Raw genomic sequence first — 54,914 nt, forward strand, 5'->3', positions numbered from 1 at the left:
ATTAAAATCCTAATGATTAGTATTAATACCTCCAACCTAGCTAATTATCCTCATCCCCCGTAAAATAAGAACATACATTCTTATTTATAGGAGCAATCATAGAACATGAAATTCCCATCCGATCAAGAAAAGACCTTTATCTTCGATTACATTACCCTTCCCCTACTGCTTACCGTTCTGGAACGAGACCGAAAAGTATTTGAAGCATCTTCATTGAAGATTAAAGATCCATACCTTTATCTATTTGACTCTGCTGTAAGTAAAGTTAAACGCTCGATACAAAACACTTAGATTGCATGGGATTAAGGTTTTTTCGAAAAAAAGAACAGACAATGGTATAGAACTAAAATATGTATACCATTCACATCATCATCATTCAATTAACCCCAGTTGGGATGTTCTTCGAACTAAGGTAACCGAGATGATGTTGGATTATTTAAGATAAGCATCACAAAAAAAGGACATCAGCCATCAGACTGACATCCCATTTGAAGCAGTAGTACAAATGATTTGTGACCCCCTTTACCCATAGCTTCATAAGAGCTTTTCCTGCATAGTTTTATGGAGGATATTATTAGTGAAAAGAAATAACCACCTCCAAAATGAAGGTGGTCAATATGGAGAGGAATGGAGAGAAACCAGAGTAAGGAATGCCACTCTGATAACTAAACTATACCATGTCCATATGTTATTTTCTACCAATATTCATTAAATAATCTAACTATTGCTTTTCTTCTAAATAGTAATCTCACTTAATAAGTAAATCGTAATTACGGGAGTGCTTTGTCTCCTGGTGATCCCCCAGCAGGATAATACATTTATATTTCTTTCTGGGCGGATCCCAAAAGAAAAAGACGCTTATACAGCGCCTATCCTCATCTTAAACTTCGCATATTCGGTTTTAAGTTTAGGATTCACGAAGACCCTCTTAATTATTTGTAAGACTAGAAAGCAATTTACTTACCAATCCATCATTCATCAAATCAGCTACTAATAAAATCAATAAGATGATTGCAATAATGATAATTTTTGATTTACTCATGAAGTTTCCCTGCCTATTCTTGTTTAATCTATTATATCACTTTCTGGAAAGACATCAGACAAAGTTAGTTTTGGTTAGAAAATAAAAAGTCGATCCCGTATTATCCACGAAATGATCTTCAAATTGATGATGACTAATCATTGTGGAGAGAAACCTGATAGGGATGTCCCTTTGATAATTCAAAGATACCCTGTCCATTTAAGTATTAGATGCTTAATATTCATAAAATCTACCATACTTCTACTGTTATTATTCTTAAATTTCATTGATCCAATGACGGAATGTCTCAATAGCTGCGTCAACAGTTGGGAATTGTTGTTCTTTTTCTAGCTCGAATAGAGGGAAATCTAAGATCCGATTTTTCTTTACAATCACAACATGTCCCAGAGTTCGTATTTCCACAAAATATGGAAGTAATTCGTCATCCTCATATTCATATGTTCGTACGTGCCCAAGAACAGAAATTTCATTTGGCTTTAATTTCAATGCGTTTGCAACTGACATTATAGTTTCATTCTCAAAATAGAACATACAAACCTCCTAAGTCGATAAGAGAAAGTTTTCTCCTAACCAATTATAATACACTCTATAGCCTTAATAATCATATAGGAAGATTATACGACTGACATGGTAATAAGCTGGTATATTCCCTCAATTCGTGAGGAGAATATACCTTTTTTCTGTATAATCAAAGTATCAATTCAATGTGGGTGGGTAGTACGATGATCCAAAAACAACAATCTATGGTCTTCAGTCCATTTATGGCTATCTATGACTTAGTGATCCCAAAGGACAATATGTTGAGACAAATTAACGAGCTGATCGACTTCTCGTTTGTGTATGAAGAGCTAAAAAATAATTATTGCCTGACTAACGGTCGAAACGCGGTCGACCCTATTCGCTTGTTTAAATATTTATTGTTGAAGACTATTTATGACCTCTCGGATATCGACGTGGTTGAACGATCGAAATATGACATGTCTTTTAAGTATTTTCTTGACATGGCGCCGGAAGAGACCGTTATTGACCCCAGTTTACTGACTAAATTTCGGAAATTGCCTTTAAAAGACATCAACCTTTTGGACATGTTAGTCAATAAGACCGTAGAAATTGCCATTGAAAAGGAGATCATCAAAAGTAAATCCATTATTGTCGATGCTACACATACGAAAGCCCGGTACAATCAGAAATCTCCTAAGGAAATCCTGATGGAACGCTCCAAAAAGTTGAGAAAAGCTGTATATACCATAGATGAATCCATGAAAAACAATTTCCTTCCAAAAATACGACGGAAGTGTTAGAGGATGAGATAACCTACTGTCAAAAACTAATGGATGTAATTGAAAACGAAGGAAGGATTTCTGAGATTCCTAAAGTAAAGGAACAGTTGAACCTTCTTAAAGAAACAGTGGCCGATGATATCGAACAATTACGAATCTCAGAAGATCCAGATGCAAAACTGGGCCATAAGAGTACAGATTCCTCGTTTTTTGGATACAAAACGCACATGGCCATGAGTGAAGAACGAATCATTACAGCCGCGATCATTACGACGGGTGAAAAGCATGACGGCAAGCAATTACAGACGTTAATTGAAAAAAGTGTGGCAGCTGGAATGGAGATTGAAACCGTCATTGGTGATGCAGCATATTCGGAAAAGGACAATATCGAATATAGTCAGGAGAATCATATTCAGTTAGTCGCAAAATTACATCCTTCTGTTACACAAGGATTTAGAAATAAGGAAGATGAATTTGCATTTAATAAGGACGCTGCATATGGCGATCCGGAAAGCTCGACAAGGAAAAAAGGATATAGGTACAAATCAGACGGATACCTACTACTTTGATATCGAAAAATGCAAGCGATGCCCTTTTAAAGAAGGGTGTTATAAAGAAGGTGCAAAAAGCAAAAGCTACTCTGTGAAAATTAAATCTAATATTCATGTCGAGCAGGAAAAATTTCAGGAAAGTGAGTTTTTTAAAGAAAAATCGAAAGAGCGATATAAAATTGAGGCGAAAAATAGTGAGTTAAAGCATAGACACGGGTACGATGTAGCTACATCCTCGGGTCAAATTGGCATGGAGTTACAAGGTGCGATAGCTATCTTCACCGTCAATTTAAAAAAATACTGAAACTGATGAAGTAAAAGGAACCTCTTTGATGGCTTCTGTTGATAAAAAAAGACGACTCTCATTCAATTTTTTGAATGTAGAGTCGTTTTTTGTGGGGTCATTTTATATTTTGTGAGAAAAACGTCAGTTTTTCAGCGGCCTCGAATAAGTCGCAACCATTTTTTCTTGTTAAACTATAGAATCCCGTTCAATAACTCGCTTTTAGTTGCAGGTCGAATGTTTGAAGAAATTTTTCAACGGGAAATTACTCGTCCATCCACATTAAAAGAGGTTGAACACGTTGAACATTGTTTAATGATTAGCTTTTGTTCTTCATCATAGTAGTAATGCAAACACCCTTCACAAATATTCGTGTGGTTTATTAAATATCAATAATGTTTTTGTGAGCCAAATGTAGCGAAGCATAAATATTTTCACATCGATTGGTTCATGTTTCATCGTTTTAAAAATAGAATATGCTTCTTTTACCATGTCGTTTGTAATTAAGATATCATTAGCGTCTAGGTTACCCAATCGATGTTGAAATGAGCTAGTAAAGTCTGGTTGTATATTTTTCATAAATTCCTGCAAATAGTCCCATGATTTTTTGATACCTTCCACAACTTGCGTAGCTTGAACGTCTGGCATTGAAAATATATGGTTATCCAATTCATTGATGGCACTCTTTATGTGTCCATAAATATTCATAAATCACCTCTAACAACTGTTATATTTAAACCTATACTGTCCTTACGCGGAACAAAAAAGGCTGCTGGACGCAGATCCGTTTACCGAACAATCGATTCCCGTTAGCATACCTTATCGACTATTAAAAAAATGAACATGTATACATCTGGTATTAACTTAAATCCAAGTTTCTTATATAATGTGAGCTGGAGCGAACACGAAAACGTGAAGCATTACGCCGGCATAAAACGTTATGTTATTGCTAATTAACAATAAAATTAAGTGAAAGAGACCACTCCGAAAACGGGTGACCTCTTTCCATACTATCATTGGCTTCTAGATAGTTTCTTGCGGTTAACTAATCTGCGTTTTCTTTTTACTCGTTTTGTAGGCAATGCCATACTGACATTTTTTCGCTTCGTTTTTCTTTGGGTGCTACTTGTACTTGAAATCAGGTTGATTGTATGGTTCACGGTGCCCGATGGAAGGTTAAGTGTTCTAAACCCTAGTAATCTGCAATTTTTGCATGGAGGTAATCCATGTATATAAGAGGTACACCGATTGGTTGCAGTATTAGGAACTTGATAGATGTAACCACCTGACCATGTAAGATTTCTTGACACGCTCTCAGCGTACCAGTAAATCGTTCTCCCCCCTACGGCGCTTAAAAAAATCTCCCTCGTTTGACCAGGATTCAAATGATACCAAGCAGCCAAATATTTAATGTCTGCTACTATGCTAAAGCCACATCTACTCGGATTATTAAACATGATAGCAATACGTACGGTAGAACATGTAAAAAATTATATTTATTCACTGCTGACTTAAATAAAAACAAATGCATTTCCGTATCCCTACAAGTATTATAAACTTCAAAACGGCTAAAAATTAAAAATTCATTCCGGCTTTAACACCTTAAAAGGTAGGTCTATTTTAATTTTTTCACTATAGTAGGGACTTATATTGACCAGCATAGACAAAAAATGCAGTCTATTCACTGGTATTAAACCTACTTATAATGTATTTATGACATACTAATCACATATATCTAATACCAATTCGGAAAAGGAGCTGGAACAAATGACTATTTTAATTTGCCAAGAGTGCGATATAACTGTAGATTTTATGCAAGATGAAAAGGTAAGCACTTTGTACGTGAAATGTTCCTGCTGCCAAAATGATTAATAAATATAAAAAGAATTGACCTTTTATATCCTAGGGTCAATTCTTTTAAGTTGTTAGAATGGGGTCTTCGAGCCACCAATGGAGTAAAGAATTAATTCAGCTTTATGAGTTAGGGTTATCAGCAACTCTAGCAAGGCTATTACATGATCTAGCGGTATCGAGGTCGGTTTTCCAATTTATCGGAACTCTAGATGGGCTACCATATATTTCCATATATTCTAATTACCCCCTTCGATGTTTTTTACCCCTCCCATAGTCCCTTGATTTTCAAGGCTTCCCAAGCTTGATCTTGTCGATAAAATTATAGTTTTATCGGAAAGACAAATTCTAACCCTACTGCATCCTAGTTATATATCCCACTACGTTCGTTCAGATAAAACGGTCTATTTCCTGCAAAAACGGTTGGTATGATCTTCTTTATATCCGACTACGTTCAGATAAACCGTAGCACCTCCAAAGATGATGTTTTGTCTTGTCTTTATATTCCACTTCGTACTGATAAAACAGGTAACTAAGACACGAACTTAATACGGTCTGGAGCCTTTACATCCCAATAGGTTCAGATGAAACGTTGTAATATTCCGTAATGTATCTGCTTTTCTCCATTTATATCCCATATTCATCTAAAACACTTAGTTCTTTTAGATCCCCCGCCCGATAAGCAAAATTTATTTCCCACTTAGTTCAAATAAAACTAAACGCAGCATCAACACTGATGAGCTTAGTTGGATTTACCTTTGTTTGACTCCTATAAAAAAATAGGAGTTTTTATTTTTTACCAAATATCGATTTAGTTTTAAAAAAACGAACAAGATTGGGCAACTTGAAACATAAAATATACTACTAATAAAAAGGGAGGTGATGAAAAATGACATTTTCGCTTACAGGTTGGATGCTCTACACGATGTGGGCAGTTTTTGGTCTCATGTTACTCGATTTTCTTATCGGCCTTTTCCGTTCGTTGAAGACTTTATCTCCAACATTGATATTAGATTATTTAAAAGATATTCTATACTACGTACTGCCATTAATGGTTATTGCGAACATGATGCCACTTGATCCTACGGGATGGGTACTCCTAATTGGTTACTACGTTAGTGGTCTTGCTGTAATTTGGAATTATTTGATTGCGATCAAAAATAAATTCTAAATCTGTAACTTGCCTCCCTCTCGGGAGGTTTCTATTTTTTAACCAAAGATTGAATTTATAAATGTCAGACAACTTCAAATTGACGATTTGTTCGTACTCCGTGAGATACCCCGTAAGTACCTAGTTAGCTACTCCGTAACAAATTTTTTACCCGGTAGCTTTGTGAGGGCTACCTGCTTTTTTGTGCCTTCGAATAGATTCTCCGCTTGCATCTAACACAGAAATACGCCACTCTAAGGTTTCATTGTCAACGATAAACCAGCGCCCTTTCTGATCACAGGTTGCAATCTCCGCGATTCTAAGCATGATACAGGGATGTATAGAAATGGTTGGCTTACACTCAGGCCAAATAAACGCTCAGAGACGGTTATAGGTATCTTATCAACCCACTAAATATTTCACATATTCTTTACATTTTCACATTCCTTCGTCTGCTATGATGGTATAGGAAGAATTTGTAAGGGAGTGGATTCTTATGCTTTATCCCAAAATGTACAGTACCGAATACTTTATTGACATATTTCAAATTGCCTTACTCTTCAATAACCAGCCTAAGTATGATGAGCTTGACTATAAAAGTAAGCTAGACAGAGTCTTTAGGGTGTCGGTTTCCAACATCTTGAAGCTGTGCAATGAAGGAGCAGAGCATAAACTTGAGTATATAGAAAACGCTCATACAGCCTATGAGATTGTCAAAGAGCAATTTGAAGGTAATATCAAGAGTACATAAACTCTGTTAGAAAATCTAACTGAAAATAACACAAAAGAAATTAGTTGGATATACTTATTTTTGTACTTATCAAATTGCACTTACATCCATTTGCCGCCTGTGATTACAGAGCGGTCTTTTTTATACCTGAGCCAATTCATCCAAGAGTGAAGGATTATTCAATCATCATGTGGAAATAAGTTGGTAACATCACCTACTAAGGAGGTTTTACCGTGTCACAAATAGACCCTGAAAATGAATACATTTACAGACTCCAAGACCGCGTTGATAAATTGGAATATAGATGCAATGTTCTAATGATATTTTTGGGACTAGCTGTGTTTGTGATTATCCATTTAGCAACGAATTAAGCCTCTAACCAATTATACATAGGCACCTCTCTGCGCTTCTCTACAGCAAAGACTCTCTCTAATGTACCATAGAAATAGGCTCCTAAATCCTTACGCAACTTGCCTGACTTGAGTAAGAATATAGATTGTCTGAATGAGCGAATGACTGTATCAATATAGCTTTGTACTGGTGTACTTAGTCGGTTAGTTCTATGGGCTAACAAAACCTTGCCCCATAGGGAATAAATTGTATTGGCATTGTTGAAGAATGGTTTGCAAGCTGAAATAAACTCTTCAGGCACATTTGATGGAACAAAAGATGAGTCTAAAACGTCCGGTTTACTTACGTCTTTACTAGGTACTTGATCATTGGTTTCTGTAGATTCTAAATGCTTCATGTCTTCAATTTGACACTCGACGCTTGCTGTATCAAGGCTTGGCTCACTTTGAGACTTTGACACTTCGTTTACAACATCTTCACTCACTCGCAACAAATCAAATTTGTGCAGAATAAAATAATGAAAGATCATCCCATTATATTCAACTTCTTCTCTGTGACCAATTCCTAATGACTCAATACGTTCTAACGCTCTCAGAACAGTTCTGAGGCAGATATTTAGCTCTAAGGATATATTTATAGGTTTAATCCATGACACTCCAGAAACAGCCACAGAATAGCGAGAAAGCAATCCTAAAACGGCTTTAGCATTTTTGTGAAGTCGTTTACCTGACTTGTAGACGTGTAGTTGAAGATGTTCATCCATCTCTTTAGTAGAATGAAATGTCTGAAGATTCTTGGCGATACTTCGGTACAGTCTTAGTATCATTATATCTTCTCCCTTTAGATAGCACAGAGAAAAGCAATACCCATAGAAGTACATAAAATGGACATACTCTAATAAACTTAGTATTGATCCATTTTTAAAAAATTGGTATACTAAGAGTAACAGTTTTGGGTCGTCCAGTGTTAGTGTTCCCGCACTATGATACACTGGGCTTTTTTGTGCTTATTTTTTGATTTATCTTTTTGTTAATTTCGTCCTTAATCTATTGACAGGTGAAAACTTATCATGTTGAATTTTCACGTCAGTCCCTGTCATCTGAACATACCTTCTAACCATCTGAAGAGAGCTATGGCCTAAGATTCTCTGGAGTGAAAAGATATCCATTCCATTCAGAATGCTTGTTCGTGCAAACGTATGTCTCCATGTATGTGCAGTTGTTCTTATCTCTTTACCAACTCCAGTCACATCCCCATAATACTTCAACCTCTTATTCATTTGAGTATCCCTTAATTCTTCACCAAAGCAGGAAAGAAACACCTTGTCGGCTTCAGGAAAGTGGGTTCGATTCTCTTCAATTAGTTCGTGAAGTAACTTGACTACTTGATGAGATAAAGGGATAAGACGTGACTTCCGATTTTTATTAAACTGTGCTGCTAACTCTATACACCTTGTCTTCATATCAACATCTTGTCTACGAATAGACAGAGCCTCATTCATCCTCATTCCAGTATCAAACAGAAGCATTTGAAAAACGTAGTCACGAAAACCCACATATGACCGTTGATCACAAGCCCCTAATAATTCATTTATCTGCTCATCAGTGAATGATTCAATCTTGTCTTCATCATCTTTTTGTATCTTGATGTTGTCGGCAGGACTCCGTTTCAAAAAACCTTCTCTTACCCAAAAGTTAAATGTGGTTTTTAATCCTCTAATTCTCATGTTAATTGTAGCTGTTGCCAAACCCTTTTTATCTTTATTTTGAATAAGAGGATGACCTTTGAAACGCGGAGCATCGGTTGTAATGTAGTGGATATATCTCCGAATCATTTCTGGCGTGATTTCATGAATATAAACAGAATTCATTCTAACTTCTTTAAGCCAATCAGTGAAGTATCGCCATGTGTTAGAGTAATCGGTATACGTTCGTTCTCTGCACCCTTCAGCAATCTTTGCTGATACAAAGTAATCAAAGGCAGGTTGTAACGCCATAGGTTGAATATCATTTTCCTCGACTACCGCCCTATGATGGACTTGAGTCTTTGTGCGATGTTTTTTAATAATACGTGACCCCGCCATAAAACAAAAAGCACCTCCCTAACGTATCTGACAATACGCCAAAGAGATGCTTTTACACGTTTCTTCATTATTAGACTAGAGGGTTAATACGTATACATATTTACATCAAATACGTAACCCTCTACGACTTAGTATAATTTCCACCTAAAAGTTATCGAACAAAATGCGAACACTACAAACCGCGCTAGTCGTCACACTTCTCCGGAGTACCCTCTTCTGTAGCGGTTTTAAAGCTGGTTCCGCAGCCGCAAGTCGCGATGGCGTTAGGGTTATCAATGGTAAACCCGCCGCCAACCATAGATTCCTTATAATCAATTCGAGTCCCTTTCAGAACCTTCAAGCTGTCCTCGTCGACGACCACCTTAATCCCCTGCAATTCAAATTCCTGATCATTTTCCTTTTGATCATCGTCAAAACCCATGCCATATGTCAATCCACTGCAGCCGCCCCCTTGCACTCCCACTCGCAAGAACAAGTTAGGGTTTTCCTGAGCTGCCAACAGCTCCCGAATTTTGCTGCCTGCGCTTTCTGTAATCTCTACCATAGCCTTCCCTCCTCTTTTAGAATCAATCTAAACATCCCTCAGTGGCCTCCCCCTATAAAAAAAGCTTCATTGATGCATTTCAGGATAGCCAGACCACCTTTAGAGGAAGCTTTTTATGCGGAATAAGGGTGTAGATTTGAAGAAGTTTATACTTTCTTACTCCGTAAGAAAAGTATACTAGTAATCAGCTTTTTCCTCAAGGTTACAACTATCCTAATAGTGTTTTCCTTAAAATCCCATTTCTCTCCAGAGTCGATCTTCCTCTTGCTTTTTAACTATAAACTCCTTAATATTTTCCAGCAGCTCCTCAGGCGTATCTCCTGCTACAATCGTTCCTTCTACCATCGCAAAGGGCTGGATATAGCACTGCCCACAATTGCCTAAACATCCGTATTCGATAACCTCTACTTCCCTAATATCGTCCATCGGGGCAAGCAACTGGTTTCTGACTTGATCCGAGCCGCTGGAAAGATTGGCCCGGCAAAACTCAATCATGATTGACATCCTATCACCTATTCCGCTCTGGGAATTCCTAATTCATCTAATTTCTTATAAACCACCTTTAGGTCCGGGTTCCCCTCTGTAATAACATTCCCCTGAATCACAACAACCGGATACCATAAATCCTCTTCGATCACCCGTTGGGAAAATTGTTTTTCCTCATCGCTTCCTGGCTGATAAATATCAATATAACGGACTTGGATCGCATCTTCTGCATAAACCCGCTTTAAGGCTGCCTCGAGCCAACTCGCCGTGTCTTTGGAAGAAGGGGCGTTCAGGCAACTCGCACAAAGCGCTTCCGCTCCATATACCTTAATTTCTACCATGTCAACATCCCCTTATCTTTTGTTTTATCATATAATATTATCACGGGCCAAACAAATTCGCGCACAGTGAATGTGCTGAAACTCATGGATTTATCGTCTCAAGGGTATTATAATAGGGGTATTAGAAAGGAGTTGTTAATATGGCTGACCTTAATGAACAAGTACAAGAAGTTCTAGATAAACTGCGCCCATTCCTTCAACGCGATGGCGGCGATTGCGAATTGGTCGACATCGAAGATGGTATTGTAAAACTGCGCTTAATGGGAGCTTGCGGAAGTTGTCCAAGTTCCACTATTACGTTAAAAGCAGGAATTGAGCGTGCTCTTACCGAAGAAATTCCTGAAATCAAGGAAGTTCAGCAAGTATTTTAATGAATCGATGAAAAGAGGCAGCAATGCCTCTTTTTTGTTTATCCCAGCCTTTTCTGAATTTGTTCCATGACCCCATCCCTCATAAAAGGACTGAATTGATCCTTATGTACATCCACATCAACAGGGAATAATTGCGCATCCATCGTTTCGAACCTCAAGGGTTGATTTTTGTCCCACTCCAAAACATGAGCAAGAAATATTGCCTTTCTAAACCGAGTCATTTTTCCCTCCACCCTGTACTCACCCAATTGCCCAGCTACCGTAACCTTTGCCCCGGTTTCTTCCCATGCTTCCCTAATCACAGCATCTTCGGCGGTCTCTCCCGGTTCCACCTTCCCGCCGGGGAGTTCCCAGCCCCGGTGCGGATGACAGGTAAAAAGTAACTTTCCCTGATATAACGGCACGATAAGGACATGATCAGGCTGTCGCGAGAATAATTCAGGCGTAAATGTGAGATAAATATTTTGACCCAAGGAATCCTGAAACACATATTCGTTCATCGTCTTAACTTCCCTTCTATTTCAGCCAAGCCCTTATTCTAGGAAGGAGATTGACTAATGTCACCAATTGCAGTAGTTAATGATGAAGTTGTAGAGAAAAAAACCAGAGAGCTTCTCGAAGCCAGAGGCGTTACCATGGACGACTTAGTTGAACTCGTCATCTTTTTGCAAAAGGATTATTTTCCGGATTTAACCAATGAGATTTGCATTGAAAATATCGAAAAAGTTTTAGCCAAGAGAGAAGTTCAAAACGCTATCCTAACCGGAATTCAATTAGACCTTCTTGCTGAAGAGCGAAAGTTGATGGAACCGCTGCAAAGCATGGTATATAATGACGAAGGCCTTTATGGAGTAGATGAGATTGTTGCCTTATCCATCGTCAACGTCTATGGCAGCATCGGTTTTACCAATTACGGTTACATTGACAAAATGAAGCCAGGAATCTTGAAGAAACTCAATGATAAAAACGATCACCAGAACCATACGTTTTTGGACGATATCGTCGGAGCCATCGCTGCCGCGGCTTCAAGTCGCTTAGCCCACAGCAAGGGTCATTCCTCCTAAGCCATAATCCATTGCTTTAAATGCGCGACCGAATAAGTGGGCTTAACCTCATCCGCCTCTGACTCTTCGGGGCGGGTGATCCCTGTATAGACCAGAAGCGTATCCACTTGGGCACGAACTCCAGCTGCTATATCCGTATGCAGATTGTCCCCCACTAAAAGAACTTCCTCGGGTGAAACACCAAGCTTCTCTAAAGCAAGCTCAACAAAAAGGGATTCGGGCTTGCCAATGAATTGGGGTTCTTTCCCGCAGGCTACGCTAATCGCCGCAGTCAATGCCCCATTGCCAGGTACTAGGCCTCTTTCCGTCGGAATAGCCCGGTCGCTATTGGTAGAAAGAAAACGGGCTCCACGTTGAATGGCCAAGGAAGCTTTAGCCAACTTTTCGTAGGTAATCTGTCGGTCTATCCCCACTACTACTGCTTCAGGTTCTTCATCGGTCAGTTCGCACTTCCATTCTTGCAAAGCGGTAAATAACCCTTCTTCCCCTATAGCATACACCCTATTTAGCTGGAGCGAGCCTTTGATAAATTGGGCGGCTGCCATGCTCGTTGTAAACACATTTTCGGGGAGGCAGGAAATTCCCATATCATTTAATTTTTGAGCTACCTGATGAGGGGTCATCGATGAATTATTCGTCAGGAAGAGGTAAGGAATCCCTTGCGACTTCAGCCATTGGATAAAGCCAGGCGCTTCCTCGATCACTTCGTTTCCTCGATACATAGTTCCGTCTAAATCAATCAGATAGGCACGATAGGTTTTCATGTGGCCCCACTCCTCTAACTTCTTTTATCCCATTTTACCATTTAATTGTGCAAAAAAAGAACAACCGTCCTGTAAACCGGCTGCTCTCCTAAGATTCTGGATTTTTAATCACATAGACACACTTGTCTTCACCCTGTGCAATGCATTCGTTTTGCTCTACTTCCGTTTCCAGTACCTTCTTAAATAAGGATAGCTCACAATCGCAAGCATGATTGAACTCTTTAGCCACTTGCGAAATGGGGCAATTGAATTCCTTAAAGATAAAATCGCCGGATTCCGGGTCTTTTTCAATCTCGACCATGTAACCCTTTTCGTTTTGGATAACAGCCAATTGCTTCACTTTCTTTTCTAAGGTATCTCCCTTGATCTGTTTCTTATACCTATCGGATAATCTTTGCTCCCGTCTTTGGAACAACGACCTGATCTTTTCTTCTCCTTCAAGATCTTCAATATCCTGCAAGAAATCCAGCGCAAAGTCGGAATAGTGGCGGGGAAACATGTGGTCCGATTCTTCAGTTAGGGAATAGACATTCGTGGGGCGGCCCATGGATTGTCTAACCATTTTTGATTCAATCAGATTATCCCGCTCAAGGGTGCTAAGATGACGGCGGATCGCCATCTCCGTAATTTGCAGCCGCACTGCCATTTCACTGACGGTTAGAGAGCCATGAAGCTTCAGCATGTGGAGAATTTCATTTCGTGTAGAAGAATTCCTCGCTTTAGACATTACGTACTCACCGCCTTTCTTCTTATTATCATATTCTACTCGATTTTTTTAGATAAGTAAATTTAGAAACAAAAATATATAAAAAATACCTAAATATGATTAAAAGACAGAAAAATAGCCCTCAAAGCATGTATACTTTAGGGCGGGAGCATTTCTGGATGAGAAAGTTTAGGTTCTCTTGAGTAACGCAGAACCCGACTTTCCTCTAAAAGTGGTCTGGCTACCAAAATGTTGCTTTGATGAAGCTTTTTTTACCATAATTCTTTTTCTAAATAGGCTCGAATCAACGACGTATAAGCATTCATGACACGGGAATGGCTGGCATAAGCATCAAACAGCTTCTCATGGCTGGAATGCGTGTATTCCATCACAAGATCTTTGCGAAGGAGCACGATTTCCTTAAAGACGGCAGCTTGCTCAGGGGTATAAACCTTTTCGTCCTCCATAATGTCAACGATGTCCTCATAACTGCCTGGGTCCCGCATGATAAATCCATCAATCAAAAAATTTCCGACATCCGTCATCCCCTCGATGAACAGATGAAAGATCCTTTCGGCTGCAAAGCCAGAAATGGGCTGGTTCAGAAATTCAGATTTAGGGTTTTGCATGATCGAGGATAAAGAAGGCAGCAAGGACTTGTCTATGTATGTTAAGATTTCTTCAATTCTTTGGGTATTTACATTATACATAAGGGATCGACCTACTTTTTCTTTTTACTTAGTTTAGCTGAAATAATGGTAATTGCAAACGTTAGAACCAGCGCAAGCAATATGACCGCTACATGTCCCGAGTTTTCATCCACTCCGATTATCACCTCGCCTATACGTGTACCTCCAGTATACCGAGCTGCCAGAAGAGGTTCAAGCCTATATCCCCCGCAAGAAAAAAGGATGTCAGAACTGACGGTGTGTTATCCTAAGGATACAACAAGAGGATCTTATGTTAAAATGTAACAACATGATTCTAGGAGGGCTTTATTTTTATGAGCAAACATGAAACCTTTTTCCTCTATGACCACACAGAGGAAACAAAAACCCGCTTTGTCAGCTTTATGGGAGAAAGCAGCCGCCATGACTTGGCCATTACCACCACGACAAATTTCTACGGAAAGAAAATGGTCGTAAATCTTCAAAACAACCGTTCTGCCATTATCGGCCCCGACGACTTGAAAGAAGAAGGATACTTAGAGTATGCTTTTGGCGTGACAGAGGAAGAGGCCCAGGAGCTTCTTGAATTTTTATATACAACTCTTTAGGCAAACATAAAAAGAGCAACCTTACTCTGTCGGTTGCTCTTTGTTTGGTTCACTTTGCTTTTCTTTGACTTTCTTCAATACAAAATAGGGACAGCCAAAGTTGCAATATTCTTGGATATATTCGTCTAAAAAGCTAATCCGGTTGTCAAAAGACGATTTGGGGTACTGATCTTCAAAAAATCCTTTTAACCGAAGCTGCCCATATCCCCAGTCTCCAACAATATAGTCAAACTTATTCAAAATATCGCTATAGCGACTTTTGAACGTCTCCGCGTTCCAGCCGTTCCGATGGTCTTCCAGCAATTCGAAGGACAAACCTTGAATGCGTATCACGTCCAATTTCCTCCCATGCTCACCTTATTCTTCTAAGAATATATATTACCACACTTTCCTGCAATCCACACTCCCTTTGCATGCAATGTCCTTCCACTTTGCGGTTACCCTATTTGCAGGAGGTGTTAAACATGTTGAAGTGGAAATCATGGCTTGCGGCTACGGCGCTATCTTTAAGTGTAATAGGCTGCGCTCCTGCTGCAGATGAGGCTAGGGACACTACGTATCACGGTGCAGGCGTGACAGGTTATGGGAATAATTTAGCTTCCAATAACAACATTTTCATGGCCCGAAATAACCAAACTACCCCGCTTGCCAATGCAAATATAAACGATCAAGGGAGTCCTAGGACGTTCTATAACCACTCCGTCTATAAGGATGGAAAGATGAGTACCCTAACCGCCACGAACCGCAACGGACAAAGAGGGTACGGTTATGCCACTTACAGTCGCCGAGACATCAACTCTCAGCAAAACGGGACCTTCTACATTGACCGCAATGTTCTAGCCCGTGCTGTCGGAACCGTCGTCGCTGCTACCCCTGGAGTAGAACGTTCAACCGTTTTAGTAACCGATGAGGAAATTTTTATCGGTTGCCCGGGCGTAAAGGATACCGAGACCCTCAACCGAGCCAAATTGGCGGCTTATGGAATGTCTCCACGCTGGTACGATATTTATGTTTCCGGTGATGAGAATGTCATTGATCAGGTGAGTACGCTAGTGAATCGTACCGGAAACAACCAGATCGACGATCAAAAGCTAGAAGGCATCCTTAAGTCCAGCTCGATGGACATGACAGGGATGAACGTAAAAGATAATGGCCAAAACATCAACAAGTATAACATGAACCGAACTTACCCAAATACCAACTCGACTCATCGCATGACAAACCAATAGCAAAAAGGAAAAGGCTGCCCCGAAAGCCGGATCTTGCCGACTTAAGGGACAGCCTCTTTTACTATACATGCCCTGCGGCTTGTCCTTGCTCGTGTGCATGATAGGAACTGCGAACGAGGGGACCGGACTCCACATGATCAAATCCCATCTTCATGCCTTCTTCTTTCAAGGCTGCAAATTCATCGGGGTGCCAATATTTCTGGACCGCCAAATGCTTTTTGGTTGGCTGCAAATATTGTCCGATCGTCACGATGTTGACATCTCGGGAACGAAGATCTTTCATCGTTTGGATGATTTCTTCATACGTTTCCCCTACGCCAATCATGATGCTGGATTTGGTTGGAATCTGCGGAGCCATTTCTTTAGACACCTGAAGAAGCTCTAACGAGCGCAGATACTTTGCCTTGGAACGAACGCGATCTGATAAGCGTTCAACGGTTTCAATATTGTGGTTCAAGATGTTGGGCTTGGCTTCCAGGACAGTCTGCAAGGCCTCCCAATTCCCTTGGAAATCCGGGATCAGCACCTCCACGCTGCAAAGCGGAAGACGCTTCCGAATCGCATGAATGGTGGAAGCAAAAATAGAAGCCCCTCCATCCTTTAGGTCATCGCGGGCCACGGCCGTGACTACGGCATGCTTCAGCATCATTTGCTCTGCTGCCTCGGCCACCTTTTCCGGTTCGGCCAAGTCAAGCTCTGTCGGGAGTCCCGTCGCGACCGCACAAAAACGACATGCTCTTGTACAGATACTGCCATTGATCATAAAAGTCGCTGTGCGATTCGACCAGCATTCATACAAATTTGGGCACTTGGCTTCTTCACAAACCGTATGTAAAGTTTTTCCGCGCATCATCTTTTTTAATTCTTTGAAGTTTTCATCCGTATTTAGCTTTATCTTTAACCATTCGGGTTTACGCTGGTTCAATTGCAGTCACTCCCATCTATCCTATGCCCTCTATTTTAGAGGTTGACCTGGAAAATTGCAATAAGCCAGCTAGTTGACAAGGTAAGCTTCCTTGGCTTTGTCGTAAACGTGTTTCAAAGGAACCTTGTGCAGCCGAGCCACTTTGGCACAGTCCTCATACTCAGGGGCGATTTGAACAATGTTTCCATCTTGTTTGCCAATTTTCACTGTTATCTTTCCCCAATCTCCCAAGTCGACTTGAATGAATTCCCGCTCTAGCCGATGGCAAGTAACAGAATAATATCGAACGCCTAGCGTGGTCGTTTCCCGAAACAACAGACTTGATATCTTCTCCAGGTCACAAGCTGCCACCAGAACCGATAGCTTTTGGGCTGGCCGGTTTTTTTTCATATAAATGGGCGTATAATAGGCATCCTTGGCCCCGTTTTCAAATAATAAATCCAATACATATCCCATCCATTCCCCCGGCATGTCATCTAAATTGGTTTCAACCATTACCATTCCTGAGTCTTGATGTTCTCCATTCATTTCCTAACCCTCCCTCGTATCGAAACCCAGCCTCTGTGAAAAAATATCCCTTGTAGATTAAACCGGAGGTGAACCCATGGCTCGCTCAATGATCATTATCATGTTGCTTATTACGATGCTCGGTACCTCCATCCCGGTTTCGGCTCAAGAAAGCAAAGACACCCCTCAGCCCCTCGACGAAAAGATGGAGCTTTTTCAGAGGATGGGAACGTTAACCGGAATACCTTGGTACTATCTAGCAGCTATTAATCAATATGAAAAAAATGTCCAAAAGCGCTCAAAAAATGAGGAACAAGATAAGCCCCGGCTTATTTCCATCAATATTCCTCCTCAAAAATGGGGAGGATTCCTGAATCCGAATCCTGATGAGACATCGCCAACCAGCATTGATTTTTTCAATGGGTTAGGCAAAGACGGTTCTGGCGATAATATGGCGGATTCTGCAGACGACGAAGATGTGCTTTATACAATAGCTACATACATCTCGAAATATGGCTTTACTGAAGATGATATACGCATTGCGTTGTGGGAGTATTATCGAAGCGATAAGACTGTAGATATTATCTCAGAATTCGCTCAGATTTTCCAAACGTTTCAGACCATCCATTTGAACGATTCGGCTTTTCCTTTGCCCCTGCGATCGGATTACAGTTATCGCTCCACCTGGGGCGATGCCCGCGGATGGGGCGGAAGAAGAATACATGAAGGAACGGATCTGTTTGCCCATCATGGTACACCCGTCCGCAGCGTTTGTTATGGATACGTGGAAGTCAAGGGCTGGAACCGGTACGGCGGCTGGCGAATCGGGATACGCGACTTGAACAATGTTTACCACTACTATGCGCATCTGGGCGGCTTTAACAAAAACATCAAAATTGGAGATATTGTCAAGCCAGGCGATGTAGTGGGCTGGGTTGGCAGCTCCGGATACGGGAATCCGGGCACATCGGGTAAATTTCCTCCCCATCTTCATTATGGAATGTACAAGTATAACGGAAAAACCGAATGGGCTTTTGACCCATACCCCCATCTGAAAAAGTGGGAAAGAAATGAGTATAGGAAGAGCAAGAAAAAATAGGTTCTGCGCATTAAGAAAGAGACCTTTCGTTTCCGAAAAGGTCTCTTTCTCTTTTTTTGCTCATTGGTAATCTATTAAGGGGTATTGTTGGGCGCTGTTGGCATTGGCGTTGGCGAATCCATCTTAAAGTTATTGCCATCCAGCTGCAAAGGAGGCAGAAACGTTGGTCCTTTCCCTTCCTCGGGCAATCCGGATCCTTTGAAATAAAAATCAGGCACCTCACCCATAAACAGTGCTTGGGTGATAGGGATCTGCGTTTTTACAATCGTAGGCTCGGTCGTAAACGGAATCACCACTTGAACCTTGGCTTGGATTTCAATAAAAACATTGATATGTACCATATTAATCCCGGCCTCTCGAATTTCAGGCACCATGTTGACCTGCACCGAGCCCATCGGCACCATGGTAATGGGAACATCTGGCCCAATCATCGCAAGAATATTGCTGTCAAGCGCCTGACCGAGAGGAATAATCAGCGGAATCGACTCGAGTTCTTTTAAGGTGTTGCTCACTCTAGCCGTGGCTTCCCCTACAATCCTGGTTTGCTCGTTGTAGTTAAAAAGGATGGCGCGAATCTGCCCCTCTTTATCCTCCTGAAAATAAACGAGTTCCTTAAAATCTACCCCCTCCGCAATTCGCTTGCTGATCGCTTCATTAATGGCATCTGCGGCCAATTGCTCTACCTTCGTCATGGCAATTTTCAGCATGGCGGGCTCGAGCTGTCTCTCAATATATAAAAAAGTTTGAAAAGATATCAATAAGAAGATGGTAAATGAAATGAAGAAGGCCGTCTTAAAGCTAAAAGGCTTCATTCCATTCAACCTTCTTCCCGTCCTGAACCTGGCCATACTCCACCCCCTCTATACAACCTATGCTAAGAAAGGGGTATACCATGCCAGTCAAACACTTAAACTAAAAAGAACCATCCATCCTAAATTGACAGGAGAACAAGAAAACATGCCCAAGATCAATGTGAACGGGGCTATTTTGCACTATGATACTTACGGCAAAGGAATCCCCATATTATTTATCCATCCACCTGTACTGACCAGTAAGGGATTTAGCTATCAAGTCAGGGATCTTTCCCCTCATTTCCAAGTCATCACCTTTGATATTCGCGGGCATGGACACAGCTCCTCCTCTTCCCTGCCCATCACTTATGCCCTCATCGCTGACGACATGACAGCGATCATGGATGAGCTAGGGATAAAAAAAGCTTATTTCTGCGGTTATTCAATGGGAGGATCCATTGTACTGGAGACTTTGCTGAGATACCCGAATCGAGCTATCGGCGGGATTGTTTTGGGGGGAATTTCCGAGATCCTGGACAAAAACTTACGAAGCCGGATTTTACTAGGGGCCGCTATTGCCGGAGCGGGCGGGGTCAGGTTATTGGCCCGAGCTGTATCCTCCACCAATTCAGATACAAAAGAGCTATTTCAGGAACAATTTAAAGAAGCCAAAAGAGGAACCGCCCGCAACATCCGGGAATATTACAGCTATGGTCTGGAATATAACTGCACTTCCCGGCTGCGAGAAATTAACCATCCCGTATTGCTGCTCTACGGGGCTAAGGATCAGCGCTTTTTCCAATATGCCCAGCTGCTGCATGAATGCCTGCCCAATAATGAATTAAAGTTTATAAGCGAGGTAAAGCACCATCTCCCTACAAAAGCGGCCATTGAAATGAATGATTTAGTGAAGCAATTCATTTATACCCATCAACGTCCCGCTGAGGAAATGCCTGTTGAATATTTTTCCCCTTATCAGGGCTTGGAGGATTTGCCAAATGATCCAGGGGTGTTTCCTAGAATATAGCTGGGATCAGGGCGGGGAGTAAGGCCGGGAGATCGGAAGTAAGTGGACATTCGACAACTATATCTCCAAACCATGGTCCATCTTGAGCGTTTAGGTGGAAAATCGACCACTATTCGCGCTGAAATGGGCTAAATGATGCCACTGAAGTGAATTAGGTGGCGCTTCTCCAGCTATATCGATTTTTTCTAGTTCAATTTTGATTTTAGGTGTCGTTTTTCCGCTTATTCAAAATGGGGGTGATTGGTACGTCCCGGTTACGTACCAATCACCCCCAATTCCTACAGAATATCTTCAAGGAAAGCCAGAAACTCTTTTTTCGATTTAGGGTAGTTGTATGGCTCTCGGCTTTTTTTTCTTATGACTTGCTCATAAACCTCCATCATCCAGGGCTTTTCTAGATGGCTTTGTTCCAAGATATCTGTTTCCTGGAACACCAGCTCCGGCTTTCCTTTGGAAACCATTTTCCCATCATGCAAAATGATCACCATATCCGCCCATTCATAGGCTAGATTCACATCATGAGTGGAGAGAATCATGGTTCTGTCTGGTGTGGCCAATTGGCAAAGCACGTCCATTATCTTTTTGGCATAGTACGCATCCAGACCAGCCGTCGGCTCATCCAGCACCATGATTTCCGGATTCATGGCCAAGATTCCCGCGATGGCTACTCTTTTTTTCTGCCCGATGCTTAGGAAATGGGGCGGCTTATCTTTCAAGCCTGCAGTCTCAGTCAACTCCATAGCGTCTTGACCAACCTTCTCTATTTCTTTTGCTGATAGCTTTAAGTTTCGCGGGCCGTAGGTAATATCCTCATACACTGTCGTTGAAAACAGCTGCGAATCTGGATTCTGGAACACAATCCCCACATGTTTGCGGAGCAAGCTCATCTCCTTGCGGCTGTAGGACAGATTCTCTCCCTTCCAGCGCATCACTCCGCTAGTAGGTTTCAGGATTCCATTGAGGTGTAAGAAAAATGTGGACTTCCCCGCACCATTATTGCCCAACAGGGCAATCTTTTTTCCTTTTTCAATGGTCAGGGAAATATCCTGAAGAGCGATGGTCCCATCAGGATATTTATAAGAGATATGTTCTAATTCAAGAATGGGGACAGACATAAAAGGAAACTCCTCGTTATTATCATTTTGACAGCTAGAGGGTACTTAGCAAAGCAAGAAGGAACACAGAACAGCCAATGACTATCCAGTGCTTGCGCTTATATGGCTGAGCGATATCAATGGGATACATCTCTTCTCCCCCCCGTGAATCCATGGCAATTTGCAGCTCTCTTGCCGACTGCAGCGCCTTGATAAATAATCCCACAATAAGCTGAGCCAAAGAAGCAAGCCAATCTCTATAGCTTCTATACCCCAACCGGCTTGCTTGGGCGATATAGATCTCCTGACTTTTCTCAAGCAATACAAAAATAAAACGGTACGTGAAGGCTACTAACTCAATAAAAAGGGAGGGAACCCTGGCCTTTTGCATCATCCAAAGCAGATCTGGCAATGGTGTAGTCAAGATCAGCAGATACATGCAGCTAATGCATGCCAAAACCGTAGCGATCAGTTGCAATCCTTTCAGAACGCTTTCCCCTGTCACGTAAATTTGCCACAAGGCCACCCTGATGTCCCATAAGGAGCCAGTCAAGGCAACCTCAATGGGAGCTATGGACAAAACTAGGGTTATAACGCTGGTCAGAAGAAAAAAGAAAGGAAGCATTAAGAGTTTTATATAAAATTGCCAAGGAATTTTAGCCTGCAGGAGAAGCACGGCACTCATCACCATAAAGGTAACAAGTGCAATACTCAGGCTTTTCGTAATTAGGGAAAACAAGAGATAGGATAAACAGAAAGCCGCTTTCTCCATTGGGTGAATGCTTCTTAATGGACTGGTATGGGAATATTTATCGACCTGTAGCATGTGGCAGCTTGTTCTTAGACTCCATGGAGTATTTTTTTCGGGCACGCCCATAGCCTACGACATAGCCAATCACGAGGGCCCCCATCGCCGCTTGAAGGGAAAATAACAGGCTCTCGGTTTCCCCGCCCGGCGGCTCCCATATCGCATCGAACCACGGCTTATAGTCAGGCGCGATCTCCCCGATCGCTTCCTCGGCTTGCCCATCGGCCCCTCCGAATTCAGAATCCTTTTGCATTAATAAGGGAATAACGGCAATCATAACAGCAAGGAAAAGCAGCAGAATATTTTTTTTCAATTAGCGCACCTCCTTTACGGGAATTTTTAGCCATTTTAATTCGCTCATATTATATTTGCTAATCAAGTTCATCACGATGACGGTCAATAACCCCTCACTTATGGCAATCGGAATTTGCGTTAGGGCAAAGATGCTGGAAAACTTGGCAAACGAAGCCATTGCTCCTCCTACCTCAGCCGGAAAAGCAAGCGCCAGTTGAAGGGAGGTAACCAAATACGTGCCCAGATCGCCCAGCATGGCTGCTAAAAAAACAGCGACGGAAAAGGATACCTTCAGCCGGAGGCTAAGCACATAAACGCCATAGGCAACAAAGGGCCCGACGACGGCCATGGAGAAAGCATTGGCTCCTAGTGTAGTAAGTCCTCCATGGGCGAGCAGCAAGGCTTGAAACAAAAGAACAATCGTACCAAGAACACCCATGGCTGTTGGCCCGAACAAAATGCTTCCAAGACCTACCCCTGTTGGGTGGGAGCTGCTTCCTGTAACCGATGGGATTTTTAAAGCCGATAATACGAAAGCAAAAGCACCAGATAAGCCGAGCATGGTTTTCAGCTCAGGATGTTCTTTAATTTTGCTGCGAATAGAACGGAACCCCACGATCAGAAAAGGTATGGTCAGCAGCCACCAGAAAATCACCCAGCCTAGGGGCAAAAAACCCTCCATAATATGCATTGCATAGGCTGGTTCAGAGGAGTTGGCCCAGAAATAAACGGTTAGGGCCGCAATCAGCAAAATTGGTAATGACACTAATGGTTTTTTCATTTTTCCCCTCCATAGTAAACATAAAAAAGCACCCAACCTTCGAGGGTTGAGTGCTGAGAAATTGCATTCACGGAACTGAAAAATTACACGTACTTGCACACGTGACGTTCCTTTTTGCAAACACCTCCCTATTTCCCGTAGGTTTTGTTCCAATTGGACTAGGCAGGTCTCCTGACTCATCATCACCGCTTCCTGCACCTTCCCGTCCCAGCTTTCAGACAGTGGCCATTTGCAGGTTGCTCCGATTTACAGTGGCGGGAACCGTGCCGGGATTTCACCAGCTTCCCTATTAAGCAATACGTGACACAGCGTGAACCACGTAATACACCTATCCATAAATTTTAGGATATTCATTTGTTAGTTCTAACTATATTTCAGAATGGCAAAGATGTCCATATAAAACTTTTCAGACGGCAGACTTTCGATCATAAACTAGGAAGGTATGAGGATAAGTATTCTTCTCGTCAGTTTCTCCATCCGTTCTCGAACACTCTACCCAATCTTCGAGGTGAAGCTCGGGGAGAAAGGTATCTCCCTCAAATTCTTCATCAATGAGAGTAAGGTAAAGCCTGTCCACAACAGGCAAGAATTCTTTAATGATCTCTGCGCCGCCGATCACAAAAAGCTCTTCCCCTTTAAATGCAGCCAGGGCCTCCTCAATAGAATGAAGAACCATACAGCCCTCAGGCTGATAATCTTTTTGACGAGTTAGGATGACATTTTTCCTTCCTGGAAGCGGCCTCCCCATCGATTCAAACGTCTTCCTTCCCATGAGTACCGTATGCCCCATCGTCGTGCGCTTAAAATAGGCCAAATCGGCTGGCAGGTGCCATGGCATCTTATTATCCTTTCCGATCACCCGATTCCTGGACATAGCGACTATCACTGAAATCATACGGAAACCTCTCCTTTAATGTGCGGATGAGGATCATAGTTTTGAAGCTCAAAATCTTCATATTTAAAGTTAAAGATGTTCTTGACTTCCGGATTAAGAACCATCACCGGTAAGGATCTTGGTTCTCTGGTCAATTGCAGCTTGACTTGCTCGAGATGATTCGCATAGATGTGAACATCCCCAAAGGTATGAACAAAATCTCCTGGCTCAAGGTCACACACCTGCGCGATCATCATCGTTAGCAGAGCGTAGGATGCGATGTTAAAGGGAACGCCTAGGAAGACGTCCGCTGATCTTTGGTATAGCTGACAAGAAAGTTTTCCTTCGGCAACATAAAATTGGAATAATGCATGGCAGGGAGCTAGCGCCATTTTAGGAATATCGGCTACATTCCACGCACTGACGATAAGTCTCCGGGAATCAGGATTAGTTTTGATGTCTTTAATTACTTGTTCGATCTGATCGATAGTTGAACCATCTTCACAAGCCCACGATCTCCACTGCTTCCCGTAAATCGGGCCTAGCTCTCCGTCTTCCTTTGCCCATTCCCTCCAGATTCTGACGCCTACCTCTTCCAGTTCATTATTATTGGTAGACCCTTTTAAGAACCATAAAAGTTCATGAATAATCGATTTGAGATGAAGCTTTTTCGTGGTTATAAGCGGGAATCCTTCTTTTAAGTTAAACCGCATTTGATATCCAAATGTACTGATGGTACCGGTGCCTGTCCGGTCATCTTTTCTGACTCCGTTGTCTAGAATATGTTTGCATAAGTCAAGATATTGTTTCATAGGGCGTTGATCACCTCATCAATCACTTAATATGGCAATTCGATATCGTAGTAGCGGTATTATGAAAATTTACTTTTCATCGATCATTAATTGTCTGTACCATGACCGCTTATCTTGCAATAAAGCAGCCATTTTCTTTCCAATCTTAAACGAATATAGGCTATGTTTCAACACTTTACCTCTATAGGTATGTTTCGAAATGTCCAATACTCACATTTCATGCACAAAAGGAGGGTTCCAAAAAAAGAGAAGGAGCCCCATGATATCCCATGGGCCACCCCCTCTTCGCTTTATACCATCTTCAATATCGCATCCCTACCACTCATGCCGGCCTTGATGCCATGGGCCTCCGCCGTTTTGGTAACGGACTCGAGCGGGGCCTCCAGCAGCTGCTCTATCGTTCTCACACCCAATGCTCGGCCGGCAATGATATTGCGATCGCTTAATCTTTCATTAAGCAAAGCCACATCCAACGCACCGCACATGATATACCCTTTATCGGTTGTCACGACAAGCAAGGTCGTCTTCGGCAATTGGACTGAAATGGCTACCACCTGATGTCCTTCAAGGGTAATAGGCTTCACATCAACCACAATTCTGTCCTCCCCTATAGAACATATTTCTAACGTATCATATGTGTTCAAGGGAGGATGTGTGAGGGCGCTTAGTGAAAACTATCCCTTGTCGGGTCCGTATCCAAAGTGGCCGTTCCCACTCCTTCTGTAGCCATCTTTTGCCTCATCAGTTCAATGAGGAACATGCTTAACATATGAAAGACTTCTTCTTCGTTCATCTCTGAGATCAGCTTCAGCATATCCTCACGATCCTGTTCTTGCAGCACTCCCAGGACAATGGCGATGGCATCCTCTTCATCTCCTGTCAGATGATCCCGGTAAAGGTTATAAAGGTCATCGATAAATTTCATTGCGTCACCTCCAAGTAGATTATGTTAGACGTGAATCCATCTTGCTTTGCTGCTCCGTTCCAAGGCGTCTCTGCTTTTTAGCTCTTTGGCTAAGACATCACGAATGAATTCGGGAAGAAATAAATCAACTTTCTCCGCTTCCTTAAAAAGGGGAAAAATCCAGCCAAACGTAAACATATCAATCGTTCCTAAAGAATACGTTTTCTCTTCTTCCAAGGGCTTCTCCTGGATAAGAATGCACTGTATCCTTTTTCCTTCGGCTTGATTCATATCATAATGGAGGGTCATTCCATCCACGCACATCCATCCCAGGACTTTCCCCCGGAAGCCCAGTCCCCTTACTTGTCGGTGAATGCTTTGTTCCGTCAATGCTTCTTCCAATATGCTCCGAATAAATTTTCCTTTAATGATAAGCTTGCAGGGATTAATCGGATGCGGGCAGAGGGTCAGCAGGTCTTTTCGCGTAACTGAACCCTTTGAGAGAGAAAATAGCAGCTGTCCCGCATTCACCATAGCAATTTCGGATCCTACCCAATCCCGTATTCCTTCTGCCAATAAATTGCCTAGCGGAGACTCTTCTTCCCAGCTGATGTGAAAATCGTGGTCAAGCGTAACGATATCAGGGGACAATACTTGATTAGCCGAAACCTCTTGCTGCCGGATGAGTTCTGCCATGTCCTCAGCCTTGGGAAAAGAGGAGACGGGGTGGCATATTCCCGTTATACTTATAATCCCTTTTGTATGCTTGTCAAATTCAACCGTAGTTTGTCCCAGATACTGACCGAACTTCCCAGCTTGAATGATAAAGGTATCCCCTACCACCACTCCGGTTTCCAGCAATTCATGAGTATGCGCCCCTATGATAATATCAATCCCATTTACTTCCTGGGCAAGCCTTTGATCATTGCGAAATCCCGTGTGGGAAAGCAAGACTACAAGATCTGCTTGTTCTCTTACCTCACTAACGATCCTTTGAACAGTCGAAATGGGATCCAATACCTTCCAACCCAATAAATCATATACCGGGAATGCAACAGTCACGCTGATCCAGCAAACGCGCAAGGCTCCTATTTGTTGAATCACATACGGCTTCATAAACGGGGGGATTGCATTTGTTTCAATATCCAGCACATTGGCACATAGTACCTGGAAATTAGCCTTCTCATATAAAGATAAAAGCTTTTGCTTAGGGAAAGTCAGGCCTTCATTGTTTCCAATGGAAGCGTATTGATAACCTGTGGCATTCATGACTTTGACGTTAGCCTGTCCCCATGTACCTTCGGTAATGGGGCTCATGCGATCCGCATGGTCACCCAGATCAACCGCAATGACGGACTCTCCACGATCTTGGAGTTCCTTCTTTAGCTTTCGGATTCCTCCAGTTATGTATGGTATTTGCTGAAAGTGACTATGAATGTCGTTCGTATGCAAAATATGGAGCTTTTCAGATGACAACATCCTCCCCCCTTTTCTGCCGTCCAAACTCCAATACAATTTATATACCTAATATTCATAATACTAGATCTTTATGTATTTATAAACCTTGTCTTTTATGTTCTAGCTATTATAGGAAAAAATCCCGGAGCGCTCCGGGATTTTCGGTATTTATCCAATTGACCCTTCCATCTCGAACTTAATCAATCGGTTCATCTCTACGGCATACTCCATCGGAAGCTCTTTAGTGAAAGGCTCGATAAAGCCCATGACGATCATTTGCGTAGCTTCATCCTCGGAGAGTCCGCGACTCATGAGATAGAACAATTGATCTTCGCTTACCTTAGAGACGGTTGCCTCATGCTCAAGGGTAACTTGATCATTTAAAACTTCGTTGTAAGGGATCGTATCTGAAGTTGAGATATCATCCAGGATGATGGTATCGCACTTGATATTGGACTTGGATCCAGCAGAATTGCGCCCAAATCGGGACAATCCCATGTAGGTTACTTTTCCTCCATGCTTGCTAAGACTCTTAGAAACAATGGTCGAAGAACAGTCCGGAGCCAAGTGGGTCATTTTTGCCCCTGCGTGTTGATGCTGCCCTTTTCCTGCAACAGCAATGGAGATCACAACTCCCTTCGCGCGAGGGCCGACCATCACCACCGCCGGATACTTCATCGTAAGCTTGCTGCCGATATTCCCATCGATCCACTCCATCGTCGCGTCCTCATGCGCGATGGCACGCTTGGTCACAAGGTTATAAACGTTTGCCGACCAGTTTTGGATCGTGGTGTAACGACATCGAGCACCTTTTTTGACTAGAATTTCCACGACAGCGCTATGAAGCGAATCTGTAGAATAGATCGGAGCCGTACAGCCTTCTACATAATGTACAAAGCTATCCTCATCCGCAATAATCAATGTCCGTTCGAACTGTCCCATGTTTTCCGAATTGATTCGGAAGTAGGCTTGCAAAGGCTGTTCGCACTTCACACCCGGAGGTACATAGATGAAGCTTCCGCCTGACCAAACCGCACTGTTCAGGGCAGCAAACTTGTTATCCGCAGATGGGATCACGGTACCGAAGTATTGCTTGACGATCTCTGGATGCTCACGAACCGCGGAATCCATGTCGGTAAATAGAATACCTAATTCCGTCAAGTCCTCTTGCATGCTGTGGTAAACCACCTCAGATTCATATTGGGCAGATACCCCTGCCAGAAACTTTTGCTCGGCTTCTGGAATTCCTAATTTATCAAACGTCGCCTTAATCTCAGCAGGGACCTCTTCCCACGTTTTCCCTTGCTTTTCAGATGGCTTAACATAATATGTGATCGATTCAAAATCCAAATCCTTTAGCTCTCCGCCCCATTCCGGCATAGGCATGCTGTAAAACAAGTCAAGCGCCTTTAACCGGAATTCAAGCATCCACTCCGGCTCATCCTTGATCCGGGAGATTTCCTCAACAATTTCCTTCGTTAGGCCTTTTTTGGTACGGAAAACAGAGACATCCTTGTCAACAAAGCCATATTGATATTCCGACAACTCAGGTGCCTTTTTAGCCATAATTCTCCCTCCTTTATTAGCCCCTCCTAAAAGCAGGCTGATCGCTATTCTTGGCTCGTGCCCTGCTGAAGAGCTTTCCAAGCTAGTGTAGCGCATTTAATGCGTGCAGGGAATTTTGCCACTCCCTGCAATGCTTCAATATCTCCTAAGTCCAGGTCATCCTCTTCGATGTCCTCTCCCTTCATGATGCGGGAGAAGATATCGGCAAGCTTAAGAGCTTCCTCCACGGTCGCTCCTTTGATCGCTTGCGTCATCATGGAAGCCGAAGACATCGAGATGGAACATCCTTCACCTGAAAATTTGACGTCCTGTATGATCCCGTCTTCGACTTTCATCTGAAGCTGGATGCGATCCCCACAGGTCGGGTTATTCAAGTTAACGGTAACTGAACCATCATCGTCAAGCTGTCCGCGGTTGCGCGGATTTTGGTAATGATCCATGATCACGCGGCGGTATAAATCATCCAAGGAAGACATTTCCGAAATACTCCTTTGTCTTTTTTAAGCCTTTCACCAGCGCGTCAATATCTTCTTCCGAATTGTATATATAGAAGCTTGCACGTGCCGTTGCCGTTACGTTAAGCCATCTCATCAACGGTTGGGCGCAATGGTGGCCGGCCCGGACAGCAATTCCTTCAGCGTCCAATACCGTTGCCACATCATGCGGGTGGACATCATCAAGATTGAACGTAACCAGACCGCTCCGCTCTTCTGGTCCAAAAATGGTCAATCCGTCTACCTGGCGAAGCTGCTCCATAGCGTATCCAACCAACTGTTTCTCATGGCGCTCAATATTATCCATGCCGATTTGCTGCAGAAAATCAATCGCTGCACCTAATCCAATGGCCCCTGCAATGATTGGCGTTCCCCCTTCAAACTTCCAGGGGAGTTCTTTCCACGTGGAATCATAAAGCTCCACAAAATCAATCATTTCTCCGCCAAATTCATAGGGAGTCATTTTCTCGAGCAGGGCCCGCTTTCCGTATAAAGCGCCAATCCCAGTAGGGCCAGCCATCTTATGTCCGGATAGGGCAAGAAAATCACAGTCAAGATCCTGCACATCGATCTTCAGGTGGGGCGCCCCTTGAGCTGCATCCACACAAATCAAAGCTCCATTGCGATGGGCAATTTCAGCGATTTCCTTGATCGGATGAATGGTCCCCATGACGTTCGAGACGAAGGCAATCGATACGAGCTTAGTTTTCTCTGTGATCGCAGCTTCCACATCTTCCAGCTTCACGGTACCATCTGGCTGTAAAGGAATATATTTCAGCGTTGCGCCTGTGCGCTTCGCTGCTTGCTGCCATGGAATCAAGTTGCTGTGATGCTCCATTAAGGTAGTGACGATTTCATCGCCCTCCTTTAGGAATTCGCGGGCATAACAATTCGCAACGATATTGAGCGAAGTCGTCGTACCGCGTGTAAATATGATCTCCGCTGATTCTTTGGCATTAATGAATTTTTTTACTTTCTCCCTCGCGCCTTCGTAAGCGTCAGTCGCCCACGTTCCCAATGTATGAACGCCGCGGTGCACATTAGAATTATATCTGCGATAATAATCCTCAATCGCTTCAATGACAGGGATCGGCTTTTGAGAGGTAGCCGCACTATCCAAATAAACCAACGGATGTCCATTGACTTCTTGATTTAGAATAGGAAACTGGGACTTTATCTCTTTTATATTCATTGTGATACTTTCCTCTCGATAGTCCTCTCCAGAAGAGCCTTCACACCCGGTTGCTTAATCTCATCGACCACAGGCGCTACAAAGCCATCAATGATCAAGCGCTGAGCTTCCTTCTTGCTGATCCCGCGGGACATGAGATAGAAGATTTGCATTGGATTGATCTGTCCAGCGCTGGCCGCGTGACCCGCCTTTACATCATCTTCATCGATGAGAAGAATGGGATTGGCATCCCCACGGGCCTTAGGGCTAAGCATGAGGACATTTTCAGCTTGCTCCCCATTGGATTTGGTTGCCCCTTTCTCAATGAAGGTAACGCCGTTCAAGATGGCTGTTGCCTCGTCCTTAAGTACCCCTTTTACCAAAACTTGGCTGTCGGAATGCTTGCCGGTATGAACGACCTTAGAGACCACACTCTCCCTTTGAGTTCCTGAACCGATCGTAACAAGCTTGGAATCTGATGTTGATCCATTCCCTAAAAGATGAGTTGAATTCTCCGTCACGGTATTGCTATCGTTCATTTCTCCTAAAACCCACTCCATGCGGCCATCGTTTTCTACGGTAGCATGGCGATGGATATAATCCGTTACGGATTGTTCAAACGTGCGAACGGATGTATACTTCACCTTTGCTCCAGGACCGACGTGTACTTCCGCCACTCCATTGTGGATTCCTTCCGTTTCACCCAAATTCAGGTACGTATCTGTATAGGAAACGGAACTGTGAGTTTCAGCCACAATCAGCACATGAGGGAATAATCCTGCATCTTTCCCCGTAGCATAGAATACAGCCTGGATTGGAATATTAACCTCCACATTCTTCGGTACGTAAAGGAACACCCCGCCACTCCAAGCCGCAGCATGCAACGCTGATAGCTTATGGGAATTCACCTTGCTATCCTTTTGCATGAAGTGCTTTTGAATCATTTCTCCATGCGTAGCCAGTGCAGATTGCAAGTCTCCAAACACGACTCCTTGGCTTCTTAGCGCTTCTGGAATATAAGTATAAATCACAGAGGCATCGCGCTGAACCAGTATGGCCTTCTGCTCTCCCTCTCCTTGGGCAATCAGAGCCTGGATTTCTTCAGGCAAAGCATTGGTTTCCGCAACAGGTGCATGTGTTGCGAAAGGAACAAATCCATCTACATTCCAATTATCTAATTTAATCTTTTCCAACTTCGGAAGTTGCAACTGAGAGTATTGGTCAAACCCTTGCAAACGAAGGCTGGTCATCCATTCCGGCTCACCGGATTGCTTCGAATATTGGGTAATGGCTTCACGGTCGAATTTCAATTTTGTTTCCACGCTCATGTCAGCACCCCCTCTACGCTTCAGCGCCAACGGTTTCGTCTACGATTCCCAGCTCTTCCTTAATCCAGTCATAACCCTCAGCCTCTAGACGCTCCGCTAGTTCCGGACCGCCAGATTTTACGATTCGACCCTGCATCATAACATGAACAAAATCCGGCTTAATATAGTTCAATAGGCGCTGATAGTGAGTAATCACAAGAACGCCAAGCTCAGGGCTTAACATCTCATTTACCCCTTTGGCTACGAACTTTAACGCATCGATATCCAAACCGGAATCAATTTCGTCAAGTATCGCAATCTGCGGATTCAGCATCATCATCTGCAGAATTTCATTGCGTTTCTTTTCCCCGCCGGAGAATCCTTCGTTTAGGTAGCGATGGCTGAACGCTTCATCCATTTCTAATGTCTTCATCTTCTTTTCCATCTCGCGGATGAATTTCATTAGAGAAATTTCATTTCCTTCTTCACGGCGGGCGTTAATCGCACTGCGGAGGAAATCGGCATTCGTGACACCGCTGATTTCGCTCGGATATTGCATAGCCAAGAAAAGTCCTTTGCGTGCACGCTCATCCACTTCCATTTCAAGGACATCTTCCCCGTTCAGGGTTACAGCCCCACTGGTCACTTCATACTTGGGATGACCCATGATAGCAGAAGACAATGTACTTTTCCCCGTACCATTCGGACCCATGATGGCATGAACTTCTCCACCCTTTATTTCGAGGTTTAACCCCTTGAGGATTTCTTTATTTTCAACAGAAACCCGTAAATCTTCTATTTTCAAATGCGGTACTTGTGACATGAACCTTCATCCTCCATTCCATTCGAACCTCAATCAGAACTGGAAACAAATGTAACTAATTCTCAATTGATTATCAGCTCTTTTATAATATATAGTATAACAGATAATTAAATCAAGGAAACACTATTTGTATATTTTTTAAATATTTTTGTTTAAAAAGTGTGCCCGAGCATTACAAGCATTCTAGGTAAGGTTGTCTATTTCTGCCTAATGGTACTATTGTTTAGTATTTGCATCAAGTGTCAGATTAACCGTTTTTTATCCAGTTAAGTTCTAGAGAAAGCCACTCTACAGTCCGTCCATTATTATACCACTGTTATCCAATCCTGGCAGGAAAAAACCTAAAGCTAACTAAAAAATAAGGCGCCGAATTCTCGGTGCCTTATTTTTTCATTATTCAGCTTTTGGCCCTGCTTCAGCAATTTCCTTTGCCACGCCTTCGAATTTCGTAAAGTTCTTCACGAAACGGGAAGCAAGTTCTTTTGCTTTCTGATCATAAGCTTCTTTATTTTCCCATGTATTTCTTGGCAAAAGCACTTCGCTAGGCACGCCTTCTACCGCTTGAGGTACAGCTAAGCCAAAGATAGGGTCATTCACATATTCTGCTTCCTTCAAGCTGCCGTTTACTGCAGCCGTCACCATAGCTCTTGTATAGTTCAAGTTCATTCTTTTTCCGATTCCATAAGGGCCACCAGACCATCCTGTGTTAACAAGATAAACTTGGGCATTATGCTTGCTGATGTTTTCTCCTAACATTTCAGCATAAACGCTTGGCTGCAAAGGCAGGAACGGAGCTCCAAAGCAAGTGGAGAACGTAGCTTCCGGCTCAGTTACCCCACGTTCTGTGCCAGCAAGCTTACTGGTATAGCCAGAAAGGAAATGGTACATTGCCTGTTCTTTAGTCAGCTTAGAAATTGGAGGAAGCACACCAAACGCATCAGCCGTCAAGAAAACGATAACTTGAGGGTGACCTGCTTCGCCTGGAATCATTGCACCTGGGATGAAGTCAACCGGATACGCCGCACGCGTATTTTCTGTTAGGCTTCCGTTGTCATAATCAGGAATACGCGTTTGCTCATCAACAACTACATTTTCCAATACAGAACCGAATCGAATGGCATTCCAGATCTGTGGTTCTTTTTCTTCAGAAAGATTAATGCACTTTGCATAGCAACCTCCCTCGATATTGAACACGCCTAGATCAGACCAGCCATGCTCGTCATCTCCAATAAGGCGGCGAGCAGGATCAGCGGAAAGCGTTGTTTTTCCTGTTCCGGAAAGACCGAAGAATAACGCTACATCTCCCTTTTCTCCTACATTAGAAGAACAGTGCATCGGCATGACTTGTCGTTCAGGCAATAAATAGTTCATTACGCTGAAAATCGATTTCTTCATCTCACCCGCATATTTCGTTCCGCCGATGATAACGGTTTTCTTGGAGAAGCTGACGATGATAAAGGTTTCCGAATTCGTTCCATGAACGGAAGGTCTAGCTTCAAAACCAGGTGCTGCGATTACTGTAAAGCCTGCCACATGAGATTTCAGTTCTTCTTGTGTTGGTCTCACGAAAAGCTGGTGGACAAACAAATTATGCCAAGCATATTCATTAATGACGCGAATAGGCAAACGGTATGTCTCATTTGCACCGGCAAATCCGTCAAAAACGAAAAGCTCTTTTCCGTTTAAGTATTCAAGCACATCTTGATATAGTTTATCGAACTTCGCCGCGTCGATAGGCTGGTTAACCGATCCCCAGGCAATCTTATCATGAACAGAGGGTTCATCAACAATGAATTTATCCTTGGGAGAGCGACCAGTATATTTGCCTGTTTCAGCTCGAAGGGCTCCGCTTTCAGTAAGAGTTGCTTCCCCTTTTCGAATGGCTGCTTCTACTAATTGAGGTACTGATAGATTAAAGTGCGTTTTCCCCGCAGCTAATACCTCATTCACTTCTAAGCTAAGCTTTGTATCCATTTGTCGTTCCTCCCGATTTTCCATCTAAATAGATCCTAATTGTCGTTTCTCTATGATCATTAGTATAACACATTTGAACAAATAGTCCACAATAAATTATAATCTATACTCCAGTGTAATGTGACAAAAATGTGTCCGAATCCTCCACCATTTACACTTCGCACTCTTTTTTGCGTTTTCTCAAAAGAAATTGTATTTTGCTTGCCAGTCTTATCATTTGATTCGTTTCTCCGTTTATACTGATTAATCTTTTTCCATTTTTGTTTGGCGCCCACATGATCACATCCATTCTCTCCGGATAGGTATGAATCTCAAGGAGCTGATAATAAGGTATAGCAACAAGCGGATACCCTTGTTCAGCGTAGCCTAGAAAAAAGCTTTCACTATAAACAACCGCATCGATTTCCCCGCAATGAAAATGCTCCCATCCCTTAGACTTCTGACCTTGCCTCTCCACAGAGATGTATCATACCGCGGATCAATCCTCGAGACAGCAGATTTATTATATTTGGAACGAACAATATGAATGATTATAAATATATATAGACATATTTGCAGGATAAAAACGGTCGCAAGCAAATAAAATCCACTCCTCTCCATCTTCCCCCATCGTAACATGGTCACCGATGTTGCCCACTATTACAGTTTTATGACTTAGGGCGGCTGCCCCCCCCTAACAAGAAAACTACAAGTTTTCCTCGTGCTGTCAATTGATATATCGAAGTTATCAATTCTTACAGTAAAAAATAAACGGCCTGATACCAGGCCGTTCTCAGGTGTAAAGCGAACCGATGACCAACAACGCGAATAGAAGGACAGATATCCAAAAGATCAACCAGTCTTCTTTACTCCTTTTAAACATCCCACTCTCACTCCCGTCGTTTAATAGAGAGCTGTATAGTATTATATGCATCTTAGACGGAATATTGTGAATTAAACATCACCTTTTTTATCCAAGACTATCCAATATAATGTATAATAATAGAAAGATATTTTTTTCAGGAGGTATGAAAATGGAGTTTTATTGTCCGCCCTGCCAGAAGGTCGTTAATCAGCAGGAAGTACAATGCGAGAAACTTACATCCTATTTTATCTCCATGCAAGGAAAACGAATCTGGAGGATCCGCTTCTTGAATCGCTTTGCCTATCAATATCTGAGCGAATGCCAATATAAAGACCTCACTCGGGACCAGCCAGCTATCCTGTCCAATGCGACCTATTGGGATGACTTTAATCCGCAAACCTTTACAGGCATAGATGCAAGAGGGACGCGCTCTTCCATTTTTGCCTAAAAAAAAGCGCAAGTTCATCATCGAACTTACGCCCCGCTTTTTAATCGTTATCTTCCTTTTTGCCACGATCCTGGTTCCAGGAATGATTTGTTTCTTTTTCGCTATCTCTATCCTTAGCTTTGCGATCGTCGTCATCCCGATCATCAGATTCCTTATTCTTCCCATTATTAGGAATTTTGTTCTCTTCTTGCACTTTAGGAGGCACCTTTCCCGGCGCCTCCTTCTCTTGATCTTGATTCGATTGTTCTTTCTTTTCCTGCTTTTTTTCCGCATCTTGTCTTTTCTGTTCCGATCTATCCTGATCCTTCTCCCGCTCTTCCTTCTCCTCTTTTTCCTTCTTTTTTTCTAACACCGGTGCTTGGGGTGAGGTAGAATCCGGAATATCAGATTTCTGCCCAGAAGAAGGCTTCTCGATCATTTTTCCTTTATCCTTATCTTCTTCCTTTTCCTCTTTATCTTTATCCCGCTTATTGTCCTTTTCTTTCTTGGCTTTGACAGGGATGACCTTCACTCCCGTTACAGGAAGAAGCTGATCGAGCTCCCCGCTTTTCACCTCTTCGCCCGTAAGCTGGATCCCTTGCTCTTCAGCCTGCTTGACGAGCATATAGGCTCCTGGCGGGACTTTCTTTTCTTTCGCCTCTTCTTGCCACTCCTTTTTGCCTTCAACGATGACAAAAGTAACTTCATTTTCCGTGCTGACCGATTCTGTCACTTCTTCTAAAAGAGGTTCAATCGTTTTCTTTGTTTCGTTTTCCTCTTCATAGTATGTTGTTGTGATAAGCACTCGGTTCTCTGCATTCATATAGCCCTTTTGCTCGGCTATCTCAACTATCTGCACCGTAACGACGGTTAACCGCTTGTTTTTCCAGTCAAAGGCTTGCAGGATCTCCTGTCCCTCTTCATTCAGGGAACTAGCGTTAATAACCAGAGTATCCCGGTCCACTTCGAGCTCGATGCTGGGATTAATATCGATGGTTACCGCTGCGTAGGCAGATGTCCCTCCCCCAAAAGGGAACACCGTAATAAGTAGAAGCAAACAGGCAACCGCAGCGGAAAGGCCTCTTGCCCATTTGGGGATTCTACTCTTCTTGACTGAAGTGGCACCTACTGCAGCCGGATGAAAAAAAACTTCCCTACCTTCCAGGTGGTGAGGGTGTGCCGGGATTTTTACAAATTCACCATGCGGAGTAAGGACAACCGTCCACTTTTCCCCAGATTCCATGACAATACCCTTATTCAACGGCAACGCACCCTCCTTTCTCTTCAATTTGCAGGTAACTTTGGAGGTACTGGTAATCTTCCATAAGCAGAAGGATGATAGCAACAATATAATTCCGATTGCGTTCCACTGTTTTCCGACTGACTTCCACTTCGTTCATCAACTCTTTCATCGGGAGCTTCTTTTTTTCTGTAAATAGAGACCTGAGCCTTTCGCTTCTTACGAGGGCCCTGGCCACCTGGATGGCATTTTGCCTGGCATCGGCATGCTTAGGGGAAATTTCCGGAAGCTCCATCAAGTCGATTTTGAACTCCGCCAATTTCTCTTTGTAATGCTCAATTTCCTCACGCCTCAGGCGGGCTTCAAAATCAAGCTGATACCGCTGAATTGAAGCCTGCGTCTCGACGGGAGAGAGATCGGATTCCTCTTCTCCGTCGATCGTATGTTCGAATGACAATTGACCGCGATGTCTCGATTCTTTTCGTATATAATCGATGATTCGTCGGCGTATAACAAGGTCAGCAAAAGAAAGAAAAGAACTCCCTTTCCCTATTGTATATTTGCTGATCGCCTCATCAAATGCTTCCATGGCCACACTGAATTCGTCGTCTCGGGAAGGATCTATAAATCGTTTGCACACCTTCGAGGCAACCTGTGAAATAAACGGCGTATAATTGCTGATTAATTGATTTCTAACGTCCAAATCCCCGTTTTGAGCCAAGCGGATATCCTCTTCAAGTTCAATCTTGGCTGCCGACGGTTGTGAAGAACGCTTTCCTAGGAAGCGGGTTAAAAACATGTTTTCACCTCACACCACAGTTATTCGTATGGACGTTTTGCTTTGTGTCCGTCTATGAAAAAAAGCTTCATTAAGGAAATTTCTGGGAAGCCAGGCGACCTTTTGAGGAAGCTTTTTTCCCAAGCTTTACATCAAGGGGTGGGTAAACTCTCAAATTCGACCCGCAGGGTTGATGTAAAGCTGGGGAATTTATGCGGATTAAGGATGTAAACTCATGGAGGTACATACTAGTCCCTAAAAAAATGATAGCCTTCCCGATATGGAAAGACTATCACCCTTTGGTCTTATCTTTGCTTTTGGCTTTTCCATCTATTTAGGCGCTCGCTTAATCGATTTAATCTCTTTTTAAGCGTGTCTTCCCATTCGCGGTCTTTCAATTGCTTTGCCACAGAAAGAAGGTCTAAAGCGGAATCGATTTGTTGTCGGTATACTTCATCGATTCGCCCTTCATCAATAACTGTACAATTTTCAAAAATATTTTTCAGTGATTCGCTGTTTACATACTCTTTGAAGTCCACTTCAGGCGTATCATCCGTTTGGGCGTACTCCGACAAGATTTCAAATTCTTCTTCTACAGTAGGGTGTACGTCGATCCGATTGCAAACCGGACAGTGAAGTATCGGTACATTATTGACATAGGTCTTGTGGTGACGCAGGCTGCCGAGCGCTCCAATCATACTCGCTCCACAACAGAAACTCATTGGATCTCCTCCCCTTCATTTCCCCAACCATTGGATGATCTTAAAGTTGGCCGAAACTTTGTTCATTTATATTCTATTTTAATGGGGAGTATTCCGGTTTCCTAGGTTTAAATGTTGGGGTGAATGGAAGGAAAAGCAAGTGGATTGCTAGATGGAAGGAGGCAATAAATAAAATAAAAAATAGCCGGTGCTTATTAGCACCAGCCGTTTTCGCAGTCCACATATTGCGAGGGCTGTGGAATACCTGTATTGTCGACACGGAAAATGCGCTGATCATCCACTTCATAACCCTGGTCCATCAGGACGCATGAAGCGTCAAAAGGAATATGCCCAATAGGCTTGCCATGCATGGTCAAGATAATGGCATTCTCCCTAATCTCACCCCGAATTCTTTCGGTGATATCCGTGCGCGGTGATAAATCAGCCATAATCCATCATCTCCTTAAAAGAGGATGGTCTTAGTCTTCCTTAACCATGTTTTCATATTCATCAGCCGTCATTAACCCATCGACCTGGGATGGATCTTCTAGCTCAACCACAATCATCCAGGCTTTCTCGTATGGGGATTCATTGACAAGTTCAGGAGAATCTTCCAGTTCCGCATTGACTTCAAGAACCTTCCCGCTAACTGGAGCATAAAGCTCAGATACGGTTTTTACAGACTCGACACTTCCAAAAGAGCTGTCTTGAACCACTTCATCCCCTACGGATGGAAGCTCCACGAACACAATGTCCCCTAGCTCAGACTGAGCGAAGAAAGTAATACCAACATACGCTTTGTTTCCTTCAACACGAACCCATTCGTGTTCCTTGCTGTACCTTAATTCGGCTGGATAGCTCATCCATGAAACCTCCTTATGTATGATCTAGATTATTTTACCATATTCAGCGGTAAAATTCGCTAGCGTTTACTAGCCTATCATACACAATAAGCCATTCCCATATCCAGTTCTTTTAGTGCAGAAAAGGGCTCTTATGCTGAAATTTCTATTTTATACCCCGTATACTTTTTGATATTCAGCACGGCTTGCTCAAAAATCAAGTATTGCCCCTTAATCCCAATCAATCGATCCTCCACCTCGGGCTGCTTGTCCAGGTTATAGGCCTTTACCTTCCCTACCGACTCCATCATCGGATAGACAACTTCGACCCATTGCTCTTCGCGGATCGCATAAGGCTTAAACTCTTCCGGGAAATAGGAAAACGCGGTTTCTCTCAGTTCCAGCAAATCGAGAAGCTCGGCCTCGCCTTTAAGCATTTTTCGCCAATCCGTTTTATCCGGGAAATGTGCAGCCAATGCAACCTCAAGCTCTCCAGCCATCTTCCGATTGGGAACTTCCGCGATCGGAATGGCTTGAATAGCCCCTTGGTCAACCCACCGCTTCATTTCATTGCTTTTGCGGGTAAGGCCCACTTTTATCCCGCTGCTGACAGCAATATAGACATAGTGGGGAATCATGCAATGCGTATCCCCAAACTGCGAATCGCGGCATGTTCCGGCATGATAATGGCATTCATGCGGCTTCACAATGCACAGATCCGTCTCCGGCAAAGAAATCACACAGGGATAGCAGTAACCGGTATTAAAGGTTTTTTTTATCTTTCTCCCGCAGTTCGTACACTCCATTTCACCCAGGAAGCTCAAGCGCACGGTTTTCCCCAACCAGTCATTCAATACTACGCAATCTTCACCCAAGGGCAGCTGATAAACAATCGGGCTCTTATATTCATGGGTCAAGCCCTTCAAAAATCCGCTATAGCTCATCGTTTTCCTCCTCAACCCGAAAACTTGGCCGGTGCCAAGCAACCGAACAATTAATGATTTTTTTGTCATGGCAAAAAAAGAAAAGCCTTGCCTCCTTCATCCTCTCCTTCCAGGAGTCGGTTTCATCGGCAAGACTATTAATCTTATCTAGTGGCTAGCTCATTTATGATCATAACGCAATCATCCAAGATTGGTCAAGATCCCACTATATGGCGCTTTCTTGCTGCTGTTCCGACTTGCTATGGGTCTGCCTTGCGCGGAATCCAAGGAAAAAGAATGCGGCGAATACGAACCCTAAAAAGTAAAACAAGGCTGTTCGGGTGAATATATTGGATTCCCATCCCAGCCATGCCCGGTCCAATCATACTGCCTATGCTAAACAGCATGGCGGCCAGCACGTTGGCACTCGGGAGCATATGCCTTGGCACCGTGTCAGCAAGTAGGCCAATCCCAGGGAAAAGAAGGAACCGACAGAACAACCCGTAACGGCAAAGATGAATAGGATCAGTGCCGCCTTATCTCCCGCCAAGGGAACGGAAGCAAACCCTGCAGCACCAATCGCCCCAGCTGCCATGAGCACTTTCTTTCTCCCGACGCGATCGCTCCATATGCCTAAAGGCATCTGAGTTAAGAGGGCTCCTCCCGCAAACGAGAAAAGCATAACAGAAACCCATCCTTCAGAGATTCCCGTACGCAAAGCGTAGACGGGAAAGCTGCCGTTCATGACCGCTTCCATATAACCGTAGAGGAAGGCGGGGATCAAGGCATACCAGCCCAAAGAAACCGTGCGGAGATAAGAGGTTTTCTCTTGCTTTGCCGCTTGTTCCGGATAGTCGTTGCTTAAGCGAAGCACCAAAACAAACGATAGGATGTAAAAAAGAGCGACGAGCAGAAAAGGAACCCACACACCTATGGACAATAGATTGACCCCAAACGGACCGATACTGAAACCCGCACCATAGGCAAATCCATACATCGCGATATTTTTCCCCCTGTTCGATTCACTGCTCGTCGAAGTAATCCAGAGCTGTGACGCGTAGTGCAAGGCACTGTCTCCACCCCCGATCAGAAAGCGCAAAGCAAACCACCAAATTAGGCTTTGCCATAGGGGGATCAATAGGGATGCAAGCATTACAATGATCATCCCGGCTAAGAGCATCGGCTTGTATCCAAAGCGGCGAAGAGGCCTTTCTACACAGAACGAGGCAACAAGCATCCCAATATACAAGGCTGCAGCATTCCAGCCGTTTAATACGGAGGAATGTCCGGCCTTCTCAATCAAGATCGAAAGCAGCGGCAAGGTCAGCCCTTGACTCAGTCCGGCCACCGCTACGGACAAAATTAAGGTATAGAAACGATACCTCTCCTCCCGCGGATCTCTAAAGCGCCGTTTCATTCATTTTTCACCTGCAATCCTATATTAAACTTTCCCATTCCATAGAGAAACCCCGCCATGCCAGCGAGGTTTCATTACTGCAGTACATTTTAAATTTATAGCGCATTGACCATCATCACTATGCATAGAAGCACGAGATAGATGAGAGAATAGGCGAACATCTGACGTGCCCATTTCATGACATCCTTTGCGAAAAATCCGGCAACCGCAAGAGCCAGCCAACCCAATCCGAGGACGGTAGCTGTTACAAAGTAAATCTTGCCTACTACGCCAACCGCGTATAGGAACAGCGAAACGGGCACGAGCGCTGCAGTCCAAATGAGAATCTGTCTTTTCGTTTCAAGAAATCCCTTTACGACGGGAAGCATCTGGTATCCCGCCGTGCGGTAATCATCTGACTTCATGATGGCCAAAGCGAGAAAATGAGGAATCTGCCATAAGAATAAGAAAGCGAATAGGATCCAAGCTCCCTCTTCCAGGTTTCCCGTGACGGCCGCCCAGCCGATGATCGGCGGCATGGCCCCGGAGATAGCCCCGACTACCGTATTTAGGTGAGTCGTTCTTTTCATCCATGCGGTATACACTACAACATAGACAAAAGCACCAATCAACCCGAGCAAAGCCGATAAGGAATTGGCCCAGATGCCCAGCATGGTCGTTCCAACGAGAATGAGCGCCATGCCATAAATCAAAGCAAATCGGGCACTCATTCGTCCTGAAGCAATAATGCGATCCTTAGTGCGCTCCATCTTCAGGTCCAGATCCCGATCCAGGTAATTATTCAGCACGCAAGACCCGCCCATCACGAGCGAGCTCCCGATGACCGTTACCAAAAAAAGCAAAAAGCTAAACGAATCCGACCAAGCTGATGCTAACCAGAAGCCGGTAACGATGACGATCAGGTTTGACTTGACTATTCCCGGCTTCGTGACTTCAATGTAATCTCTCCAGGATATAGGCTGCAGCACCCTGTCCTCCGCTTCCTCCGTCGCCGACTGATTATAAGTTGCGGACGTTTCCATTCTTAAACCCCTTTCAAACCCTATTTATCTCCTTAAAACCACTAGTGACTGATTTTATTTTCTAGTAAAAACTATGACTACAGTTGTAACATATCAATTGTATTTGCCTGTTCCTTCTATGTCAAGGCAAAGTCAGTTTTTGGCGACCGCCGCATCAGCAAAAAATTATTGAATTTATCTTGACTATTTTTCCTGCCCTCATGCATAATTATAAAGTATATTCAATTATGCTATTTGCAATGATGGGGAACCAGGAAGTGTCATGCGAACCAGAGAGCAACGGCCCAGGCTGCAAGCCGTTGTCGCTATTGCCTTTCTGTACCCGCCCCAGAGCATCCAGGGAAATAACCTGGACAGGGACGTCCCCTGTTATCAACGTCTGAGTGGGCAGTTATGCCAAAATAAGGTGGTACCGCGGAAGCAAAACCCTTTCGTCCTTTTTTCTAAGGGATGTAAGGGTTTATTTTATTTATACTGAACGAGAAAGGAAGTGAACCTAAAGATGGATAAACTTCTGGAAAAGAAAAAATGCCGAATTGCCGTAAAAATCGGAAGCAGCTCTTTAACCGAGGAAGAAGGCGGCTTATCCATAGATAAACTTGAAGATCATGTTAGCGCCCTAGCTTATCTGCAGGAGATGGGACATGAGGTCGTACTCATTTCCTCCGGCGCTGTAGCTGCAGGCTTTACTCTGCTCGGCTTTCACAGCAGGCCCACTTCCATTGAGATGAAGCAAGCTTCAGCAGCGGTCGGGCAAGGGATGCTCATTCACACCTATGCCCAGGCCTTTTCCAAATACCAGATTCCTGTCGCGCAGATTCTGCTGACTCGCCGGGATTTCTCTACCCGTAAGCAATTCATCAATGCGCATAATACGTTATCCGCCCTGCTCCAGAGAGGCGCCATACCCATCATCAACGAGAATGATACCGTGGCGATCGAGGAGCTTACCTTCGGCGATAATGATATGCTTTCCGCCTTGGTCGCAGGAGCGCTGCATGCCGATCTGCTCATCATCCTGACGGATACGGATGGCTTGTATGACTCCAACCCGCGTACCAATCCGAATGCGAAAAAGCTGGATTATATTGAAAAAATCACTCCGGCTATTGAAGAAATGGCTACCGGATCCGGTTCCAAAGTAGGAACCGGGGGCATGAGATCTAAAATCATAGCGGCGAAAACGGCCCTATCCTTTGGCGTCAAGGTGTTTGTCGGGCAGGGAAGCGGCAAAGAAAAATTGTACAATGTTCTAAAAGGCGAAGGGAAAGGCACTTATTTCGGCTCTTCCTCCCTTTCTACCATGAAGAATAAAAAGCAGTGGATTGCGTTTCACGCGGATGTCAAAGGCAGCCTGATCGTGGACCAAGGGGCGAAAATGGCCCTTCAGGAGCAAGGCAAGAGCCTTCTCCCCTCCGGTATCACAGCCGTGGAAGGAAACTTTGATAAAGGCGACGTCGTCGAGGTCATTACCTCCTTCGGCGAGCGCATCGGCAAGGGGCTTGTCAATTACTCTTCTGTGCTCGTAGAACAAGTAAAAGGGAATTCGTCTGAGTATGCCATGACCCAGACCGGCGGAACGAAGCCGGAAGTAATCCATCGGGATGAATGGGTATCTTATGACTGGAGGGAAATCACATGAGCGAACTATTAGAGAAAGGCATCGCAGCCAAAAAAGCTGCAAAGGAACTAAACAAAGCCACGACCGAGCAAAAGAACCGGGCCTTGGCAGCGATCGCTGACCAGCTTTTGACTAACGCCCTGGGCTTGATCTCCGAAAATGAGAAAGATTTGCAAAAAGCTCGTGAAAACAATACGCCTAACGCGGTGATTGACCGCATTACCTTAAATGAAAAACGGATTCAGGATATGGCGGAAGGACTGCGACAGGTCATCGAGCTTCCGGATCCTGTCGGGGAGGTTATAGAGTCTTTCACAAGGCCCAACGGGCTCCTTATCGAAAAAGTTCGCGTCCCTTTAGGGGTAGCGGGGATTATTTATGAAGCTCGTCCCAACGTTACGGTAGACGCTGCGGCTCTTTGCCTGAAGACAGGAAATGCGGCCTACCTTAGGGGAAGCTCATCGGCCCTTCATTCCAACAAAGCCATTATTCGCTTGATCCAAGCTGCATTGGATGAAACGGGACTGCCAAAAGAAGCCGTACAATTGCTTGAGGATACTTCTTACGAAACCTCGGATCAAATGCTTCGCCTGAACCAATACCTGGATGTATTGATTCCGCGTGGCGGAGCTGGTTTAATTTCCCACGTGGTGCAAAACGCCACCGTACCGGTTTTGGAAACCGGCGTGGGGAACTGCCACATTTATATAGATGAAAGCGCCCAGGCGGATATGGCCCTTGACATTATCATCAACGCCAAAACCCAGCGCCCTGCCGTCTGCAACGCGGCAGAGACCCTCCTCGTTCACAAGGAGTGGGCAGCGGAGCATCTTCAGAAAACTGTTGACACGCTCCAGAACAAAGGCGTAGAAATTCGCGCCTGCGAGAAAACCCTAGCCCTGGTACCTGGACTGAAAGCTGCCGACGAATCCGACTGGGAAACAGAGTTTCTCGATCTCATACTCGCTGTTAGGACAGTAGATAGCCTTGATGAAGCGATCGCTCATATTGAACAATACGGAAGCGGACACTCCGAGTGCATCGTCACGGAAAATCAAGAGAGTGCCCAGCAATTCCTGCGGGATATCGATGCGGCAGCCGTCTACCATAACGCATCCACCCGATTTACCGATGGGTTCGAATTTGGATTTGGCGCTGAGATCGGCATAAGCACGCAAAAGCTGCATGCCCGTGGACCGATGGGATTAAAGGAACTGACATCTTACAAATACCTGTTGCACGGGCAAGGCCAAATTCGAAAGTAAATCCAAGGACTAGGAGGGAGGATCACCCATGCTATCTGATAAGAAAGTTTGTTTTATAGGCGCCGGGGCCATGGCGGAGGCTGTTCTGGCAGGCATGCTCAACAAGCGGATCATCAAACCCGGCGCAGTCAGCATCACCAATCGTAGCGACCGGTTCCGACTGGACGAATTGGTTTATAATTTTGGGGTCGTTGCGGATGCTAACCAAAAAGAAAGCTCCATCCAGGAAGCCGATATTCTCATCCTCGCGATGAAGCCAAAAGATGTGGAGTCAGCCGTAAAAGAAATCAAACATCTGACCAATCCGAACCAATTAATCATTTCCGTCGTGGCAGGGATTACCACTGCCTTCATTACCTCCCTGCTTGGGCATAATGCCCCTGTCATTCGGACCATGCCCAACACATCCGCGACCATAGGGCTATCATCCACCGGGATGTGCCAAGGGAAAACGGCTACAGAAGTACATCTGGAGCTCGCCAGACATATCTTTGAATCCATCGGCATGGTTGCCGTCGTCGAAGAAGAGCAATTGGACGCAGTCACCGGACTATCCGGAAGCGGCCCCGCTTATGTCTATTACTTAGTCGAAGCGATGCTGGCAGGCGGCGTGAAGGCGGGGCTCGATGAACAGGTAGCCCGCGAGCTCATTTTGCAGACCTTGATCGGTGCGGCGCATATGCTTAAGGAAACAGGAGAAGATCCTGCGGTACTCCGGGAGAAGGTCACCTCTCCCAACGGCACGACCCAAGCCGGACTCGATAAGCTTCGTTCCTATCGCTTTGAGGAGGCTTTGGTAGCTTGCGTCCTCCGAGCGACAGAACGCTCAAAGGAACTAGGGGCCATCCTGTCTGAAACCAAATCCTAATTCAAGCTGATAAGAGGCTGTTCAAAAGATTCCTTTTGAGTCAGCCTCTTTTCTTCCCCGCTTTCTGCTATACTGGAAATAAAAACAAAAAGGACAAAGGAGTACGACGCAGTGGAGATTTATGCCTTATACGGCCCCAGCGGTACAGGCAAGAGTACAAGCGCCTTGACTCTTGCCCATAAATATAACATCAATGCCATCATAGATGATGGCTTGCTCATTTATCAGGGAAAGAAAGTCGCTGGCCAATCCGCCAAATACGAGAAAACGACTGTACAAGCGGTAAAGAGAGCCATCTTCTTTTGGCCAGAGCATGCTGACACAGTGAAAGAAGCATTAGAAACCTACCCAATCGAACGGCTATTGATCTTGGGCACCTCAAAGAAAATGATTCATCGAATCCAGCAGGCGCTTGAGCTTCCTGAGATCCATCATTATATCAACATTGAGGAAATCCGCTCTTCTGCGGAGATCAAGGCCGCTTTGTTTGACCGCGGAACCCAAGGGCGCCATGTGATCCCGATTCCGAGGATTCAAGTCGAACAGGACTTTATTCACCGGCTCATTTCACAGGTCGATAGGATCTTCTCTCCCAAAAAGGAAGAAATCGGGGAAACGACCATTGTCCACCCTCAATTCCAGACGGGCAGGATTCATGTGTCAGAAACAGCCATGAAGAAAATTGCCATGCAAAGCTGCGAGAGCCTTCCTTTCCTTCACGAATTCAGGAAGGTGAGAGTAGATATTTCCAATACGCCGATTATTGAAGCGGACGTCGTGCTTACCGCTTCCCTTACCCAAAATGTAAACGAGCTAGCGCGCCGCATCCAGCAAAACATATACTCTGCGTTCCTTGAATATATGGATTTAGAAGTGGAACATGTTAAGATCGTAGTTTCTGACCTTCTGATCCAAATCCCAGCCCATACCTAATCAGGAAGTGTCCCGAAATTTTGGGGCACTTTTTTCCCCCTCAAACCTTCCCTCCTGTGGCAAATACTAATCGGTCTACAATTCCATGACCTAGGGAAAAACAAAAGAAGGCAGTCATTACCCCTGCCAGAATATTTCCTAGGAGGGACCCGGATGCAAACCACGATGCAGCCGCCGCAGCAGCAGCAACAGCCATTAATGATGACTCCTCCCCAAGTGATTACAACGAAAGATTTGCTTTACCTTAAAGATGCAATGTCCTGGCTCCTGGATGCCACCAAGAAATGCTCGCATTTTTCGAGCCAAGTCCAAGATCCCCAATTGAAACAGGAAATCGATCGCCTGGGACAAATGCATCAGCGCCACTACAACCTTCTTCTGAAGCATTGTCAAAATAATAACACCCTGCAGATGATGAACGTTCCGCAACAGCAACAGAACCGACAGCAATCCCAAATGTTCCAATAAATGAAAGGGGAGGGAGATTCGTGCAACAGCAAAACCAAAGCCAAATGACTATTTCTAATCCGAAACCCGCCAACGAACCTAAAGTAAAAGGACCACAAATGAACGACCGGGACTTCCTCAATGACATATTGGCTACAGAAAAATATTTAACAGACAGTATCAACGTAGCCGTCCGAGAGGCCAGCCATGATGCCCTGCATCAGGACTACATGACCATCCTGACAGAGACGCATATGGCCCAGCGCCAAGCGTTTAACCTCATGTTCCAAAGAGGGGCGTATAAGCTGGAGGCTGAAGAACAGCAGAAGCTCGACCAAGCCTACCAACAGTTCAGCAATTACAGCAGCCAGTTCCCTTATTCTGTTCAATAAAAAAAGCTTCTTTGGTGCAATTCAGGGTAGCCAGACCACCTTTAAAGGAAGCTTTTCCCTAACTTTACATCAACCCTGCGGGTCAAATTTGATAAAATTATTTTATCAAATTTGAGGGTTTACCCTTGATGTAAAGCTAGGGAATTTTATGCGATATGAGGAGGGTAATCCTAAGAAGTTTACACTTTCTTATTCCGCAGCAAAAAAACTCCCGTTAGATTTGGTATTAAACCCAATCCTGACGGGAGTTCCTTTTAGGGAAACACCTACTCGTTTTTATTCAAGGCACTTTGATGCTCGCGGATTTGCTTTTTGTTTTCTTCATTCAAACGCTGGATTTCTTCAAAAATCTCGCGTATTTTTTGCTTTGCTTCTTGATGCTGTTCTTCGGAGGTCCAATGCTTCACCAACGGAGGCATGACTTTCAGCATGTGACTGTATATCGACCATACTTTAACCATTTCTACCCGTTCTTCCGTGGCTTCCCCGGTTAATAATTCGGTAAATTTATATAGTAAACCGTCCATTTCTGGGACTAATTTATCTGACGCCATCTTTCCACCCCTTTCCGCGATCCAATTAACCACTTCTACATAGTAACTACGTTAGTTATATTCTTTCAATTCTCTTACTAATTGTCAATGTTATAATTGTGTAGAGGGCGAAATCGTTTATAATAATAAAAGCTTCTTTAAAATATAAAGTAGGTGGTACATCGTGGAAAGAAGATATAGTGAGATGACGGTTGAGGAGCTTAACCATGAGCTGTTGAAGCTAAAGGAAGCTTCGATGAAGAAACATCAAGCCGGCTTTTTCTCCGAAGCGGCTGTTTTGGAGCAGAAATTTTATATGGCCAAATCCTATTTGCTGAATCCGGCAGATTTTATCCCGGGACAAACCTATGACGTCACAGGTTATGAGGGCAAATTTACCATTAAATACCTCAATGGTATTATGGCCTGGGGGCATTTCGATTCTTCCCAGGAAGAATTGGCTTTTCCGATTGCCCGCTTAACAAACTGAGCATACTAAATGTATGAAATTACTTAAAAAAGTTTTTCCCTTATGCTTTTTTCTCAGTTGGTTCCTCATTACCTCAGTTCAAGCCGCTACACCGATCATTGTCATTACTGAACATGGTCTTATTCCTGCCACCCTAAAAGTGGCAGCAGGCGAAAAGGTCCAACTGGTCATCAGCAATAAAGCTGATGGCTTGCACCGGATCACCGTGCCAGGCTTAAACCTGCAAAGTCCTTATCTTGGGGAGGGAAATATGACTACCCTTACTTTTCGGGCTAACCAAGCGGGAACCTATACCTATTATGCTCCCCCTTCTGCTTGGAAAGGCAAAATGATTATCGAATAAAACTCCCAAGGCAAAAAAGGCTGGAGAACCTCTTAAGGTCCTCCAGCCTTTTTGTAGATTTAAACCGCCATGCTTTTGTTGCTGCACTCACGGATTCGGCCTTTTTTCAGCTGCCTGTCAAAGGCATCCTTGTCAATGACGAATCCCATGGTGGAATCTAGGTATCTACAGGCATAATAATGTTGATCTGCTTCACTTATTACAAAAGCTTCACTTTCATAAGACCATCTGAATTGTCTCCACTGTTCCATTACAACCAGCTCCTTCAACGTTTTTCTGTTATCTGTATTATAACAACAACTATATAAAACAGCAATAGTTTTTTAAAATTATTATATAACACAAGAAACAAAAAAAAGCCTCGCCACCCTAATGAGATGACAAGGCTTAGTTCTTATGCTTTTTCTTTCACGGTCGGGAGAATCTTCTCCATATTTACCGTCCGCTTAATCTCCCATGTGGATGGATCCGCTTCATCGTATTGCTCTATGTAGTGGATAACTTCCCTTGTAATCGGTGTCGGAGTGGAGGCGCCTGCCGTAATGGCGACTTTCTTTTTCCCCTTCAGCCACTCTTGCTTTATCTCGGTAACATCCCCAATCCGATAGGCTTCTGTGCCTGCAATTTCTTGGGATACCTGCGCCAAGCGATTCGAGTTATTGCTTTTCGGATCCCCTACCACAAGCAGCAAATCCGCTTCCTTCGCCTGTTCTGCAACAGCTTCCTGCCTTACTTGGGTAGCAAGGCAAATTTCATTGTGGATTTCTGCATGAGGATATTTTGCGATACACTTGTTCATGATATGCTTGATGTCCCATTGACTCATGGTCGTCTGGTTCGTAACGATAATCTTATCATTTTGGAGGTTCAGGTTATCCAGATCTTCCGGCTTCTCGATCAGGTGCACATGCTCCGGTGCGTTCCCCAGCGCCCCTTCGGGCTCCGGATGGCCCTTTTTCCCGATATAGATGATATCATAGCCCTCCGCTACCTTTTCCTTAATCAAAACATGGGTTTTCGTCACATCCGGACATGTCGCATCCACAACGGTCAATCCTTTTGCTCTGGCCCTTTGCTTGACCTCCGGAGAAACTCCGTGGGCGGTAAAAATAACCGTCCCCTTTTCTACCTTTTCCAGCATATTCAGGCGGTCCGGACCTTCCAGCGTAATGATTCCTTCTCTTTCGAAAGCATCGACAACATGGCTGTTATGAACAATCATGCCAAGAATATAGATGGGACGGGGAAAATCAAAATTTTTCGCCGTCTGCAAAGCCAGTACCATGGCATCTACGACCCCATAACAATAGCCTCGGGGACTGATTTTTATGACTTCCATTGCGTTTTCCTCCCCTTCACATGGTTCTTTATCATTATTCCCTATTGAAAAAACCGCTCCCAGCAGGAGCGGTTACTCGTTTAGATTATCAGCGCAAGGACGGTACAGAACGCAAAGACAGCAGTAGAAACGGCAGAGAAAGCCAATCCAAATACGTTCCCTGTTTTCTTATTTTGCAAAATTCCGTACGCCGATAGCAGTGCGGTCGCGAGAAGAATTAAAACCATAACCATTGTTGATCACTCTCCATTAGCTTTCTATGTAGTACTGTCCCAATAAACACACATACCTATTTTAAATTCTTTGGGCTCAGGAGTAAACTGTTTTTTCTAACCCGACATCAATCCGCCATAATTTATTATTCCGAGTGAACGACTCCAAAATGCTTCTGATGCCTGCAATTGGGGCAGTAGATTTCCTCCGACGCTTCCAGCTGGAAGTCCCTCAGCTTTTCCTCAGCTTCCTTTAAAGGGTCCCCGCACCCGATGCACTGGCTGACGTTTTGCGGTGTTTTTTTCTCGCTCATCTTCATCATCCTTCCCTAACTTCGTTACCGTTAGTCTAACCGGAGAAGGGGAAGCTATGTATCTTGAACCTCTTTATCAAACTCAATATAGCGAGACTCTCCTTGGGAGACTTTAACTTGCCCGCTCGTCAAATCTGTCATCCAAGTGATCAAAGAGCTTTCTTGTCCCGATTCTACTAGAACCGATACGGTAACCATGTCCAAATAGCCGATATGATCGATGATAAATTCCGGCTTGCTTCGCAGTTCATTTTCAATTTTTCCGAGAAAGGTATAATCAATTTCGAACTGATATAAATCATGGAGAACCCTCTCCACAATTTTTCCCGCCTTCAAGGCTTCCGAAGCCCCTTTCCCATAAGCCCTGATCAATCCTCCGGCACCTAGTTTAATCCCGCCGAAATAGCGAGTGACAACTACAGCCGTATCCTTCACATGATTTTTCTTAAGAACCTCCAAGATGGGCTTGCCTGCTGTACCGCTCGGTTCCCCATCATCATCGGCTTTCTGGATCTGGTCATGTTCGCCGATGATGTAGGCTGAGCAATTATGCGTAGCATCCCAGTGCTTTTTCTTAATGGAAGCTATGAAAGAATGCGCCTCTTCCTCACTTTCCACACGCTCGACATAACAAATGAAACGGGATCGATTGATTTCAATCTCCGTTTCGCCGTAGCCTTGTATCGTGAAATAACGCTTCAGCAATATCGATCCACTCCTCAATTTAATACGTAAAATTATAACACAAAAAGACCGAAGGCTTTCACCTTCAGTCCATTTGTTACCCTTAAACTCCTATATTTTGTCCCTTCAATACGGTCTCGATCGCAACAGGAGTGTAGCCATGAGCTTCTGCGACCGCCTTGTAGGTTACTTTGCCGTCTGCGACGTTTATTCCTTTTGCAAGTGCCTTATTATCGAGTGCAGCTTGCTTCCAGCCTTTGTTGGCAATCAGTACCCCATAGGGGACCGTCACATTGTTCAGGGCAATGGTGGAAGTGCGGGACACCGCTCCCGGCATATTCGCCACAGCATAGTGCAGCACGCCGTGCTTGATATAGGTTGGATTCGTGTGCGTGGTAATGCGGTCGATCGTTTCGATGGACCCGCCCTGGTCAATCGCCACATCCACGATCACGGAACCCGGCTGCATCGCTTTGACCATTTCTTCGGTCACAAGGCGTGGTGCGCGTGCCCCTGGGATTAATACGGCTCCGACAAGAAGGTCGGCTTTCTTCACCGCTTCCGCCAGGTTATAGCTGTTTGACATTAGCGTCTTCAAGCGCCCCTGGAACAGATCATCCAATTGTCTCAGGCGATCCGCACTGATATCCAGGAGGGTTACGCTCGCACCTAATCCGAGGGCCATTTTGGCTGCATTCGTTCCTACGACTCCTCCGCCGACAATCACTACTTCACCTGGCGCTACCCCTGGCACGCCCCCAAGCAGAACCCCTTTGCCGCCCTTGGACTTCTCAAGGAATTGGGCACCAATTTGGATCGACATTCTTCCGGCCACTTCGCTCATCGGGGTCAGCAGGGGGAGAGACCCGTTATCGAGCTGAATGGTTTCATAAGCGATGCCAATGACTTTCCTCTCCACCAGCGCCTTTGTTAGCTCTGGCTCGGGAGCCAGATGCAAATACGTGTAAAGAATTAATCCTTCGCGGAAATAGGCATATTCTTCTGGCAGCGGTTCTTTTACCTTAACGACCATCTCAGCCGACCAAGCCTCTTGCGCTGACGCTACGATCTTGGCTCCTGCAGCTGTGTAATCCTCATCGGTAAAGCCGCTTCCGGTTCCGGCATTGGCTTCTACCCATACGTCATGTCCACTATTTTTAAAAGCGGCAACACCCGCAGGTGTTAGACCGACGCGATTTTCATTATTTTTTATTTCTTTGGGAACTCCAATTATCATTCGATGTTCAGCTCCTTTTGTCTAATGACCTAGCTCTCTTTAGCCTTTACAAATTCATTATAAGGTATTGATTTTTCCGTCACCTTATGGAAAATTCAAAAAAACTTCGGAGTGCCTTGTGGAAATTACCAAATAGAAAGCTGTTCCTCTGATTAGGAGTTCAAAAGCTTCATCATTTTCAAATCCAGGTACATGGAAATCCTCTGATTCGGATCATCCAGGTCCAATCCGGAAACCTCGCTGATCCGCTTCAAGCGGTAAGCCAGTGTATTAGGATGAATATGCAGCTGCTGCGCGGCCACATTCATCCTTCCAGCGTGATCAAAGTAGACTTCTAGCGTCTCAAGGAGATTGCTCTGATTTTCCTTGTCATAGCTTATGAGCTTCTGAAGCCTGAGGTTCTTATATCCTTCCGCTTCGTTTTTTTCCACAAAGGTGGGCAGCAGGCGATAAATTCCCAGATCGGCATACCCGTGAATGCCCCGGGTCTCTTCAGGGAGATTTTTTTTCATGCGAAGAACGGACAATGCTTGATGGTAGCTTTGCTCCGTGTGAGAAAAAGATTGGTAGGCTTGACCAAACACTCCCTCAAACTCTAGGATCCCGAATCGCTCCCGGATCCGATGATGGACCGCTTCTACAAAAGCGACGGAGCGCTCATGAAACTCCCGTTTGCTGTCTCCTCCCCCGACCATCAAAATGAGTCTTTTTTGATCCGTTACGGTCAGCGGAAACTGTGTAAGAGGGAAGGAATCCTTTAAGTTGTCCAGCAAATAAGTCAATTCTTTTTGCACGGATTCCGTTTGAGGCGAGTCGGCTTCAAAGATAAAAATGGAAAAAGGCTTGGGCAAGCGGATGCCAATGTCTTCCGCCTTCACTTGAATCTCGTGATGGAACGCGAGGTTTCCGAGGAGGAGCTCCCAGAAGAATTCTTTTGCTTTTTCCGCCTGAAGCCGGCGCTTGGTTTGCCGCTGATAAAGCCGGGGCATGGCGGCACGGGCGGCCTGCTGCAAGAAAGACATCTCCTGCTCTCCCAGTCTTTCATTCACCTCCTGCACCCAGATATAGCCTAGAACGCTCTGTCCCTTTCGAATCGCAATCGCGACCCTGTCACCCAAGCCGACTTCGGTTTTTGCCTGGATTCGAATGGCACGGTCACTGCCCATCAGCTGCTGGATCACGCCATCCTGCCACAGCCGGTTGAGGACGCCTTCCGGGACTCTCCTCCCCA

At 44.2% G+C, this 54,914-nt stretch carries 67 protein-coding genes, 1 pseudogene and 1 riboswitch (1 of these 69 running past the window's edge); of the genes and pseudogenes, 20 read left to right on the forward strand and 48 right to left on the reverse strand.

Annotation, left to right across the window (positions count from 1 at the left end; genetic code table 11):
* Positions 1-105 precede the first annotated feature (105 nt).
* A complete protein-coding gene (locus ABLT31_RS10265) occupies positions 106-291 on the forward strand; it encodes a hypothetical protein (RefSeq protein WP_367751388.1) in 186 nt (61 codons plus the stop codon).
* Positions 292-1,297: 1,006 nt separating this feature from the next.
* Here ABLT31_RS10265 and ABLT31_RS10270 read toward each other — a convergent pair.
* Positions 1,298-1,573 (reverse strand): hypothetical protein, encoded by a 276-nt coding sequence (locus tag ABLT31_RS10270; protein WP_367751391.1) that lies wholly within the window; start codon positions 1,571-1,573, stop codon positions 1,298-1,300.
* A 191-nt stretch (positions 1,574-1,764) separates the two neighbouring features.
* Between ABLT31_RS10270 and ABLT31_RS10275 the strand changes: the two are divergent.
* A pseudogene (locus tag ABLT31_RS10275) lies at positions 1,765-3,177 on the forward strand (IS1182 family transposase).
* Positions 3,178-3,516: 339 nt separating this feature from the next.
* On the opposite strand, the gene ABLT31_RS10280 reads toward ABLT31_RS10275, so the two are convergent.
* Positions 3,517-3,864 (reverse strand): hypothetical protein, encoded by a 348-nt coding sequence (locus ABLT31_RS10280; RefSeq protein ID WP_367751393.1) that lies wholly within the window; start codon positions 3,862-3,864, stop codon positions 3,517-3,519.
* Positions 3,865-4,923: 1,059 nt separating this feature from the next.
* Between ABLT31_RS10280 and ABLT31_RS10285 the strand changes: the two genes are divergently transcribed.
* From ABLT31_RS10285 to ABLT31_RS10295, 3 genes are all read left to right on the forward strand, one after another.
* Positions 4,924-5,028 carry a GapA-binding peptide SR1P gene (locus ABLT31_RS10285; protein ID WP_367751395.1) on the forward strand — a complete coding sequence of 35 codons (105 nt, stop codon included), beginning with the start codon at positions 4,924-4,926 and terminating at the stop codon, positions 5,026-5,028.
* A gap of 868 nt (positions 5,029-5,896) precedes the next feature.
* A complete protein-coding gene (locus ABLT31_RS10290) occupies positions 5,897-6,178 on the forward strand; it encodes a hypothetical protein (RefSeq protein WP_367751397.1) in 282 nt (93 codons plus the stop codon).
* A 475-nt stretch (positions 6,179-6,653) separates the two neighbouring features.
* Positions 6,654-6,908: a hypothetical protein gene (locus tag ABLT31_RS10295; protein WP_367751399.1), complete on the forward strand. Its 255-nt coding sequence runs from the start codon at positions 6,654-6,656 to the stop codon at positions 6,906-6,908.
* A 346-nt stretch (positions 6,909-7,254) separates the two neighbouring features.
* Here ABLT31_RS10295 and ABLT31_RS10300 read toward each other — a convergent pair whose 3' ends face one another.
* The 5 genes from ABLT31_RS10300 to ABLT31_RS10320 form a co-directional block, all read right to left on the reverse strand.
* Positions 7,255-8,064, reverse strand: a complete 810-nt coding sequence (locus ABLT31_RS10300; RefSeq protein ID WP_367751401.1) for a hypothetical protein — start codon at positions 8,062-8,064, stop codon at positions 7,255-7,257.
* 192 nt (positions 8,065-8,256) lie between these two features.
* Positions 8,257-9,321 (reverse strand): tyrosine-type recombinase/integrase, encoded by a 1,065-nt coding sequence (locus ABLT31_RS10305; protein ID WP_367751403.1) that lies wholly within the window; start codon positions 9,319-9,321, stop codon positions 8,257-8,259.
* A 184-nt stretch (positions 9,322-9,505) separates the two neighbouring features.
* Entirely contained in the window at positions 9,506-9,865 is a 360-nt protein-coding gene (gene erpA / locus ABLT31_RS10310) for an iron-sulfur cluster insertion protein ErpA (RefSeq protein ID WP_367751405.1), read from the reverse strand.
* 228 nt (positions 9,866-10,093) lie between these two features.
* Positions 10,094-10,360, reverse strand: a complete 267-nt coding sequence (locus ABLT31_RS10315) for a YuzB family protein (RefSeq protein WP_367751407.1) — start codon at positions 10,358-10,360, stop codon at positions 10,094-10,096.
* 17 nt (positions 10,361-10,377) lie between these two features.
* Positions 10,378-10,692: a YuzD family protein gene (locus ABLT31_RS10320; protein ID WP_367751409.1), complete on the reverse strand. Its 315-nt coding sequence runs from the start codon at positions 10,690-10,692 to the stop codon at positions 10,378-10,380.
* Positions 10,693-10,832: 140 nt separating this feature from the next.
* Between ABLT31_RS10320 and ABLT31_RS10325 the strand changes: the two genes are divergently transcribed.
* Positions 10,833-11,063 (forward strand): NifU family protein, encoded by a 231-nt coding sequence (locus ABLT31_RS10325; protein WP_367751411.1) that lies wholly within the window; start codon positions 10,833-10,835, stop codon positions 11,061-11,063.
* Between the two features lie 38 nt (positions 11,064-11,101).
* Here ABLT31_RS10325 and ABLT31_RS10330 read toward each other — a convergent pair whose 3' ends face one another.
* Positions 11,102-11,563: an NUDIX domain-containing protein gene (locus ABLT31_RS10330; RefSeq protein ID WP_367751413.1), complete on the reverse strand. Its 462-nt coding sequence runs from the start codon at positions 11,561-11,563 to the stop codon at positions 11,102-11,104.
* 57 nt (positions 11,564-11,620) lie between these two features.
* On the opposite strand from ABLT31_RS10330, the gene ABLT31_RS10335 reads away from it, so the two are divergent.
* The gene (locus ABLT31_RS10335; RefSeq protein WP_367751415.1) at positions 11,621-12,127 is read left to right on the forward strand and encodes a phosphatidylglycerophosphatase A family protein; all 507 of its coding nucleotides are present in this window, start codon (positions 11,621-11,623) and stop codon (positions 12,125-12,127) included.
* Here ABLT31_RS10335 and ABLT31_RS10340 read toward each other — a convergent pair.
* From ABLT31_RS10340 to ABLT31_RS10350, 3 genes are all read right to left on the reverse strand, one after another.
* Positions 12,124-12,891 (reverse strand): TIGR01457 family HAD-type hydrolase, encoded by a 768-nt coding sequence (locus tag ABLT31_RS10340; RefSeq protein WP_367751416.1) that lies wholly within the window; start codon positions 12,889-12,891, stop codon positions 12,124-12,126. The two genes, ABLT31_RS10335 and ABLT31_RS10340, sit on opposite strands and share 4 nt — an antisense overlap.
* 88 nt (positions 12,892-12,979) lie before the next feature.
* A complete protein-coding gene (locus ABLT31_RS10345; RefSeq protein WP_367751418.1) occupies positions 12,980-13,618 on the reverse strand; it encodes a helix-turn-helix transcriptional regulator in 639 nt (212 codons plus the stop codon).
* Between the two features lie 251 nt (positions 13,619-13,869).
* Complete coding sequence (locus ABLT31_RS10350; RefSeq protein ID WP_367751421.1) at positions 13,870-14,307, reverse strand: DUF86 domain-containing protein; 438 nt, start codon at positions 14,305-14,307, stop codon at positions 13,870-13,872.
* Positions 14,308-14,600: 293 nt separating this feature from the next.
* Here ABLT31_RS10350 and ABLT31_RS10355 point away from each other — a divergent pair, with 293 nt between their 5' ends.
* Complete coding sequence (locus ABLT31_RS10355) at positions 14,601-14,873, forward strand: DUF3055 domain-containing protein (RefSeq protein ID WP_367751423.1); 273 nt, start codon at positions 14,601-14,603, stop codon at positions 14,871-14,873.
* A 21-nt stretch (positions 14,874-14,894) separates the two neighbouring features.
* Here the strand turns inward: ABLT31_RS10355 and ABLT31_RS10360 are convergent, their stop codons facing one another.
* Positions 14,895-15,206 carry a YutD family protein gene (locus ABLT31_RS10360; RefSeq protein ID WP_367751425.1) on the reverse strand — a complete coding sequence of 104 codons (312 nt, stop codon included), beginning with the start codon at positions 15,204-15,206 and terminating at the stop codon, positions 14,895-14,897.
* Between the two features lie 131 nt (positions 15,207-15,337).
* Between ABLT31_RS10360 and ABLT31_RS10365 the strand changes: the two genes are divergently transcribed.
* Positions 15,338-16,102, forward strand: coding sequence for a YhcN/YlaJ family sporulation lipoprotein (locus tag ABLT31_RS10365; RefSeq protein ID WP_367751427.1), 765 nt, complete (start codon positions 15,338-15,340; stop codon positions 16,100-16,102).
* A 61-nt stretch (positions 16,103-16,163) separates the two neighbouring features.
* Here the strand turns inward: ABLT31_RS10365 and lipA are convergent, their stop codons facing one another.
* Positions 16,164-17,027, reverse strand: a complete 864-nt coding sequence (gene lipA, locus ABLT31_RS10370; protein WP_367751429.1) for a lipoyl synthase — start codon at positions 17,025-17,027, stop codon at positions 16,164-16,166.
* 69 nt (positions 17,028-17,096) lie between these two features.
* Positions 17,097-17,555, reverse strand: coding sequence for a nickel pincer cofactor biosynthesis protein LarC2 (larC2, locus tag ABLT31_RS10375; protein WP_367751431.1), 459 nt, complete (start codon positions 17,553-17,555; stop codon positions 17,097-17,099).
* Between the two features lie 76 nt (positions 17,556-17,631).
* Between larC2 and ABLT31_RS10380 the strand changes: the two genes are divergently transcribed.
* On the forward strand, positions 17,632-18,633 hold the full coding sequence (locus tag ABLT31_RS10380; protein ID WP_462976483.1) for a M23 family metallopeptidase: 1,002 nt from the start codon (positions 17,632-17,634) through the stop codon (positions 18,631-18,633).
* Positions 18,634-18,707: 74 nt separating this feature from the next.
* On the opposite strand, the gene yunB is transcribed toward ABLT31_RS10380, so the two are convergent.
* The gene (gene yunB / locus ABLT31_RS10385; RefSeq protein WP_367751433.1) at positions 18,708-19,445 is read right to left on the reverse strand and encodes a sporulation protein YunB; all 738 of its coding nucleotides are present in this window, start codon (positions 19,443-19,445) and stop codon (positions 18,708-18,710) included.
* On the opposite strand from yunB, the gene ABLT31_RS10390 reads away from it, so the two are divergent.
* The gene (locus ABLT31_RS10390; protein WP_367751435.1) at positions 19,411-20,451 is read left to right on the forward strand and encodes an alpha/beta fold hydrolase; all 1,041 of its coding nucleotides are present in this window, start codon (positions 19,411-19,413) and stop codon (positions 20,449-20,451) included. The genes yunB and ABLT31_RS10390 overlap by 35 nt on opposite strands.
* 278 nt (positions 20,452-20,729) lie before the next feature.
* Here ABLT31_RS10390 and ABLT31_RS10395 read toward each other — a convergent pair whose 3' ends face one another.
* From ABLT31_RS10395 to ABLT31_RS10470, 16 genes are all read right to left on the reverse strand, one after another.
* Complete coding sequence (locus ABLT31_RS10395; protein WP_367751437.1) at positions 20,730-21,566, reverse strand: energy-coupling factor ABC transporter ATP-binding protein; 837 nt, start codon at positions 21,564-21,566, stop codon at positions 20,730-20,732.
* A 34-nt stretch (positions 21,567-21,600) separates the two neighbouring features.
* Positions 21,601-22,371, reverse strand: coding sequence for a cobalt ECF transporter T component CbiQ (gene cbiQ, locus ABLT31_RS10400; RefSeq protein ID WP_367751439.1), 771 nt, complete (start codon positions 22,369-22,371; stop codon positions 21,601-21,603).
* Positions 22,355-22,666, reverse strand: coding sequence for an energy-coupling factor ABC transporter substrate-binding protein (locus ABLT31_RS10405; protein ID WP_367751441.1), 312 nt, complete (start codon positions 22,664-22,666; stop codon positions 22,355-22,357). Before ABLT31_RS10405 ends, cbiQ begins: the two co-directional genes overlap by 17 nt.
* Positions 22,667-23,428, reverse strand: a complete 762-nt coding sequence (locus ABLT31_RS10410) for an energy-coupling factor ABC transporter permease (RefSeq protein WP_367751443.1) — start codon at positions 23,426-23,428, stop codon at positions 22,667-22,669.
* Between the two features lie 144 nt (positions 23,429-23,572).
* A riboswitch (cobalamin riboswitch) is annotated at positions 23,573-23,775 on the reverse strand.
* A gap of 59 nt (positions 23,776-23,834) precedes the next feature.
* A complete protein-coding gene (locus ABLT31_RS10415; protein ID WP_367751445.1) occupies positions 23,835-24,323 on the reverse strand; it encodes a dihydrofolate reductase in 489 nt (162 codons plus the stop codon).
* Positions 24,320-25,114 carry a thymidylate synthase gene (locus ABLT31_RS10420; protein ID WP_367751447.1) on the reverse strand — a complete coding sequence of 265 codons (795 nt, stop codon included), beginning with the start codon at positions 25,112-25,114 and terminating at the stop codon, positions 24,320-24,322. Before ABLT31_RS10420 ends, ABLT31_RS10415 begins: the two co-directional genes overlap by 4 nt.
* A 290-nt stretch (positions 25,115-25,404) precedes the next feature.
* Positions 25,405-25,707, reverse strand: coding sequence for a YunC family protein (locus ABLT31_RS10425; protein ID WP_367751449.1), 303 nt, complete (start codon positions 25,705-25,707; stop codon positions 25,405-25,407).
* A 71-nt stretch (positions 25,708-25,778) separates the two neighbouring features.
* Entirely contained in the window at positions 25,779-26,039 is a 261-nt protein-coding gene (locus ABLT31_RS10430; protein WP_367751451.1) for a DUF6154 family protein, read from the reverse strand.
* A gap of 24 nt (positions 26,040-26,063) precedes the next feature.
* On the reverse strand, positions 26,064-27,494 hold the full coding sequence (locus ABLT31_RS10435; protein ID WP_367751453.1) for a bifunctional metallophosphatase/5'-nucleotidase: 1,431 nt from the start codon (positions 27,492-27,494) through the stop codon (positions 26,064-26,066).
* A 150-nt stretch (positions 27,495-27,644) separates the two neighbouring features.
* A complete protein-coding gene (gene sufB, locus ABLT31_RS10440; protein WP_367751455.1) occupies positions 27,645-29,042 on the reverse strand; it encodes a Fe-S cluster assembly protein SufB in 1,398 nt (465 codons plus the stop codon).
* A gap of 44 nt (positions 29,043-29,086) precedes the next feature.
* Entirely contained in the window at positions 29,087-29,518 is a 432-nt protein-coding gene (gene sufU / locus ABLT31_RS10445) for a Fe-S cluster assembly sulfur transfer protein SufU (RefSeq protein WP_367751457.1), read from the reverse strand.
* Positions 29,502-30,728: a cysteine desulfurase gene (locus ABLT31_RS10450; protein WP_367751458.1), complete on the reverse strand. Its 1,227-nt coding sequence runs from the start codon at positions 30,726-30,728 to the stop codon at positions 29,502-29,504. Before ABLT31_RS10450 ends, sufU begins: the two co-directional genes overlap by 17 nt.
* The gene (gene sufD, locus ABLT31_RS10455) at positions 30,725-32,035 is read right to left on the reverse strand and encodes a Fe-S cluster assembly protein SufD (protein WP_367751459.1); all 1,311 of its coding nucleotides are present in this window, start codon (positions 32,033-32,035) and stop codon (positions 30,725-30,727) included. The genes ABLT31_RS10450 and sufD overlap by 4 nt, the downstream gene beginning before the upstream one ends.
* A 13-nt stretch (positions 32,036-32,048) precedes the next feature.
* Positions 32,049-32,837, reverse strand: a complete 789-nt coding sequence (gene sufC, locus ABLT31_RS10460) for a Fe-S cluster assembly ATPase SufC (protein ID WP_367751460.1) — start codon at positions 32,835-32,837, stop codon at positions 32,049-32,051.
* A gap of 393 nt (positions 32,838-33,230) precedes the next feature.
* Complete coding sequence (gene pckA, locus ABLT31_RS10465; RefSeq protein WP_367751461.1) at positions 33,231-34,811, reverse strand: phosphoenolpyruvate carboxykinase (ATP); 1,581 nt, start codon at positions 34,809-34,811, stop codon at positions 33,231-33,233.
* Between the two features lie 151 nt (positions 34,812-34,962).
* The gene (locus ABLT31_RS10470; RefSeq protein ID WP_367751462.1) at positions 34,963-35,268 is read right to left on the reverse strand and encodes a hypothetical protein; all 306 of its coding nucleotides are present in this window, start codon (positions 35,266-35,268) and stop codon (positions 34,963-34,965) included.
* Positions 35,269-35,824: 556 nt separating this feature from the next.
* On the opposite strand from ABLT31_RS10470, the gene ABLT31_RS10475 reads away from it, so the two are divergent.
* Positions 35,825-36,103 (forward strand): hypothetical protein, encoded by a 279-nt coding sequence (locus ABLT31_RS10475; protein WP_367751463.1) that lies wholly within the window; start codon positions 35,825-35,827, stop codon positions 36,101-36,103.
* A 40-nt stretch (positions 36,104-36,143) separates the two neighbouring features.
* On the opposite strand, the gene ABLT31_RS10480 is transcribed toward ABLT31_RS10475, so the two are convergent.
* The 9 genes from ABLT31_RS10480 to cyoE all read right to left on the reverse strand — a co-directional run bounded on the left by ABLT31_RS10480 (position 36,144) and on the right by cyoE (position 43,005).
* Positions 36,144-37,349 carry an anti-sigma-I factor RsgI family protein gene (locus ABLT31_RS10480; RefSeq protein WP_367751464.1) on the reverse strand — a complete coding sequence of 402 codons (1,206 nt, stop codon included), beginning with the start codon at positions 37,347-37,349 and terminating at the stop codon, positions 36,144-36,146.
* The gene (gene sigI, locus ABLT31_RS10485) at positions 37,336-38,121 is read right to left on the reverse strand and encodes an RNA polymerase sigma-I factor (protein WP_367751465.1); all 786 of its coding nucleotides are present in this window, start codon (positions 38,119-38,121) and stop codon (positions 37,336-37,338) included. Before sigI ends, ABLT31_RS10480 begins: the two co-directional genes overlap by 14 nt.
* 284 nt (positions 38,122-38,405) lie before the next feature.
* The gene (locus ABLT31_RS10490) at positions 38,406-38,822 is read right to left on the reverse strand and encodes a hypothetical protein (protein ID WP_367751466.1); all 417 of its coding nucleotides are present in this window, start codon (positions 38,820-38,822) and stop codon (positions 38,406-38,408) included.
* Positions 38,823-39,016: 194 nt separating this feature from the next.
* The gene (locus tag ABLT31_RS10495; RefSeq protein WP_367751467.1) at positions 39,017-39,250 is read right to left on the reverse strand and encodes a DUF2553 family protein; all 234 of its coding nucleotides are present in this window, start codon (positions 39,248-39,250) and stop codon (positions 39,017-39,019) included.
* 30 nt (positions 39,251-39,280) lie between these two features.
* Positions 39,281-39,664 (reverse strand): glycine cleavage system protein GcvH, encoded by a 384-nt coding sequence (gene gcvH / locus ABLT31_RS10500; RefSeq protein ID WP_367751468.1) that lies wholly within the window; start codon positions 39,662-39,664, stop codon positions 39,281-39,283.
* A gap of 131 nt (positions 39,665-39,795) precedes the next feature.
* A complete protein-coding gene (locus ABLT31_RS10505) occupies positions 39,796-40,587 on the reverse strand; it encodes a DUF2797 domain-containing protein (RefSeq protein WP_367751469.1) in 792 nt (263 codons plus the stop codon).
* Positions 40,588-40,826: 239 nt separating this feature from the next.
* Positions 40,827-40,973, reverse strand: coding sequence for a hypothetical protein (locus tag ABLT31_RS10510; protein WP_367751470.1), 147 nt, complete (start codon positions 40,971-40,973; stop codon positions 40,827-40,829).
* Positions 40,958-41,983, reverse strand: a complete 1,026-nt coding sequence (locus ABLT31_RS10515; RefSeq protein ID WP_367751471.1) for an MFS transporter — start codon at positions 41,981-41,983, stop codon at positions 40,958-40,960. Before ABLT31_RS10515 ends, ABLT31_RS10510 begins: the two co-directional genes overlap by 16 nt.
* A 95-nt stretch (positions 41,984-42,078) precedes the next feature.
* The gene (gene cyoE / locus ABLT31_RS10520; RefSeq protein WP_367751472.1) at positions 42,079-43,005 is read right to left on the reverse strand and encodes a heme o synthase; all 927 of its coding nucleotides are present in this window, start codon (positions 43,003-43,005) and stop codon (positions 42,079-42,081) included.
* A gap of 502 nt (positions 43,006-43,507) precedes the next feature.
* Between cyoE and proB the strand changes: the two genes are divergently transcribed.
* The 6 genes from proB (at position 43,508) to ABLT31_RS10550 (ending at position 48,531) form a co-directional block, all read left to right on the forward strand.
* Entirely contained in the window at positions 43,508-44,647 is a 1,140-nt protein-coding gene (gene proB / locus ABLT31_RS10525) for a glutamate 5-kinase (protein ID WP_367751473.1), read from the forward strand.
* Positions 44,644-45,891, forward strand: coding sequence for a glutamate-5-semialdehyde dehydrogenase (locus ABLT31_RS10530; RefSeq protein WP_367751474.1), 1,248 nt, complete (start codon positions 44,644-44,646; stop codon positions 45,889-45,891). The genes proB and ABLT31_RS10530 overlap by 4 nt, the downstream gene beginning before the upstream one ends.
* 28 nt (positions 45,892-45,919) lie before the next feature.
* Positions 45,920-46,759 carry a pyrroline-5-carboxylate reductase gene (gene proC, locus ABLT31_RS10535; protein WP_367751475.1) on the forward strand — a complete coding sequence of 280 codons (840 nt, stop codon included), beginning with the start codon at positions 45,920-45,922 and terminating at the stop codon, positions 46,757-46,759.
* Between the two features lie 111 nt (positions 46,760-46,870).
* A complete protein-coding gene (locus ABLT31_RS10540) occupies positions 46,871-47,692 on the forward strand; it encodes an ATP-binding cassette domain-containing protein (RefSeq protein WP_367751476.1) in 822 nt (273 codons plus the stop codon).
* 153 nt (positions 47,693-47,845) lie between these two features.
* Positions 47,846-48,160: a hypothetical protein gene (locus tag ABLT31_RS10545; RefSeq protein ID WP_367751477.1), complete on the forward strand. Its 315-nt coding sequence runs from the start codon at positions 47,846-47,848 to the stop codon at positions 48,158-48,160.
* Between the two features lie 44 nt (positions 48,161-48,204).
* A complete protein-coding gene (locus ABLT31_RS10550; RefSeq protein WP_367751749.1) occupies positions 48,205-48,531 on the forward strand; it encodes a spore coat protein in 327 nt (108 codons plus the stop codon).
* Between the two features lie 266 nt (positions 48,532-48,797).
* Here the strand turns inward: ABLT31_RS10550 and ABLT31_RS10555 are convergent, their stop codons facing one another.
* Positions 48,798-49,085 (reverse strand): DUF2573 family protein, encoded by a 288-nt coding sequence (locus tag ABLT31_RS10555; protein WP_367751478.1) that lies wholly within the window; start codon positions 49,083-49,085, stop codon positions 48,798-48,800.
* Positions 49,086-49,248: 163 nt separating this feature from the next.
* On the opposite strand from ABLT31_RS10555, the gene ABLT31_RS10560 reads away from it, so the two are divergent.
* Together ABLT31_RS10560 and ABLT31_RS10565 are read left to right on the forward strand one after the other, a co-directional pair.
* Complete coding sequence (locus ABLT31_RS10560) at positions 49,249-49,554, forward strand: YfhH family protein (RefSeq protein WP_367751479.1); 306 nt, start codon at positions 49,249-49,251, stop codon at positions 49,552-49,554.
* 13 nt (positions 49,555-49,567) lie between these two features.
* On the forward strand, positions 49,568-49,897 hold the full coding sequence (locus ABLT31_RS10565) for a cupredoxin domain-containing protein (protein WP_367751480.1): 330 nt from the start codon (positions 49,568-49,570) through the stop codon (positions 49,895-49,897).
* Positions 49,898-49,956: 59 nt separating this feature from the next.
* On the opposite strand, the gene ABLT31_RS10570 is transcribed toward ABLT31_RS10565, so the two are convergent.
* From ABLT31_RS10570 to ABLT31_RS10600, 7 genes are all read right to left on the reverse strand, one after another.
* Positions 49,957-50,148: a hypothetical protein gene (locus tag ABLT31_RS10570; RefSeq protein WP_367751481.1), complete on the reverse strand. Its 192-nt coding sequence runs from the start codon at positions 50,146-50,148 to the stop codon at positions 49,957-49,959.
* 143 nt (positions 50,149-50,291) lie between these two features.
* Positions 50,292-51,236: a 4-hydroxy-3-methylbut-2-enyl diphosphate reductase gene (locus ABLT31_RS10575; RefSeq protein WP_367751482.1), complete on the reverse strand. Its 945-nt coding sequence runs from the start codon at positions 51,234-51,236 to the stop codon at positions 50,292-50,294.
* 80 nt (positions 51,237-51,316) lie between these two features.
* Positions 51,317-51,469: a DUF2759 family protein gene (locus ABLT31_RS10580; protein ID WP_367751483.1), complete on the reverse strand. Its 153-nt coding sequence runs from the start codon at positions 51,467-51,469 to the stop codon at positions 51,317-51,319.
* A gap of 125 nt (positions 51,470-51,594) precedes the next feature.
* On the reverse strand, positions 51,595-51,762 hold the full coding sequence (locus ABLT31_RS10585; RefSeq protein WP_367751484.1) for a hypothetical protein: 168 nt from the start codon (positions 51,760-51,762) through the stop codon (positions 51,595-51,597).
* A 54-nt stretch (positions 51,763-51,816) separates the two neighbouring features.
* The gene (locus ABLT31_RS10590; protein WP_367751485.1) at positions 51,817-52,467 is read right to left on the reverse strand and encodes a YigZ family protein; all 651 of its coding nucleotides are present in this window, start codon (positions 52,465-52,467) and stop codon (positions 51,817-51,819) included.
* 82 nt (positions 52,468-52,549) lie between these two features.
* Positions 52,550-53,683 carry an alanine dehydrogenase gene (gene ald, locus ABLT31_RS10595; protein WP_367751486.1) on the reverse strand — a complete coding sequence of 378 codons (1,134 nt, stop codon included), beginning with the start codon at positions 53,681-53,683 and terminating at the stop codon, positions 52,550-52,552.
* Positions 53,684-53,835: 152 nt separating this feature from the next.
* A protein-coding gene (locus ABLT31_RS10600) for a PucR family transcriptional regulator (RefSeq protein ID WP_367751487.1) crosses the window boundary here: on the reverse strand, positions 53,836-54,914 show its 3' portion. It continues 151 nt past the right edge of the window; 1,079 of the gene's 1,230 nt are visible here — the last part of the coding sequence; its start codon lies beyond the right edge, outside the window; its stop codon occupies positions 53,836-53,838.

The organism is Ammoniphilus soli (assembly GCF_040813775.1).

Bases quoted from the DNA above. Each gene is read 5' to 3' on its own strand.
- ABLT31_RS10265 (WP_367751388.1), top strand. From the start codon at position 106: ATGAAATTCCCATCCGATCAAGAAAAGACCTTTATCTTCGATTACATT.
- ABLT31_RS10270 (WP_367751391.1), bottom strand. From the start codon at position 1,573: ATGTTCTATTTTGAGAATGAAACTATAATGTCAGTTGCAAACGCATTG.
- ABLT31_RS10280 (WP_367751393.1), bottom strand. From the start codon at position 3,864: ATGAATATTTATGGACACATAAAGAGTGCCATCAATGAATTGGATAAC.
- ABLT31_RS10285 (WP_367751395.1), top strand. From the start codon at position 4,924: ATGACTATTTTAATTTGCCAAGAGTGCGATATAACTGTAGATTTTATG.
- ABLT31_RS10290 (WP_367751397.1), top strand. From the start codon at position 5,897: ATGACATTTTCGCTTACAGGTTGGATGCTCTACACGATGTGGGCAGTT.
- ABLT31_RS10295 (WP_367751399.1), top strand. From the start codon at position 6,654: ATGCTTTATCCCAAAATGTACAGTACCGAATACTTTATTGACATATTT.
- ABLT31_RS10300 (WP_367751401.1), bottom strand. From the start codon at position 8,064: ATGATACTAAGACTGTACCGAAGTATCGCCAAGAATCTTCAGACATTT.
- ABLT31_RS10305 (WP_367751403.1), bottom strand. From the start codon at position 9,321: ATGGCGGGGTCACGTATTATTAAAAAACATCGCACAAAGACTCAAGTC.
- erpA (WP_367751405.1), bottom strand. From the start codon at position 9,865: ATGGTAGAGATTACAGAAAGCGCAGGCAGCAAAATTCGGGAGCTGTTG.
- ABLT31_RS10315 (WP_367751407.1), bottom strand. From the start codon at position 10,360: ATGATTGAGTTTTGCCGGGCCAATCTTTCCAGCGGCTCGGATCAAGTC.
- ABLT31_RS10320 (WP_367751409.1), bottom strand. From the start codon at position 10,692: ATGGTAGAAATTAAGGTATATGGAGCGGAAGCGCTTTGTGCGAGTTGC.
- ABLT31_RS10325 (WP_367751411.1), top strand. From the start codon at position 10,833: ATGGCTGACCTTAATGAACAAGTACAAGAAGTTCTAGATAAACTGCGC.
- ABLT31_RS10330 (WP_367751413.1), bottom strand. From the start codon at position 11,563: ATGAACGAATATGTGTTTCAGGATTCCTTGGGTCAAAATATTTATCTC.
- ABLT31_RS10335 (WP_367751415.1), top strand. From the start codon at position 11,621: ATGTCACCAATTGCAGTAGTTAATGATGAAGTTGTAGAGAAAAAAACC.
- ABLT31_RS10340 (WP_367751416.1), bottom strand. From the start codon at position 12,891: ATGAAAACCTATCGTGCCTATCTGATTGATTTAGACGGAACTATGTAT.
- ABLT31_RS10345 (WP_367751418.1), bottom strand. From the start codon at position 13,618: ATGTCTAAAGCGAGGAATTCTTCTACACGAAATGAAATTCTCCACATG.
- ABLT31_RS10350 (WP_367751421.1), bottom strand. From the start codon at position 14,307: ATGTATAATGTAAATACCCAAAGAATTGAAGAAATCTTAACATACATA.
- ABLT31_RS10355 (WP_367751423.1), top strand. From the start codon at position 14,601: ATGAGCAAACATGAAACCTTTTTCCTCTATGACCACACAGAGGAAACA.
- ABLT31_RS10365 (WP_367751427.1), top strand. From the start codon at position 15,338: ATGTTGAAGTGGAAATCATGGCTTGCGGCTACGGCGCTATCTTTAAGT.
- larC2 (WP_367751431.1), bottom strand. From the start codon at position 17,555: ATGAATGGAGAACATCAAGACTCAGGAATGGTAATGGTTGAAACCAAT.
- ABLT31_RS10380 (WP_462976483.1), top strand. From the start codon at position 17,632: ATGGCTCGCTCAATGATCATTATCATGTTGCTTATTACGATGCTCGGT.
- ABLT31_RS10390 (WP_367751435.1), top strand. From the start codon at position 19,411: ATGAAGAAGGCCGTCTTAAAGCTAAAAGGCTTCATTCCATTCAACCTT.
- yunB (WP_367751433.1), bottom strand. From the start codon at position 19,445: ATGAAGCCTTTTAGCTTTAAGACGGCCTTCTTCATTTCATTTACCATC.
- ABLT31_RS10395 (WP_367751437.1), bottom strand. From the start codon at position 21,566: ATGTCTGTCCCCATTCTTGAATTAGAACATATCTCTTATAAATATCCT.
- cbiQ (WP_367751439.1), bottom strand. From the start codon at position 22,371: ATGCTACAGGTCGATAAATATTCCCATACCAGTCCATTAAGAAGCATT.
- ABLT31_RS10410 (WP_367751443.1), bottom strand. From the start codon at position 23,428: ATGAAAAAACCATTAGTGTCATTACCAATTTTGCTGATTGCGGCCCTA.
- ABLT31_RS10415 (WP_367751445.1), bottom strand. From the start codon at position 24,323: ATGATTTCAGTGATAGTCGCTATGTCCAGGAATCGGGTGATCGGAAAG.
- ABLT31_RS10420 (WP_367751447.1), bottom strand. From the start codon at position 25,114: ATGAAACAATATCTTGACTTATGCAAACATATTCTAGACAACGGAGTC.
- ABLT31_RS10430 (WP_367751451.1), bottom strand. From the start codon at position 26,039: ATGAAATTTATCGATGACCTTTATAACCTTTACCGGGATCATCTGACA.
- sufB (WP_367751455.1), bottom strand. From the start codon at position 29,042: ATGGCTAAAAAGGCACCTGAGTTGTCGGAATATCAATATGGCTTTGTT.
- sufU (WP_367751457.1), bottom strand. From the start codon at position 29,518: ATGTCTTCCTTGGATGATTTATACCGCCGCGTGATCATGGATCATTAC.
- ABLT31_RS10450 (WP_367751458.1), bottom strand. From the start codon at position 30,728: ATGAATATAAAAGAGATAAAGTCCCAGTTTCCTATTCTAAATCAAGAA.
- sufD (WP_367751459.1), bottom strand. From the start codon at position 32,035: ATGAGCGTGGAAACAAAATTGAAATTCGACCGTGAAGCCATTACCCAA.
- sufC (WP_367751460.1), bottom strand. From the start codon at position 32,837: ATGTCACAAGTACCGCATTTGAAAATAGAAGATTTACGGGTTTCTGTT.
- pckA (WP_367751461.1), bottom strand. From the start codon at position 34,811: ATGGATACAAAGCTTAGCTTAGAAGTGAATGAGGTATTAGCTGCGGGG.
- ABLT31_RS10475 (WP_367751463.1), top strand. From the start codon at position 35,825: ATGGAGTTTTATTGTCCGCCCTGCCAGAAGGTCGTTAATCAGCAGGAA.
- sigI (WP_367751465.1), bottom strand. From the start codon at position 38,121: ATGTTTTTAACCCGCTTCCTAGGAAAGCGTTCTTCACAACCGTCGGCA.
- ABLT31_RS10490 (WP_367751466.1), bottom strand. From the start codon at position 38,822: ATGAGTTTCTGTTGTGGAGCGAGTATGATTGGAGCGCTCGGCAGCCTG.
- ABLT31_RS10495 (WP_367751467.1), bottom strand. From the start codon at position 39,250: ATGGCTGATTTATCACCGCGCACGGATATCACCGAAAGAATTCGGGGT.
- gcvH (WP_367751468.1), bottom strand. From the start codon at position 39,664: ATGAGCTATCCAGCCGAATTAAGGTACAGCAAGGAACACGAATGGGTT.
- ABLT31_RS10505 (WP_367751469.1), bottom strand. From the start codon at position 40,587: ATGAGCTATAGCGGATTTTTGAAGGGCTTGACCCATGAATATAAGAGC.
- ABLT31_RS10510 (WP_367751470.1), bottom strand. From the start codon at position 40,973: ATGCTGTTTAGCATAGGCAGTATGATTGGACCGGGCATGGCTGGGATG.
- ABLT31_RS10515 (WP_367751471.1), bottom strand. From the start codon at position 41,983: ATGAAACGGCGCTTTAGAGATCCGCGGGAGGAGAGGTATCGTTTCTAT.
- cyoE (WP_367751472.1), bottom strand. From the start codon at position 43,005: ATGGAAACGTCCGCAACTTATAATCAGTCGGCGACGGAGGAAGCGGAG.
- proB (WP_367751473.1), top strand. From the start codon at position 43,508: ATGGATAAACTTCTGGAAAAGAAAAAATGCCGAATTGCCGTAAAAATC.
- ABLT31_RS10530 (WP_367751474.1), top strand. From the start codon at position 44,644: ATGAGCGAACTATTAGAGAAAGGCATCGCAGCCAAAAAAGCTGCAAAG.
- proC (WP_367751475.1), top strand. From the start codon at position 45,920: ATGCTATCTGATAAGAAAGTTTGTTTTATAGGCGCCGGGGCCATGGCG.
- ABLT31_RS10545 (WP_367751477.1), top strand. From the start codon at position 47,846: ATGCAAACCACGATGCAGCCGCCGCAGCAGCAGCAACAGCCATTAATG.
- ABLT31_RS10550 (WP_367751749.1), top strand. From the start codon at position 48,205: ATGACTATTTCTAATCCGAAACCCGCCAACGAACCTAAAGTAAAAGGA.
- ABLT31_RS10555 (WP_367751478.1), bottom strand. From the start codon at position 49,085: ATGGCGTCAGATAAATTAGTCCCAGAAATGGACGGTTTACTATATAAA.
- ABLT31_RS10565 (WP_367751480.1), top strand. From the start codon at position 49,568: ATGAAATTACTTAAAAAAGTTTTTCCCTTATGCTTTTTTCTCAGTTGG.
- ABLT31_RS10570 (WP_367751481.1), bottom strand. From the start codon at position 50,148: ATGGAACAGTGGAGACAATTCAGATGGTCTTATGAAAGTGAAGCTTTT.
- ABLT31_RS10575 (WP_367751482.1), bottom strand. From the start codon at position 51,236: ATGGAAGTCATAAAAATCAGTCCCCGAGGCTATTGTTATGGGGTCGTA.
- ABLT31_RS10580 (WP_367751483.1), bottom strand. From the start codon at position 51,469: ATGGTTATGGTTTTAATTCTTCTCGCGACCGCACTGCTATCGGCGTAC.
- ABLT31_RS10585 (WP_367751484.1), bottom strand. From the start codon at position 51,762: ATGAGCGAGAAAAAAACACCGCAAAACGTCAGCCAGTGCATCGGGTGC.
- ald (WP_367751486.1), bottom strand. From the start codon at position 53,683: ATGATAATTGGAGTTCCCAAAGAAATAAAAAATAATGAAAATCGCGTC.